The 40,545-nt window shown below is 67.7% G+C and carries 34 protein-coding genes and 1 pseudogene; 20 read left to right on the top strand and 15 right to left on the bottom strand.

Annotated features, from left to right (window positions below; translation table 11 throughout):
- Positions 1-462: pseudogene (locus SCI24_RS09330) on the top strand (hypothetical protein); the annotation flags it as partial.
- 9 nt (positions 463-471) lie between these two features.
- Here the strand turns inward: SCI24_RS09330 and xthA are convergent.
- Both xthA and SCI24_RS09320 read right to left on the bottom strand, forming a co-directional pair.
- The gene (gene xthA / locus SCI24_RS09325; protein WP_318725133.1) at positions 472-1,299 is read right to left on the bottom strand and encodes an exodeoxyribonuclease III; all 828 of its coding nucleotides are present in this window, start codon (positions 1,297-1,299) and stop codon (positions 472-474) included.
- A 2-nt stretch (positions 1,300-1,301) separates the two neighbouring features.
- Positions 1,302-1,553 (bottom strand): hypothetical protein, encoded by a 252-nt coding sequence (locus SCI24_RS09320; protein ID WP_318725132.1) that lies wholly within the window; start codon positions 1,551-1,553, stop codon positions 1,302-1,304.
- 169 nt (positions 1,554-1,722) lie between these two features.
- On the opposite strand from SCI24_RS09320, the gene rhlB reads away from it, so the two are divergent.
- Positions 1,723-2,997, top strand: a complete 1,275-nt coding sequence (rhlB, locus tag SCI24_RS09315; protein ID WP_243737244.1) for an ATP-dependent RNA helicase RhlB — start codon at positions 1,723-1,725, stop codon at positions 2,995-2,997.
- A gap of 6 nt (positions 2,998-3,003) precedes the next feature.
- A complete protein-coding gene (dinG, locus tag SCI24_RS09310) occupies positions 3,004-5,145 on the top strand; it encodes an ATP-dependent DNA helicase DinG (protein WP_318725131.1) in 2,142 nt (713 codons plus the stop codon).
- Positions 5,146-5,251: 106 nt separating this feature from the next.
- Here the strand turns inward: dinG and SCI24_RS09305 are convergent, their stop codons facing one another.
- A complete protein-coding gene (locus SCI24_RS09305) occupies positions 5,252-6,331 on the bottom strand; it encodes a 3-deoxy-7-phosphoheptulonate synthase (RefSeq protein ID WP_278033489.1) in 1,080 nt (359 codons plus the stop codon).
- A 303-nt stretch (positions 6,332-6,634) separates the two neighbouring features.
- On the opposite strand from SCI24_RS09305, the gene rpoE reads away from it, so the two are divergent.
- The 11 genes from rpoE to acpS all read left to right on the top strand — a co-directional run bounded on the left by rpoE (position 6,635) and on the right by acpS (position 17,284).
- Positions 6,635-7,240 (top strand): RNA polymerase sigma factor RpoE, encoded by a 606-nt coding sequence (rpoE, locus tag SCI24_RS09300; protein WP_106229238.1) that lies wholly within the window; start codon positions 6,635-6,637, stop codon positions 7,238-7,240.
- A 168-nt stretch (positions 7,241-7,408) separates the two neighbouring features.
- On the top strand, positions 7,409-8,116 hold the full coding sequence (locus SCI24_RS09295) for a sigma-E factor negative regulatory protein (RefSeq protein ID WP_318725130.1): 708 nt from the start codon (positions 7,409-7,411) through the stop codon (positions 8,114-8,116).
- Positions 8,116-9,114 carry a MucB/RseB C-terminal domain-containing protein gene (locus tag SCI24_RS09290; protein ID WP_318725129.1) on the top strand — a complete coding sequence of 333 codons (999 nt, stop codon included), beginning with the start codon at positions 8,116-8,118 and terminating at the stop codon, positions 9,112-9,114. Before SCI24_RS09295 ends, SCI24_RS09290 begins: the two co-directional genes overlap by 1 nt.
- Before the next feature lie 70 nt (positions 9,115-9,184).
- Entirely contained in the window at positions 9,185-10,618 is a 1,434-nt protein-coding gene (locus tag SCI24_RS09285) for a DegQ family serine endoprotease (RefSeq protein WP_318725128.1), read from the top strand.
- A 181-nt stretch (positions 10,619-10,799) separates the two neighbouring features.
- Positions 10,800-12,617 carry a translation elongation factor 4 gene (lepA, locus tag SCI24_RS09280; RefSeq protein WP_318725127.1) on the top strand — a complete coding sequence of 606 codons (1,818 nt, stop codon included), beginning with the start codon at positions 10,800-10,802 and terminating at the stop codon, positions 12,615-12,617.
- Between the two features lie 14 nt (positions 12,618-12,631).
- Entirely contained in the window at positions 12,632-13,435 is an 804-nt protein-coding gene (lepB, locus tag SCI24_RS09275; protein WP_318725126.1) for a signal peptidase I, read from the top strand.
- Between the two features lie 99 nt (positions 13,436-13,534).
- Complete coding sequence (gene rnc / locus SCI24_RS09270) at positions 13,535-14,239, top strand: ribonuclease III (protein WP_318725125.1); 705 nt, start codon at positions 13,535-13,537, stop codon at positions 14,237-14,239.
- Positions 14,236-15,135, top strand: coding sequence for a GTPase Era (gene era, locus SCI24_RS09265; RefSeq protein ID WP_133635833.1), 900 nt, complete (start codon positions 14,236-14,238; stop codon positions 15,133-15,135). Before rnc ends, era begins: the two co-directional genes overlap by 4 nt.
- A 163-nt stretch (positions 15,136-15,298) precedes the next feature.
- Positions 15,299-16,015: a DNA repair protein RecO gene (gene recO, locus SCI24_RS09260; RefSeq protein ID WP_318725124.1), complete on the top strand. Its 717-nt coding sequence runs from the start codon at positions 15,299-15,301 to the stop codon at positions 16,013-16,015.
- Positions 16,016-16,103: 88 nt separating this feature from the next.
- Complete coding sequence (gene pdxJ, locus SCI24_RS09255; RefSeq protein WP_318725123.1) at positions 16,104-16,910, top strand: pyridoxine 5'-phosphate synthase; 807 nt, start codon at positions 16,104-16,106, stop codon at positions 16,908-16,910.
- Entirely contained in the window at positions 16,907-17,284 is a 378-nt protein-coding gene (acpS, locus tag SCI24_RS09250; RefSeq protein WP_318725122.1) for a holo-ACP synthase, read from the top strand. Before pdxJ ends, acpS begins: the two co-directional genes overlap by 4 nt.
- Here acpS and SCI24_RS09245 read toward each other — a convergent pair.
- Entirely contained in the window at positions 17,224-18,042 is an 819-nt protein-coding gene (locus SCI24_RS09245) for a response regulator (RefSeq protein ID WP_318725121.1), read from the bottom strand. The two genes, acpS and SCI24_RS09245, sit on opposite strands and share 61 nt — an antisense overlap.
- Positions 17,961-19,952, bottom strand: a complete 1,992-nt coding sequence (locus SCI24_RS09240; protein WP_318725120.1) for an ATP-binding protein — start codon at positions 19,950-19,952, stop codon at positions 17,961-17,963. Before SCI24_RS09240 ends, SCI24_RS09245 begins: the two co-directional genes overlap by 82 nt.
- 118 nt (positions 19,953-20,070) lie before the next feature.
- On the opposite strand from SCI24_RS09240, the gene cysM reads away from it, so the two are divergent.
- Genes cysM through ppc form a run of 5 tightly spaced genes read left to right on the top strand, consistent with a single transcriptional unit; the run spans position 20,071 to position 28,228 of the window.
- Positions 20,071-20,967 (top strand): cysteine synthase CysM, encoded by an 897-nt coding sequence (cysM, locus tag SCI24_RS09235; protein WP_318725119.1) that lies wholly within the window; start codon positions 20,071-20,073, stop codon positions 20,965-20,967.
- Between the two features lie 2 nt (positions 20,968-20,969).
- Positions 20,970-22,409, top strand: coding sequence for a TRAM domain-containing protein (locus SCI24_RS09230; RefSeq protein WP_318725118.1), 1,440 nt, complete (start codon positions 20,970-20,972; stop codon positions 22,407-22,409).
- Positions 22,402-24,687, top strand: coding sequence for a GTP diphosphokinase (gene relA / locus SCI24_RS09225; protein ID WP_318725117.1), 2,286 nt, complete (start codon positions 22,402-22,404; stop codon positions 24,685-24,687). The genes SCI24_RS09230 and relA overlap by 8 nt, the downstream gene beginning before the upstream one ends.
- The gene (gene mazG / locus SCI24_RS09220; RefSeq protein WP_318725116.1) at positions 24,684-25,583 is read left to right on the top strand and encodes a nucleoside triphosphate pyrophosphohydrolase; all 900 of its coding nucleotides are present in this window, start codon (positions 24,684-24,686) and stop codon (positions 25,581-25,583) included. The genes relA and mazG overlap by 4 nt, the downstream gene beginning before the upstream one ends.
- Entirely contained in the window at positions 25,580-28,228 is a 2,649-nt protein-coding gene (gene ppc, locus SCI24_RS09215; protein WP_318725115.1) for a phosphoenolpyruvate carboxylase, read from the top strand. Before mazG ends, ppc begins: the two co-directional genes overlap by 4 nt.
- A gap of 255 nt (positions 28,229-28,483) precedes the next feature.
- Here the strand turns inward: ppc and SCI24_RS09210 are convergent, their stop codons facing one another.
- The 7 genes from SCI24_RS09210 to SCI24_RS09180 form a co-directional block, all read right to left on the bottom strand.
- Positions 28,484-28,942 carry an ATPase gene (locus SCI24_RS09210; protein WP_318725114.1) on the bottom strand — a complete coding sequence of 153 codons (459 nt, stop codon included), beginning with the start codon at positions 28,940-28,942 and terminating at the stop codon, positions 28,484-28,486.
- Between the two features lie 65 nt (positions 28,943-29,007).
- The gene (locus SCI24_RS09205) at positions 29,008-30,801 is read right to left on the bottom strand and encodes a DUF3141 domain-containing protein (protein WP_318725113.1); all 1,794 of its coding nucleotides are present in this window, start codon (positions 30,799-30,801) and stop codon (positions 29,008-29,010) included.
- A 116-nt stretch (positions 30,802-30,917) separates the two neighbouring features.
- On the bottom strand, positions 30,918-32,150 hold the full coding sequence (gene nhaA, locus SCI24_RS09200) for a Na+/H+ antiporter NhaA (RefSeq protein ID WP_318725112.1): 1,233 nt from the start codon (positions 32,148-32,150) through the stop codon (positions 30,918-30,920).
- A 28-nt stretch (positions 32,151-32,178) separates the two neighbouring features.
- On the bottom strand, positions 32,179-32,838 hold the full coding sequence (locus tag SCI24_RS09195) for an isoprenylcysteine carboxylmethyltransferase family protein (protein WP_318725111.1): 660 nt from the start codon (positions 32,836-32,838) through the stop codon (positions 32,179-32,181).
- Positions 32,831-33,058 (bottom strand): DUF2933 domain-containing protein, encoded by a 228-nt coding sequence (locus SCI24_RS09190; RefSeq protein WP_412929427.1) that lies wholly within the window; start codon positions 33,056-33,058, stop codon positions 32,831-32,833. Before SCI24_RS09190 ends, SCI24_RS09195 begins: the two co-directional genes overlap by 8 nt.
- A gap of 2 nt (positions 33,059-33,060) precedes the next feature.
- Positions 33,061-35,493, bottom strand: coding sequence for a copper-translocating P-type ATPase (locus SCI24_RS09185; protein WP_318725110.1), 2,433 nt, complete (start codon positions 35,491-35,493; stop codon positions 33,061-33,063).
- Positions 35,494-35,583: 90 nt separating this feature from the next.
- Positions 35,584-35,838: an SHOCT domain-containing protein gene (locus SCI24_RS09180; RefSeq protein ID WP_318725109.1), complete on the bottom strand. Its 255-nt coding sequence runs from the start codon at positions 35,836-35,838 to the stop codon at positions 35,584-35,586.
- A 354-nt stretch (positions 35,839-36,192) separates the two neighbouring features.
- Between SCI24_RS09180 and SCI24_RS09175 the strand changes: the two genes are divergently transcribed.
- Positions 36,193-36,363: a hypothetical protein gene (locus SCI24_RS09175; RefSeq protein WP_318725108.1), complete on the top strand. Its 171-nt coding sequence runs from the start codon at positions 36,193-36,195 to the stop codon at positions 36,361-36,363.
- 36 nt (positions 36,364-36,399) lie between these two features.
- Here SCI24_RS09175 and SCI24_RS09170 read toward each other — a convergent pair whose 3' ends face one another.
- The 3 genes from SCI24_RS09170 to SCI24_RS09160 form a co-directional block, all read right to left on the bottom strand.
- The gene (locus SCI24_RS09170; RefSeq protein WP_318725107.1) at positions 36,400-37,122 is read right to left on the bottom strand and encodes a cytochrome c biogenesis CcdA family protein; all 723 of its coding nucleotides are present in this window, start codon (positions 37,120-37,122) and stop codon (positions 36,400-36,402) included.
- Between the two features lie 352 nt (positions 37,123-37,474).
- A complete protein-coding gene (locus SCI24_RS09165; RefSeq protein WP_318725106.1) occupies positions 37,475-38,554 on the bottom strand; it encodes a YncE family protein in 1,080 nt (359 codons plus the stop codon).
- Positions 38,555-39,148: 594 nt separating this feature from the next.
- Positions 39,149-40,279, bottom strand: a complete 1,131-nt coding sequence (locus SCI24_RS09160; protein WP_318725105.1) for a phospholipase D-like domain-containing protein — start codon at positions 40,277-40,279, stop codon at positions 39,149-39,151.
- Positions 40,280-40,545 lie beyond the last annotated feature (266 nt).

The following is a 40,545-nucleotide window of genomic DNA, read 5'->3' as shown; positions in this document are numbered from 1 at the left end:
GATGCCGAGCGCTGGCGTCAGGCCTCGGCCCTGGCTAGGCGGCTGGGCGATACCGGCCGGGCCGTGGCGATCTGGGAGGCAGGGTGGCGGCGCGGGGTGCTGGAAGGCCAGGACGACCTGCGCCGCCTGATCGAGCTGCACCTGGCCGGGGGTACCCCAGCGCGGGCCGCCGAGTCCCTTGCCGAGGCGCTGGCGGAGGGCGAGCTTCAGGACAGCGAGGCGAACCGCCGCCTGCTGGCCCAGGCCTGGGAGGCGGCGCGCGACCGCGACCGCGCCCTGGCGGCCTGGGAAGCCCTGGCCGAGCGCAGCGACGCCGGCAGGGACTGGCTGAGGCTCGGCCAGCTCGCCCACGCCTGGGGTCGCCGGGACCTGGCCAAACGCGCCCTGGGCCGGGCCCGCGAACTTGGCGAGGGCGACGCCGAGCGCTGGCTCGAGGCCATGGCGGCGACGCCCAGCCGGTAGGGCGCCTGCCTACAGCGCCAGCTCCGTCCAGACCGGCGCATGGTCGGAGGGCTTCTCCATGCCGCGCAGATCGTAGTCGATGCCGGCATCCGTGACCTTCTCGGCCAGCGGCGCGCTGACCAGGATATGGTCGATGCGCAGGCCGCGCCGGGGCTCGCGCTCGAAGCCGCGGGAGCGGTAGTCGAACCAGCTGAAGCGGTCGTCTTCCGTCGGGAAGCGAAGCCGGTAGCTGTCGCTGAGCCCCCACGCCTTGATGCCGGCGAGCCATTCGCGCTCCACCGGCTGGAAGCTGGTCTTGCCCTCGCGTAGCCAGCGCTTGCGGTTGGCCTCGCCGATGCCGATGTCACTCTCCTCGGGGGAGATGTTGAAGTCGCCCATCACCGCCAGGCGCTCGTCGGGGCGGTGCCGGGTCTCCAGCAGGTGTTGGAGCTGGGCGTAGAAGGTGCGCTTGTGGGGAAACTTCACCGGGTGCTCGACGTTCTCGCCCTGGGGAAAGTAGCCGTTCCACACCGTCACCGGGTCGCCGCCGCCCGGGCGCAGGCGCACCCCGATCATGCGCCGCTGGGCCTGCTCGCCGTCATCGGGGAAGCCGTGGAAAACCGCCTCCGGTTCGCCACACTGGGCGGGGTCGACCAGCAGCGCCACGCCGTAGTGGCCCTTCTGGCCGTGGTAGAAGACGCGATAGCCCAGCGCCTCCACCGCCGCCACGGGGAACTCGCTGTCCTGGACCTTGGTTTCCTGCAGGCCGATCACCGCCGGGCGATGCGTCTCGATCAGGGCGGCGAGCTGATGCAGGCGGGCACGGATGCCGTTGATGTTGAAGGAGACCAGACGCATCCTCAGTCATCCTTCCCGTCGGGCGTGTCATGGCCCGATGTCTCGGGGTGGATGGCGATCGGCTGCCCCGACTCCTGGCGGGCCAGCCGACGGGCCGCCTGCAGCTTGCGCTGCTGGCGCTTCTTCTGGGTGAAGCGGGTCGTCGAGGTGACCTGGTCGGGGTTCTCGTGGCGCCACTTCTTGAAATCCTTGCGCTTGCCGGTGCGGATCTGCACCTTGTCGGCCAGCGAACGGGTCTTCTTTCGGCGTGTCATGATGCAACTCCTTGCATGAATGGGCGCCATTCTACCAGCCGCGGCGGCCCGGCCGACAGCGGCGAGCCGGCGGCAGGCGTGCGGGGCGGGCCCTCGGCGCCGGAGACTGGTACAATGCCGGTTTGCGTCATGCACCCCATCCACCGATACGGACAAGACAGCACAGCCTATGAGCGAGTCGGAACAGACCACAGCACCGGCCCAGAACCGCAAGCCCAAGCGTCGCCGGCGCAAGCCGCGCCGTCGCCAGTCGAACTGGGACCTGCGCCAGTTCCAGGTCCCCGTCGTGGCGGGCAAGTGGCGCTTCCATGACTTCGACTTGCCGCTGCCGTTGATGCGGGCCATCCATGCCCTGGGCTTCGAGTACTGCACGCCCATCCAGGCCGAGGCCCTGGCCCAGACCCTGCTGGGCGGTGACGTGGTGGGCAAGGCCCAGACCGGCACCGGCAAGACCGCCGCCTTCCTGATCTCGATCCTCGCCTACTTCCTCGAGGAAGAGGCGCCCAACGGCCAGAAACCGGGCGCACCGCGGGCGCTGATCGTGGCCCCGACCCGCGAGCTGGCACTGCAGATCGAGAAGGATGCCAAGGCCCTGGCGCGCTTCACCGACCTCAAGGTCGCAAGCGTAGTGGGCGGCATGGACTACCAGAAGCAGCGCGAGGCGCTGGGCGGCAAGCTCGACATCCTGGTCGCCACTCCCGGCCGGCTGCTGGACTTCCACGAGAAGCGCGACGTCGACCTCACCCAGGTGGAAGTGCTGGTGCTGGACGAGGCGGACCGCATGCTCTCCATGGGGTTCATTCCCGACGTCAAGCGCATCATCCGCCACACGCCGAACAAGGAGCAGCGCCAGACCTTCCTGTTCTCTGCCACCTTCAGCCAGGACATCCTCAACCTGGCCAGCCAGTGGACCCATGAGCCGGCCCACGTGGAGATCGAGGTCACCGTCGACAACGCCGCCGACATCGACCAGCGCGTCTACCTGGTCGGCGACGAGGACAAGCAGCGCCTGCTGGTCAACCTGCTCAAGCAGGAGAGCTTCGACCGCGTCATGGTGTTCGGCAACCGTCGCGACCTGGTGCGCAAGCTCGACGACCTGCTCGAGAAGGCCGGCATCAATGCCGCCATGCTCTCCGGCGACGTGCCCCAGAACCAGCGCATCGAGACCCTCGAGAAATTCCGTGAGGGGCAGATCCAGGTGCTGGTCGCCACCGACGTGGCGGGGCGCGGCATCCACATCGAGGATGTCAGCCACGTGATCAACTACACCCTGCCGGAAGACCCCGAGGACTACGTGCACCGCATCGGGCGCACTGGTCGTGCCGGCGCCAAGGGGGTGTCGATCAGCTTCGTGGGCGAGGAGGATGCCTTCTCGCTGCCCGAGATCGAGCGCTACATCAACGACAAGCTGCCCTGCGAGCACCCGCCGGAAGGCCTGCTCTGACGGCCCATGCTTGAAGAAGCGCTGAAGGCCGAGATCCAGGACGCCTACCGTCGGGTGCTGGAGGGCCTCGAGCTGACGCCGCGCTACGGCCAGCGGCTGATGATCGCCGAGATCGCCCGCACCCTGGCGGGCATCGAGGCCGACGAGGCCGGCAAGCGCATTAGCGACGAGCACGTCTGCGTGCTCGAGGCCGGCACCGGAACAGGCAAGACCCTGGCCTACCTGCTGGCCGCGCTGCCGGTGGCGAAGGCCCGCGGCAAGCGGCTGGTCATCGCCACCGCCACGGTGGCCCTGCAGGAGCAGGTGCTGCACCAGGACCTGCCGGCGCTCAAGGCCCACAGCGGGCTCGACTTCGACTACGCCCTGGCCAAGGGGCGCGGGCGCTATGTCTGCGTGGCGCGCCTCGACCAGGCGCTGGACGGCGGGGAGGAGAACGCGACCCTGTCGCTCTTCGAGCAGTCCCTGGCCAGTGGCGGCGACGACTTCCAGGCACTGGCCAAGGAACTGGGCGAGGCCTACGGCAACGGCCGCTGGGAGGGTGACCGCGACAGCTGGCCCGAGGCGATCGAGGACAGCCACTGGCGCCGCCTTACCGTGGACCACCACCAGTGCACCAATCGCCGCTGCGGCCACTTCGGGGCCTGCGCCTTCTTCCGTGCCCGCCGCCATCTCGAGAGCGCCGACGTGATCGTCGCCAACCACGACCTGGTGCTGGCCGACCTGGCGCTGGGAGGCGGGGTGGTGCTGCCGGCCCCGGGCGACTGCATCCATATCTTCGACGAGGGGCATCACCTGCCCGACAAGGCCCTCCAGCACTTCACGTACCGCTTCGCCGTGGGTGGGGCGCTGCGCTGGCTGAAGACCCTGAAGAGCTCGCTCACCGAGCTCAACCAGGCGCTGGCCGTGCAGCCGACCCTGGCGCGGCTGCTGGCGGGCCTCCCGGAGGCGATCAATGCCCTGGAGCCCCGGCTCGGCGAGGCCTTCGCCCTGGGCCACCAGCTGGCCGGGCGCCCCCAGGGGCTGGCCGACGGCGAGGAGAGCCGGCACCACCGCCTGGAGATGGGGCGGGCCCCCGAGGTGCTGCGCGAGCAGGCCGGGGGGCTGGTGGTGGTCTTCGCCGAGCTCTCCCGCACCCTGGAGGAGATGGCCGACATCCTGCGCGAGAGCCTCGACCCGGACAAGCACACCGGGCTGCCGCGGGAGCAGGCCGAGGCCTGGCTGCCGCTGGTGGCGCTGCTCCACGGGCGAGCCCTGGAGGCCCATGCCCTGTGGCTGGCATTTGCCGAGACGGACCCCGAGGGCGAGCCCCCGCGCGCGCGCTGGCTGACCCTGGAGCGCTTCCATGGCGAGCCCGAGTTGACCTTCTCCGCAAGCCCGGTCTCGGCGGCCCATACCCTGGCGAAGAGCCTGTGGGGCAGCACCTTCGGGGCCGTGGTGACCTCGGCGACGCTCACCGCCCTGGGGCGCTTCGAGCGGCTGCAGGAGCGCGCCGGGCTGGCCAACCGCTATCGCTACCAGCGCCTGCCCAGTCCCTTCGACTACTCCCGGGCGGTGCTCAGCGTGCCCCGGGAGGCGGTCGATCCCGCCGACCGCGAGGGGCACGAGCGGGCCATCGTCGACTTCGTGGAAGGGCTCGGTGACACGGAGGCGGTGCTGATGCTCTTCTCGTCACGGGCCCAGCTGCGCGGCGTCGAGAAGGCGCTCTCCCGGGGCCGGCGCGAGCGGGTGCTGGCCCAGGACCGCCTGCCCAAGCGCGAGCTGATTACCCGCCACCGGGCGCGGGTGGATGCGGGGGAGGGCAGCATCATCTTCGGCCTGGCGAGCTTTGCCGAGGGGATCGACCTGCCTGGTGACTACCTCACCCATGTGGTGATCACCCGGCTGCCCTTCTCGGTACCGGACGACCCGGTGGGGGCGACCCTGGCCGAGTGGATCGAGAGCCGTGGCGGCAATGCCTTCATGCGCATCAGCGTGCCGGACGCCTCGATCAAGCTGGTGCAGGCCTGTGGCCGGCTGATCCGCAAGGAGGCCGACAGCGGGCGCATCACCCTGCTCGATCGCCGGGTGCTGACCCGCCGCTACGGTCGGGCACTGCTCGATGCCCTGCCTCCCTTCGTGCGCGAGATCGACGGCGTGCGCGAGGTCTGAGGGGCAGAGGGCAGGAGAGGGGAGATCCCCGGTCAGCGGCGATGTCGCCCGCAACGAACGGGCCCGCCGTCAGGCGGGCCCGTGAGTGTGGGGATATGTGTCAGGCTCAGGCGGCCTGGCGTCGCTCGGCCAGCACCGGTGCGAGCTTCTCGTTCATGCGCCTGAAGGATTCGACGGTGGTGTCCCAGTCGATGCAGGCGTCGGTGATGGAGACGCCGTACTTGAGCTGGCTGAGATCCTCGGTCAGCTTCTGGTTGCCCCAGCCGATGTTGGACTCGACCATCAGGCCGATGATCGAGCGGTTGCCCTCGAGGATCTGGTTGGTGACGTTCTCCAGCACCAGCGGCTGAAGGGCCGCATCCTTGTTGGAGTTGGCGTGGGAGCAGTCGATCATGATGTTGGGCTTGATCCCGGCCTTCTTAAGCTCCTGCTCGGCCAGCGCCACGCTGACGCTGTCGTAGTTGGGCTTGCCGTTGCCGCCGCGCAGCACCACATGGCCGTAGGCGTTGCCGCGGGTGCGGATGATTGCCACCTGGCCGGCCTGGTCGATGCCCAGGAAGTTGTGGGGATGAGAGACCGACTGCAGGGCATTGACCGCGACGTCCAGGCTGCCATCGGTGCCGTTCTTGAAGCCCACCGGGCAGGAGAGGCCTGAGGACATCTCGCGGTGGGTCTGGGACTCGGTGGTACGCGCGCCGATCGCCGACCAGCTGATGCAGTCCTGGATGTACTGCGGGGAGATCGGGTCCAGCGCCTCGGTGGCCAGCGGCAGGCCCATCTCGGCGAGCTCGACCAGCAGCTTGCGGGCGATGTGCAGGCCCTCCTCGATCTCGAAGGAGCCGTTGAGGTGGGGGTCGTTGATCAGTCCCTTCCAGCCTACCGTGGTGCGGGGCTTCTCGAAGTAGACGCGCATCACGATGTAGAGGCTGTCCTTGACCTCGTCGGCCAGGCGGCGCAGGCGTCGGGCGTAGTCCAGGGCGGCATCCACGTCATGGATGGAGCAGGGGCCCACCACCATCAGCAGGCGAGGGTCGCGGCCGTCGAGGATCGCCTGGATCGTCTCGCGACCCTCGATCACCGTGCGCTCGGCGGCCTCGGTGAGGGGAATCTCCCGCTTCAGGGCCTCGGGGGTGATCAGGACGTCCTGGGCGAGAACGTTGAGGTTGTTGACCTGCTGCTCTGACATTGTGCTTCCTGTGTCGTGTCTGCGCTGATGGCGATGTCCAGTGGCATCTACTATCGCGCGCGCGGCCGGCAAATTCAATTGCCGCGGGAACCCGTCGGGCCGCGGCCGGTCCCATCGCCGGCACCGGGGCAAGGCAAGCGGCTTGATGGACGTTCAAGAAACAGGAACACTTGTAGCTCTCGCGATTCATGACCCTGACCATTCAGCGGCTCCAAGGCCCAGGTTGACACTATGCTAGCAACGCCAGACCGTTCGCGACCCGCCGGGTCGCCACTCGCGCCGCTCTGCTCGGGGAGGGCCTGAATGGGCACCCGGGAAACCGACCAGCAGCTGGTCGAGCGCGCCCAGAAGGGGGACACCCGCGCCTTCGACCTGCTGGTGAAGAAGTACCAGCACAAGATCATCGGCCTGATCGGCCGCTACGTGCACGATCACGCCGAGGTGCAGGATGTGGCGCAGGAGGCCTTCATCAAGGCCTACCGGGCACTGGGCAAGTTCCGCGCCGAGAGCGCGTTCTACACCTGGATGTACCGCATCGCCATCAACACCGCGAAGAACTACCTGGTCTCGAAGGGACGTCGTCCGCCGGGCAGCGACCTGGACATCGTCGATGCCGAGATCGTCGACCACAGTGGACGGCTTGCCGATACCGAGACCCCCGAGGCTGCCATGGCCCGCGACCAGCTGGAGGCGGCCATCTTCGAGGCGATCGAGGGCCTGCCCGACGACCTGCGGACGGCGATCACCCTGCGTGAGCTCGACGGCCTCTCCTACGAGGACATCGCCGCCATCATGCAGTGTCCCGTGGGGACCGTACGCTCGCGGATCTTCCGGGCCCGGGAGGCGGTGGACCAGCACATCCGCCCGCTCGTCACCACCTCCCGCAACCAGGATCTGCAACCTTTTTGACGATTTGCTGAACTGTCCGGCATCTGCGACGTCATATGCGGTGACCGGCCCGCCACCAGCGGGCAACAACATGCCGACATGGCCAGGGCGACACGCGCCGATGTCGGGATCAACAGGCTGTCAAAGGACCCTGACGGGGTCGCCTTGTCGAGTGTGAGGGTGTAAAGAATGAGTCAGAACGCACGGGAATCGCTTTCTGCCCTGATGGACAACGAAGGGGATGAGCTGGAGCTGCGTCGAGTGCTGAAGTCACTGGACGACTCCCCGGATGCGGCCGAGACCTGGCGCCGCTACCACCTGATGCGCAGCCTGATGCGACGGGAGCCGGAGGTCGATGTCGCTACCGACCTCTCGGCCGGCATCATGGCGCGCCTCCAGGACGAGCCGCTGCCCCGGGTCGACGCCGGCAAGGCCTCCGGCCGTCCCGTGTCGCTGGCGCGCGGCGCCGGCATCGCGGCCGCGGTGTCGCTGATGGTCATCAGCGGCGTACAGTTCTATAACGGCAGCCTCGACGCGGGTCAGGCCCCCGGCGAGGTGGCCTCCCAGGACCAGCCGGCGGGTGAGCGGCAGGCAAGCCCCGCCGCCCTCGGCGGGTCTGAGCTGGCAGCATCGGGTGCCGATGGCCGTCCCTCGCTGCCGGGGCTGCCGCTCTTCCAGACGCCTTCCGGCGACGCCCGCGGGGCCATGACGGTGGGGGCGGGCTTCGATTCGCCGCTGTTCCTCTCCCCCCGGCAGTCCGCCCGGGATGACCAGCAGCAGGCCCAGTTGCTGCAGTCCTATCTGGACCGCCATGCCGAGGGCGCCGCCTACCGCAGCGGTGACACCTGGATGCCGCTGTTGCGCGCCTCCGGTAGCGAGTCCCTGGGGCAGCACTGATGCGTCAGGGGCGTCCCACCCGCCTGCTTGGCGGGATGCTGGTCGCGGCCCTGCTGACCCTCTCGTCGGGCGTCGTGGCCCAGCCCGGCACCCACCCGGACCAGGAAGAGCGATTCGACTGCCGCTCCCTGGCGGAGCGCGAGCCCCCCGAGACGGCGCTGGGGTGGCTGGAGCGCAGCCTCTGGGCCAGCCATTGCTACGAGTTCCAGGCGCGTGCGGTCCGCATCGGCGGTGACGGGGTCCGTTCCCTGGCACTGTCCCATGATGTCGTGGAGGGCGTCGAGCGCGAGGTGGCCCGGTTTCTGGATGGTCCTGCGGTGGTCTTCGAGCGGCGCGGGCGTATCGGTCGGCTGAGCTGGGCCGAGGGTGATGCCCCGGCGCCGGCCTCGCCGGCGGGCATCGCCGAGCACCTCGACGGCCTCTACCACCTCCAGTTGAGCGGTGAGGAGCGCCTCGCCAATCGCACCACCATCCGCCTCGACATCGAGCCCCTGGATGGCATGCGCTACGGCCACCGCTTCTGGCTCGACGCCGCCACGGGGCTGCCGCTCAAGCAGATCCTGCTGGACGAGCAGGGGCGCGTGGTGGAGACCTTCCAGATCACCGAGCTGCGCCAGCCCCAGCTGCACCAGGGGGAGATCGGCCTCGACCGGCGCCGTGCCCGCCCGGAGGATCCCTGGCAGCCCACCTGGCTGCCCACGGGTTTCATCCCCCAGCCGGTGGAGACCCGCAGCGCCCGCCATGACGATGACATCGGTCACCGGGTCTACAGTGACGGGCTCGCCACCCTCAGCCTGTTCGTGGAGCCCGTGGAGGGACCGGACCAGCTGATGCCGGGGATGCATCGCCTCGGCGTCTCCCATGCAGCCGTCCGCCATCGCGAGCTCGGCGGTCGGACCCGCCAGGTGGTGGTGATGGGGGAGCTGCCGCCCGGTGTCCTGCTGCGCGTGGCCGACTCGGTGGAGTGGCGGGACGCCGATGAGGGCGGCATGCCCTGAACCTTGACGCACAGGCGGTATTCAGGGACTCGTCCCTTCTTCCCAACCCTTGTCGACGCAGGAGCCTTTCATGAAGCGCATGACGCGACACCTCTCCCTCTGGATGCTGCTCGCCACGGCCCTGCTGGCGTGGCAGACGGCCATGGCCCGTGAGCTGCCGGACTTCACCGAACTGGTCGACCAGGCCGCGCCCGGCGTGGTCAACATCTCCACCTCGCGCATGGTGGAGCGCCAGGCGTCGCCTTTCGGTGAGTTCGGCGGCCAGGAGATTCCCGAGATCTTTCGCCACTTCTTCGGTGACCGCTTCGGCGACCGCTTCCCGATGCCCCCCGGCGGGGGGCCGGGGCGCAGCGAGGAACGCCAGTCGCTGGGCTCGGGCTTCATCATCGACGAGGCCGGCTACATCATGACCAATGCCCATGTGGTGGAAGGGGCCGACGAGATACTGGTGCGGCTCAACGACCGGCGCGAGCTCCCGGCCGAGCTGGTCGGGGCCGATACCAAGACCGATGTCGCCCTGCTCAAGGTGGACGCCGACGGCCTGCCGACCCTCGCCATGGGGGACTCCGATGAGCTGCGGGTCGGCGAGTGGGTCGCCGCCATCGGCTCGCCCTTCGGGTTCGACCACTCGGTGACGGCCGGCATCGTCAGCGCCATCGACCGCACCCTGCCCCGGGACGCCTACGTCCCCTTCATCCAGACCGACGTGGCGATCAACCCGGGCAATTCCGGCGGGCCGCTGTTCAACCTGGATGGCGAGGTGGTCGGCATCAACTCGCAGATCTTCACCCGCAGCGGCGGCTTCATGGGGCTCTCCTTCGCGATCCCCATCAACGTGGCCCTGGACGTGGCCGACCAGCTGCGCGACGACGGCCGCGTCAGCCGCGGCTGGCTGGGGGTGATGATCCAGCCGGTCTCCCGTGACCTGGCCGAGTCCTTCGGCATGGACAACCCCGAAGGGGCGCTGATCGCCGACCTCGACCCCGAGGGGCCGGCGGCCCAGGGCGGCCTCCAGGCCGGCGATGTCATCCTCGAGGTGAACGGCGAGGCGGTGGAGAGTTCCAGCACCCTGCCGCGGCTGATCGGGCGGGTCAGCCCGGGCAGCGAGGTGGAGCTGACGCTGCTGCGCGACGGCAAGCGTCGCGAGCAGACCATCACCGTGGGCGACTGGCCCGACACCCAGGGCGCTGCGGCGAATGGCCGGGCCGAGGATCCGGCGCCGGCGCGGCTGGGCATCGCCGTGGGCCCGCTGGAGGACGCCGAGCGGCGTGAGCTCGGCATCGAGGGCGGGGTGCGCGTGCGCGAGGTGGACTCGCGCGGCGCGGCCGCGCAGGCGGGCATCCGCTCCGGCGACATCCTGGTCAGCATCGACCATCGTGCGGTCCAGGGCCCCGACCAGCTGGCCGAGCTGGTCACCGGGCTGCCCGAGGATCGGGCGATTCCGGTGCGCCTCTACCGCGACGGCCGCTCGCTCTTCGTGGCGCTGCGTCTCACCCGCGGCTGATCTTGCCGCTGCGATAACCGGCTGAGATCACGCGACCCGACGGCACCCGCCGTCGGGTCGCTGTATCTGGCAGGCGCATCCCGCTACAATGGCGCCCATTCCGACCAGAGCCCGCCAGCCGACCGCAACGCGATCCATCCTGTCGGCCGTGGCCCGACACCCACAAGGCAGAATCGACTCGATGTCCCAAGACGCAACCTCCGATCCCCTCAAGCACATTCGCAACTTCTCGATCATCGCGCACATCGACCACGGCAAGTCGACCCTGGCCGATCGCCTGATCCAGACCTGCGGTGGGCTGACCGAGCGCGAGCTCAAGGAGCAGGTGCTCGACTCCATGGACCTCGAGCGCGAGCGTGGCATCACCATCAAGGCGCAGTCGGTGACGCTGGATTATCATGCCAAGGACGGCAACACCTACCAGCTGAACTTCATCGACACCCCCGGTCACGTGGACTTCTCCTACGAGGTATCGCGGTCGCTGTATGCCTGCGAAGGGGCACTGCTGGTGGTCGATGCCGGCCAGGGGGTCGAGGCCCAGTCGGTGGCCAACTGCTATACCGCCATCGAGCAGGGCCTCGAGGTGCTGCCGGTGCTCAACAAGATGGACCTGCCCCAGGCCGACCCGGACAAGGTCTCCCACGAGATCGAGGAGATCATCGGCCTGGATGCCACCGATGCCTGCCAGGTCTCGGCCAAGAGCGGGCTGGGGATCGACGCGCTGCTCGAGCGGCTGGTGCGCGACATCCCGCCCCCCAAGGGGGACCCCAAGTCACCGCTGCAGGCGCTGATCATCGACTCCTGGTTCGACAACTACCTGGGCGTGGTCTCGCTGGTGCGGATCTTCGACGGCACCCTGAAGAAGGGCGAGAAGATCCGCATCAAGTCCACCGGGCGCGACTGGCAGGTCAACGAGGTGGGGATCTTCACCCCGCTGCGACGCGAGACCGGCATCCTGCGCGCCGGCGAGGTGGGGTTCATCGTGGCCGGCATCAAGGAGATCCAGGGTGCCCCGGTGGGGGATACCATCACCCATACCAGGACGCCGGACGTCGCCCGCCTGCCCGGCTTCCAGAAGGTCAAGCCGCAGGTCTATGCCGGCATGTTCCCGGTCAGTGCCGACGACTACGAGGACTTCCGCGACGCCCTCGAGAAGCTGGCGCTCAACGATGCCTCGCTGGACTACGAGCCGGAGAACTCCGACGCCCTGGGCTTCGGCTTCCGGGTCGGCTTCCTCGGCACCCTGCACATGGAGATCGTCCAGGAGCGCCTCGAGCGCGAGTATGACCTGGACCTGCTCACCACGGCACCCACCGTGGTCTATGAGCTGCTGCTCAAGAATGGCGAGGTCAGCTACGTCGCCAACCCCTCCAAGCTGCCCGACATGGCCGACGTGGAGGAGATGCGCGAGCCCATCGTGCGGGCCAGCATCCTGGTGCCCCAGGACTTCGTCGGCAACGTCATCACCGAATGCGAGCAGCGCCGCGGCACCCAGCTCGACATGCAGTTCCTCGGCAGCCAGATCCAGCTGACCTACGAACTGCCGATGAGCGAGGTGGTGATGGACTTCTTCGATCGCCTGAAGTCCATCTCCAAGGGCTATGCCTCGCTCGAGTACAACTTCGAGCGCTTCCAGGCGGCCAAGCTGGTGCGCCTTGACGTGCTGATCAACGGCGACCGGGTCGATGCCCTGGCGGTGATCATCCATCGCGACCATGCCCACAGCCGCGGCCGCCTGCTGGTCGAGAAGATGAAGGAGCTGATCCCGCGGCAGATGTTCGACGTGGCGATCCAGGCCGCCATCGGCGGCCAGGTGGTGGCGCGCTCCACCGTCAAGGCACTGCGCAAGAACGTCACCGCCAAGTGCTACGGCGGCGACGTCAGCCGCAAGAAGAAGCTGCTCGAGAAGCAGAAGGCGGGCAAGAAACGCATGAAGCAGGTCGGCCGGGTGGAGATTCCCCAGGATGCCTTCCTTGCCGTGCTCAGGGTCAACGACTAGGGACGGATAACCGCATGGACTTCTCTCTGATGCTGGTGGCGGCGGTGGCCGTCACCGGCGTGATCTGGCTGCTCGACCTGCTCTGGTGGCGCCCTGCCCGTCGGCAGCGGCTGGCCACGGCCGAGGCCGGCACCACCGAGGGGCTCAACGAGCGGGCCCGCGAGAAGGCGCTCAAGGAGCCCTGGCCGGTGGACTACGCCCGCTCCTTCTTCCCGGTGCTGCTGGTGGTGCTGGTGCTGCGCAGCTTCGTGGTCGAGCCCTTCCAGATCCCGTCCGGCTCGATGCGCCCGACCCTGGAGGTCGGCGATTTCATCCTGGTCAACAAGTTCGCCTACGGCCTGCGCCTGCCGGTGGTGCATACCGAGATCCTCGACCTGGGCGAGCCCGAGCGGGGCGACGTCATGGTGTTCCGTTTTCCCGACGAGCCGGCGGTGAACTTCATCAAGCGGGTGGTGGGCCTGCCGGGTGACCGCATCCGCTACGAGGACAAGCAGCTCTTCGTCAACGGCGAGGCGGTGCCCAAGCGGCTGCTCGAGGCCGGGCCCATCGCGGCGCCCACCGAGCTGCTGCTGGCCGAGCAGCTGGGCGAGCTGGAGCACCGTATCTACAATAATCCTCGGGACCCCGGTCCCCAGGTGCGCGAGCTGGTGGTGCCGCAGGGGCACTATTTCACCATGGGCGACAACCGTGACCACTCCAACGACAGCCGCTACTGGGGCTTCGTGCCGGAGGCGAACGTCGTCGGTCGTGCCTTTGCCGTCTGGATGCACTGGGACGGCGGCCTGCCGAGCTTCACCAGCGTGCGCCGTATCCAGTAGGGCGCCACCTGTCGCCCCCTCGAGCCCGGCGGCTTGCGCGGAGCGCCGGCGCCCGAGACACCCTTACCCCACGTCCTCACCCAAATAGTCAGGAGCTCCGTGAGCAACTCCCTCAACGCCTTCAGCCGCCGCATCGGTCATACGTTCGACGACCCCGGTCTGCTCGAGCTGGCCATGACCCATCGCAGCTACGGCGGCCAGAACAACGAACGCCTCGAGTTTCTCGGTGATTCCATCGTCAACTTCATCATCGCCGAGGCGCTCTTCCAGCGCTTCCCCCAGGCCCGGGAAGGGCAGCTGTCGCGGCTGCGTGCGCGCCTGGTCAAGGGCCAGACGCTGGCCGAACTGGCCCGGGAGATGGCCTTCGGCGAATGCCTGCGGCTGGGCTCCGGCGAGATGAAGAGCGGTGGCCATCGTCGGGAGTCGATCCTCGCCGATGCCGTCGAGGCGGTGCTCGGCGCGATCTACCTGGATGCCGGCATGGAGGTCGCCCGGGCCCGGGTGCTCTCCTGGTATGCCGAGCGCCTGGAAGCGATCAGCCTCGACGATACCCAGAAGGATCCCAAGACCCGCCTGCAGGAGTTCCTGCAGTCACGCCAGGTGCCCCTGCCGCGCTACGAGGTGACCTCGGTGGAGGGCGAGGCCCATGCCCAGACCTTCACCGTCGAGTGTCACGTCGAGGTGCTCGAGGAGCACACCCTGGGGGTCGGCTCGAGCCGGCGCCATGCCGAACAGCAGGCCGCCGCCCAGGCGCTGTCGCGCCTCGAGCCGGTCAAGTCCAACAGCACGGGGGGCCGCCCATGACCACCACCTGCGGTTTCGTGGCCATCGTCGGCCGTCCCAATGTCGGCAAGTCGACGCTGATGAACCGGATCCTCGGCCAGAAGGTCTCGATTACCTCGCGGCGTCCCCAGACCACCCGCCACCAGGTGATGGGCATCAAGACCGAGGGGGAGGCCCAGTTCATCTATGTCGACACCCCCGGCATCCATATCATGGCCAAGGATCGCAACAAGGCGATCAACCGCTTCATGAACCAGGCCGCCGTCCAGGCGCTGCGCGACGTGGACTGCGTGGTCTTCATCATCGACCGGACCCGCTGGAGCGACGAGGACCAGGTGGTGCTGCAGCGTCTCGAGCATGTCGAGGCACCGGTGATCCTGGCCGTCAACAAGGTCGACCGCCTGCAGGACAAGGCCAGCCTGCTGCCCTGGCTGGAAGAGGTCGGCGCGCGCCGCGACTTCGCCGCCATCGTGCCGATCTCCGCCAAGCACGGCACCAACGTCCCGGAGCTGGAGGCGGAAGTGGCCAAGCACCTGCCGGAGAGCGTGCACTACTTCCCCGAGGACCAGATCACCGACAAGAGCCAGCGCTTCCTGGCCGCGGAACTGGTGCGCGAGAAGGTGATGCGCCAGCTCGGCGACGAGCTGCCCTACCAGATGACCGTGGAGATCGAGGAGTTCCGCGACGAGGGGCGGGTGGTGCATATCAGTGCCCTGATCCTGGTCGAGCGCCAGGGCCAGAAGAAGATCCTGATCGGCGAGAACGGCGAGCGCATCAAGAACATCGGCCGCGAGGCGCGCCTCGACATGGAGCGGGCCCTGGGCGCCAAGGTGATGCTCAACCTCTGGGTCAAGGTCAAGCGCGGCTGGTCCGACGACGAGCGGGCGCTGAAGAGCCTCGGCTACGACCTTGATTGAGGCACAAGGAACGAGGGGCAAGCCTCAAGGATAACCCCTCGTGACTCGCAGCGAAGGCCAAATCATTCTGCCTTGCTCCTTGCTCCTTGCTCCTTGCTCCTTGCTCCTTGCTCCTTGCTCCTTGCTCCTTGCTCCTTGCTCCTTGCTTCTGGCCGAAGGCCCTATGACCCCCGAACCGGCATTCCTGCTCCACAAGCGCCCCTACCGCGAGACCAGCGCCCTGGTGGAGCTGCTGACCCTGCACCACGGGCGCGTCAGGGCCGTGGCCCAGGGCGTACAGCGCCCCGGGTCGCGTTCGCGTGGCCGGCTGCAGCCCTTCGCCCCGCTGCATGTCACCTGGGTCGGCGAGGGCGAGCTCAAGCGCCTGCGGCTGATGGAGGGGCGCGGCAGTGCGGCCCTGCTCGCCGGCGAGGGGCTCCTCTGTGGCCTCTATGCCAACGAGTTGCTGACGCGGGTACTGCCGGTGGAGCTGCCGGTCCCCGAGGTCTTCGCCTTCTACACCGCCATGCTCGAGGTGCTGCCCAGGCCGGAGGGACGCGCCGGTTCACTGCGTCGGCTCGAGGCGGCGGCGCTCGAGGTGCTGGACGCCTGGCCGCGCTTCACCGACCCCGAGGGGGGCGAGCTCGACCCCCAGCGTCGCTACGTGCTGGATCCGGCCTCACGGGCCTTCGTGGCCGGCGAGGGCGGCATCGACGGGCGCACCCTGCGCCTGCTGGCCAGCGGTGACTGGGCCGAACCCGGGCTCGCCGGTCCTGCCAAGGCGCTCACCCGGGCAGCGCTGGCACCGTTGCTCGGCAGCCGTCCGCTGCGCTCCCGCGAGCTGATGCGCCAGCTTGCCCAGCGCCGTCGAGACCACGAGGAAGCCAGGCAGCAGCCCTGAGAGCCTTGATTTGCCGCTTGGCCGCTTGGCCGCTTGGCGCTTACCCTTCTTCCTTGATTCCTTGATCCTCGTCCCCTGGAGATCTTCCATGCATCCCCCCCGTATCCTGCTTGGCGTCAACATCGACCATATCGCCACCCTGCGCCAGGCCCGTGGCACCCGCTACCCGGACCCGGTCCAGGCGGCCCTGCTCGCCGAGGAGGCCGGCGCCGATGGCATCACCGTGCACCTGCGTGAGGACCGTCGCCATATCCAGGAGCGCGACGTGCGCCTGCTGGCCGAGTTGCTCAATACTCGCATGAACCTGGAGATGGCGGTCACCGAGGAGATGATCGCCCTGGCGGAGGCGCTGGGCCCGGCCCATGTCTGCCTGGTGCCCGAGAAGCGCGAGGAGCTGACCACCGAGGGCGGGCTCGACGTGGCGGGGAGCTTCGAGGCCATCGCCGCGGCCTGCCGGCGCCTCGCCGCGGCCGGCTGCGAGGTCTCGCTGTTCATCGATCCCGAGCCTGCCCAGATCGAGGCCGCCGCCAGGGCCGGCGCGCCGGTGATCGAGCTGCACACCGGTGCCTACGCCGAGGTCACGGGCGAGGCCGCCCGTCGCGAGCATGCCCGACTCGCCGCCGCCGCCGAGATGGCCCATGAGCTGGGCCTCACCGTGAATGCCGGCCACGGCCTCAACTACCACAACGTCGAGGCGATCGCCGCGCTGCCCGGGCTCCATGAGCTCAATATCGGTCATGCCATCATCGCCCGGGCGCTCTTCGTCGGCCTCAAGGAGGCCGTGGCCGAGATGAAGCGGCTGGCCATCGCCGGGCAGGAGGCGGGCTTCGTGGCCGCCCTCGAGGAGCACGACCACGATCATGATCATGACGAGGAGGCTGGCTGCTGCCGATGATCATTGGGATCGGTACCGACATCGCCCGGGTGGCCCGTTTCGAGCGAGCCATGGAAAGGCATGGCGAGCGCTTCGCGCGGCGGCTGCTCGGTGAGCGGGAGCGAGAGCGGTTCCGTGACCATGGGCTGCCCGCGGCCTTCCTGGCCAAGCGGTTCGCCGCCAAGGAGGCCTTCGTCAAGGCGCTGGGGACCGGCCTGCGCAGGGGCATGCGCTGGACGGAGATCCAGGTGGTCAACGATCCGCTGGGGCGCCCGTCACTGCTACTCTCCGGCAAGGCCCATGAGCTGGCCGAGGCGGCCGGTGTCAGGTCGGTTCACCTGTCGCTCTCCGACGAGGATGCGCTGGCGATGGCCTTCGTGGTGCTCGAGGGGTGAGCCGCCTGCCAGGCGCGCAGCTCGCCCATGGCGGCATAGAGGTCGGGCAGCAGCGGCTCCACGGCGGACAGGCCCCGCGAGCGCAGGCGGGTCTCCAGGGTCTCCGCCAGCAGCCCCAGCCGTGGCGTGCCGCAATAGCGGCAGGCGCCGTTGAGGGCGTGCAGGGCGTCTAGCAGGGCCACCTCGTCGTCACCGGCGACGGCGTCGCGGATGGCGCGCTCGCTGTGTGCCAGGGAGTCGGCCAGCGTCTCCAGCAGTTCCCGGGCGAGGGGCTCGCGTCCGCCGGCCAGACGGGCGCCCAGCTCCAGGTCCACCACCGCCAGTTCCTGGTCCTCTTGCCCCGGAGTGGGGTCGGGTGCCGACGGCCCGCTCTCTGCCTCCCGCGGCGGCAGGACGATGCCCAGGTGCTTCTCCAGCAGCCGCGTAAGGTGTTGCGGCTGCAGCGGCTTGATCAGCACGTCGTCGAGCCCGCCCTCGCGCAGCACCCGGTGCTGCTCGCCCTGTACATGGGCGGTGACGGCGATGATCGGCACCCGCCGCCAGGCACCGCCGAGTCGTCGCAGGGCCCGGGTCGTCTCCACGCCGTCCATGCCCGCCATGCGGATGTCCATCAGCACCATGTCGAAGTCCCGGTCATGCGCCAGTGCCAGGGCTTCCTCCCCGCTTGCCGCCTGGGTCACCGTGAGGCCGGGGCCGGCCAGCAGCTCGCCCAGCAGCAGCCGGTTGGACGCGTTGTCATCGACGACCAGCAGCCGCACCGGCGCCGCCGTCGGCCGGCGCGGCGCGGGCAAGGGCAGGGCCCGGGGCGTCCCCGCCAACTGGCGGAGCACCGCGTCGGCCAGGGCCGAGCGTGAGACCGGCTTGCCCAGCACCTCGCCGCCATGGGGCAGGGGGAGGGCCGGCAGGTCGGGGGGCTGGCGTTGACCAGCAGCAGGGCGGGGCAGCCCAGCCCGTCCAGCCGACGCCGCCAGCCCGTCAGGCGCGCCTCGTCGAGGTCCTCGTGGCCCAGCCCCGCGACGACCAGCGAGGCCGCGGCTCCGCTCCCGGCGGTTGCCGGGGTGGTGACCCGGGCCCCCCAGCGGGTCAGCAGGTGCGTGAGGGCGCGACGCGTGGGCGGGTGGAGCTCCTCGATGACGATGACCTCCCCGTCCAGGCTGAGCTCCGGGGCGCGCTCGCTCTCCGCGCTGCCCGAGAGCGGCAGGGTGAAGGAGAAGGTCGAGCCCTTGCCGGGCTCGCTCTCGGCGTCGATCTCGCCGCCCATCTGCTCGACCAGCTGGCGGCAGATGGCCAGCCCCAGGCCGGTGCCACCGTACTCCCTCGGATGGCTGATGTCGGCCTGCTGGAAGGCCTGGAACAGGCGTCGACGGGCCTCGTCGGTCAGGCCCATGCCGGTGTCGCTGATGCTGACGCGCAGGACCACCCGGCTGGCCTCGGCCTCTTCCAGCATGACCCTCACGATCACCTCGCCCCGGTCGGTGAACTTGAGGGCGTTGTTGACCAGGTTGGTGAGCACCTGGCGGATCCGCAGCGGGTCGCCCTCGAGGTTGGCCGGTACGTCGTCGTAGACCAGCCCGAGCAGCTGCAACCCCTTCTGCTGGGCCAGCGGGGCCTGCAGGCCGAGCACCTCGTCGACCAGGCCGACCATGTCCAGCGGCAGCCTCTCGAGCTCCACCCGGCCGGCCTCCAGCTTGGAGAAGTCCAGGACGTCGTTGACCAGCATCAGCAGGTTGTCGCAGGCCCGCTGCACCTGGTCCAGCCATTCCCGCTGGCGCGGCTCCAGCCGCGAGCGGCCCAGCAGCCGACAGAAGCCGACGATGCCGTTGAGGGGGGTGCGGATCTCGTGGCTCATGTTGGCCAGGAACTCCGACTTGACCCGGTTGGCCTCCAGGGCCCGGCGGTGGGCGAGGTCAAGCTCGATGTTCTGGACCTCGATGGTCTCCATGGACTCCTGGAGCTCGTCGGTGGCCTGCTCGATCTGGGCCTGCATCTCCTCCCGGGCCGTCTCGAGGTGGTCGGCCAGGTCGTTGACCCCTCGGGCCAGCCCGGCCAGTTCCGGTGCCGGGGGGATGGCCAGCCGCTCGGGCACCACCCCGAGGGCCAGGCGGTCCAGGGCGCGGCCGGCATCCTCCAGTGGCTGGCTCAGCCGCCGAATGGTGGCATAGGCTGCCAGGAACAGCAGCAGGCCGGCGAGCATCAGCGCCAGGCCGGCGCTGGCCAGATGGCGGTAGTGGGTCAGCAGCAGGGGAGTGGTGTCGATGTCCAGCACCAGCCAGGCCGGCATCGGCGCGCCATCGGGCAGGGAGGCCTGCAGCAGCCAGCGGCGCTCGCGTTCCAGCAGGCGCAGGCCGTCGGGGTCGGTCGGCGCCGGCAGGTCATGGATCCTGCCGCGCTCCAGCAGGGGCGCGCCCTGGCCATCCTGCAGGCTCAGCCCCTGGACGTGGGGCAGCGCCAGCAGGCCGTCGGTCAGGCGCGTCAGGGCCCGCTCGTCCTGCGTCGCCAGGGCCTCGCCCAGGGCCGGCACGACCAGCTCGGCGCCGTGGGTCAGCTGGTCACGCAGCACCGCATGGCGCTGGCGATCCTCGAGGGCCAGGGCCGCGCCGACCAGCAGGGTCAGCAGCAGCAGGGGGAGGCCGAGGATCATCACCATCAGTCGGGTCTTGAGGGACATCGGCACGCTCGTCGGGCGGTGAATCGGCATCCAGTATGCCACAGGCCGGGCAGATGCCTGTCCAGTGTGCGGTCGCAGGGATATAATGCCGAAAAGGCGTTTCCATCAGGAAGGTTACATGCATTTCCCCACTCTCGAGGAGACCGTCGGCCACACGCCGCTGGTCCGTCTCAAGCGCATCACCGCCGGGCGCGGCAATACCCTGCTGGCCAAGCTGGAGGGCAACAATCCCGCCGGGTCGGTCAAGGACCGGCCGGCCCTCTCCATGCTCCAGGAGGCCGAGGCGCGCGGCGAGATCTCGCCCGGCGACACCCTGGTCGAGGCGACCTCCGGCAACACCGGGATCGCCCTGGCCATGGCGGCCGCCATCATGGGCTATCGCATGGTGCTGATCATGCCCGAGAGTGCCTCCGCCGAGCGCAAGCAGGCCATGGCCGCCTACGGCGCCGAGCTGGTCGAGGTGAGCAAGGCCGGGGGCATGGAGGAGGCCCGTGACCTGGCCGAGACGATGGTCGCCCGCGGGGACGGCAAGCCGCTGAACCAGTTCGCCAACCCGGACAACCCCCTGGCGCACTACCGTACCACCGGCCCGGAACTCTGGGAGCAGACCGGCGGCACCATCACCCACTTCATCAGCTCCATGGGCACCACCGGCACCATCATGGGCGTGTCGCGCTACCTCAAGGAGCGCAACCCCGAGGTGCAGATCATCGGCCTGCAGCCCGAGGATGGCGCCAGCATTGCCGGCATCCGCCGCTGGCCGCCGGAGTACCTGCCGAGCATCTTCGACGCCAGCCGCGTCGACCGGGTACTGGATATCGGCCAGCAGGAGGCTGAGGAGCACATGCGTCGCCTGGCCCGGGAAGAGGGCATTCTCTCCGGCGTGTCGTCCGGCGGGGCGCTCGCCGGGGCACTGCGGATCGCTGCCGAGGTCGAGAACGCGGTGATCGTCTTCATCGTCTGCGACCGCGGCGACCGCTACCTCTCCACCGGCCTGTTCGCTCCGGAGCGCTGAGCATGGCCATGCTGGGCAAGCGTCGCCCCGGGCGTGCCTCGTCGGGGGGCTCGGGGCTTGAGGGTCGCCAGGCAGAGCCGCACGAGGCCACCGGGGAGCAGGACGCCCTGGAGATCCGTGGACTGGCCCATGACGGGCGCGGGGTGGCGCGCACCGCCCGGGGCAAGACGGTGTTCGTCGAGGGCGCCCTCCCGGGCGAGCGGGTGAGGGTCGCCGTCCATCGCACTCGCAAGCGCTTCGACGAGGCCCATGTGCGGGAGCTGCTGGTGGCCTCGGCGGCGCGCGTCGCGCCCCCCTGTCCCCACTTCGGGCGCTGCGGCGGCTGCGACCTGCAGCACCTCGCCCTGCCGGCGCAGCGCCGCCACAAGCAGGCGGTACTGGAAGAGCTGCTGGGGCGCCAGGGCATCGCCCTGGCCGCGTCGCCGGCGCTGCTCGCCGGCGCGGGGGAGGGCTACCGCCGTCGCGCCCGCCTGGGCGTCAAGGTGGATGCCGACGGCGGCGTCCACCTGGGTTTTCGTGCGCGCCACTCCCACCGCCTGATCGACATCGAGGCCTGCACCGTGCTGGTGCCGGCCCTAGACGCCCTGCTGGTGCCGCTGCACCAGTTGCTGGCGGAGCTCGAGGCGCCGCGCCAGGTAGGGCATCTCGAACTGCTCGAGAGCGACCAGGGCGCCCTGGTGGTCGTGCGCCAGCTGCGTGACCATCCCGGGGACGCCCGACGCTGGCAGGCCTTCGCCAGGACTCATGGCGTTCACCTGGCCCGCTGGCTGGGCCGCGAGGCGGCAGAACTCGACTGGCTGACCCCCGTACCGGCGCTCAGCTGCCGGGTCCCGGGGCCCGACGGGGTGCTCACCCTGGGCGTTGCCCCCGGGGACTTCCTGCAGGCCAATGCCGAGGTCAATGGCCTGATGGTGAGCACGGCACTCGCCTGGCTCTCCCCGTTGGCCGGAGGCGAGCGGGTGCTGGACCTGTTCGCCGGCGTGGGCAACTTCAGCCTGCCGCTTGCCGCCGCCGGTGCCCGGGTGACGGCGGTGGAGGGCAACCCGGCGATGGTCGCGCGGCTCGGCGACAATGCCTGTGCCAATTCACCGAGACGCAGCCTGGTCCTCGAGGCACGCCAGGCTGACCTCTCCGAACCGACGGCCGTGCGCGAGCTGCTCCAGGAGGTCGGTCCCGAGGTGGTGGTACTGGACCCGCCCCGGGAAGGGGCCGAGGCGGCGAGCCGGGCACTGGTGGAACATCCTGTGCCGCGGCTGCTCTACATCTCCTGTGACCCGGCCACCCTGGCCCGGGATGCGGCACACCTTGTGCATGGTGGCTATCGCATCCGGCATGCGGCCGTGGCGGACATGTTCGTGCACACCTCACACCTGGAATCCATGCTGCTGTTCGAGTATCCCGGCTCGGGGCGGCAGGCCCAAGGAGCGACAAACGATGGTTAAAGTGCGTGAAGAGCAGCCGCTGACCGGGGACGGAAGGGTCGATATCGACCAGTGGCTCACGCGCCTGCAGGATGACGTCAAGCTGCGCGACGTCGACGAGATGCGCCGTACCTGCGAGCTGGCTCAGCAGCTGGAGCTGGCCTCCGACCGCCCCCACAAGGCCTGGCTGAAGGATGGCTCGAGCTTCCGCATGGGCCTGGAGATGGCCGACATCCTGGGCGAGCTCAAGCTCGACCAGCCGGCACTGGAGGCCGCGGTGCTCTATCGGGCCGTCCGCGAGAAGCTGATCGGCCTCGAGGAGGTCGAGAAGCGTTTCGGCCACGAGGTCGCCGGCCTCATCGACGGCGTGCTGCAGATGGCCGCCATCAGCACCTTCCAGGCCCCCAGCCAGGGCCTGAGCCAGCATGACCAGCAGGACAACCTGCGCAAGATGCTGGTCAACCTGATCGACGACGTCCGCGTCGCCCTGATCAAGATCGCCGAGCGCACCTGCGCCCTGCGCCAGGTGCGCGATGCCCCGCGCGAGAAGCGACTGCAGGTGGCCCGCGAGGTGTTCGACATCTATGCCCCCCTGGCCCATCGCCTGGGCATCGGCCAGCTCAAGTGGGAGCTCGAGGACCTCTCCTTCCGCTACCTGCACGAGGCGGAGTACAAGGCCATCGCCCGCCAGCTCGCGGAGAAGCGCCTGGACCGTGACCGCTACATCAGCGAGGTGGTTCAGACCCTCAAGTCGCTGATGACGGCCCAGGGGATCAGCCGCTACCAGGTCGACGGTCGCGCCAAGCACATCTACTCGATCTGGCGGAAGATGAAGCGCAAGCGCATCGACTTCTCCCAGGTCCACGACATCCGCGCGGTGCGCATCCTGGTGCCCGAGGTAACCGACTGCTACACGGTGCTGGGCATCGTCCACTCGCGCTGGCATCACGTCCCCAACGAGTTCGACGACTACATCGCCAACCCCAAGAAGAACGGCTACCAGTCGCTGCACACCGCGGTGCTCGGCCCCGAGAACAAGGTCCTCGAGATCCAGATCCGCACCTTCGCCATGCACGAGGAGGCCGAACTCGGGGTCTGCGCCCACTGGCGCTACAAGGGACACGACACCAGCGCGCGCAGTGCCAGCTACGAGGAGAAGATCGCCTGGCTGCGCCAGGTGCTGGAGTGGCACGAGGAGGTGGGCGACTTCGGCGACCTGCGCGAGGGGCTGACCAGCGACGTGGCCCCGGACCGCATCTACGTCTTCACCCCGGACGGCCACGTCATCGACCTGCCCCGGGTCGCCACGCCCATCGACTTTGCCTACCGGGTGCACACCGAGGTGGGTCATCGCTGCCGGGGGGCCAAGGTCAACGGCCGCATCGTGCCGCTCACCTACCGGCTCAAGACCGGCCAGCAGGTGGAGATCCTCACCGCCAGCAAGGGCGGGCCGAGCCGCGACTGGCTCAACCCCAACCTGGGCTATGTGCGCACCTCCCGGGCGCGGGCCAAGATCCAGGCCTGGTTCAAGCTGCAGGCCCGCGACCGCAACCTCGAGGAGGGCCGGGCGCTGTTCGAGCGCGAGATGAAGCGTCTCGACGTCGAGGACATGGACCTGACCCGCCTGGCCAACAAGGTCAACTACCCGACCCCGGACGACATGTATGCCGCCCTGGGCGCGGGGGACCTGCGCATCGGCCAGGTGCTCCACCAGGCCCAGCAGCTGTTCGGCGAGAGCGACGACCAGGAACAGCTCGACCGCCTGCTGGCCAAGCCCCGCAAGGTCCCGGGCAAGGGCAGCGGCAGCGACATCACGGTGCTCGGGGTGGGCAACCTCAAGACCAGCATGGCCAACTGCTGCCATCCGGTCCCCGGCGACGCCATCGTCGGCTTCATCACCCAGGGGCGCGGCGTCACCGTGCACCGCCAGGACTGCCCCAACATCCTCCAGCTGCGCCTGGACGAGCCCCAGCGCATCATCGAGGTGGAGTGGGGCGAGCGTGCCCGTACCCAGTACCCGGTGGACATCGAGATCCAGGCCTGGGACCGCTCCGGCCTGCTGCGCGATGTCACCAGCGTGCTCAGCAACGACCGCGTCAACGTCCTCTCGGTGAACACCCTCACCGATACCGAGGACGGCATCGCGCGCATGTCCATCACCGTCGAGGTCGACGGCCTGGAGACCCTGGGGCGCCTCTTCTCGCGCATCCAGCAGCTGCCCAACGTCATCGAGGTGCGACGGCTGCGCAGCGGGGGTGGCCAGGGAAAGTCGGGCAAGCGCAGGAGGAGGATGACATGAGCCAGCCCCGCCATGACTTGGACGACCTGCTCACGCTGATGGCCGTGCTGCGCGACCCCGAACTGGGCTGCCCGTGGGATGTGAAGCAGGACTGGGACTCCATCGTGCCCCATACCCTCGAGGAGGCCTACGAGGTCGCCGACGCCATCGAGCGGCGGGCCTGGGACGAGCTGCCCGGCGAGCTCGGCGACCTGCTCTTCCAGGTGGTCTACTACAGCCAGTTCGGGGCCGAGGAGGGGCGCTTCGACTTCCACGAGGTGGTGCATGTCCTCACCGCCAAGATGCTGCGCCGCCATCCCCACGTCTTCCCCGACGGCACCCTGGCCTCGCGCCGCCCGCCCGGGGTCAGCGCCGAGGACATCGAGACCCGACAGGTCCACTCCCGTTGGGAGTCGCTGAAGGCCGAGGAGCGTGCCGCGCGGGCAAGCGACACACCCCCGGGTGACACGGGCGACAGTACCGCGGCCTCGGTGCTGGACGACGTCCCCCGGACCCTGCCGGCGCTCTCCCGGGCCGCCAAGCTCTCCAAGCGCGCCGCCCGGGTGGGCTTCGACTGGCCGGATGCCCGCGGCGTGCTGGCCAAGATCCGCGAGGAGCTCGACGAGGTGGAGCAGGCCCTGGCCGAGGGGGACCGCGCCCATGCCGCCGAGGAGGTGGGCGACCTGCTGTTCGCGGTGACCAACCTGGCGCGCACGCTCAAGGCCGATCCCGAGCAGTGCCTGCGCGCCACCAATGCCAAGTTCGAGCGGCGCTTCCGCCACGTCGAAGCGGCCCTGGCCAGCGCCGAGTTGCCGCTGGAGGAGGCCGGCCTGGCGGCCATGGAGCGGCACTGGCAGGCCGCCAAGCAGCTCGATCCCCCCGTTCAGGAACCGCCGCAAGGAGAGTCCCGGCCATGAGCCACGACCTGCACGAATCGCTGCGCGACAATGTCCGTATCCTGGGCGACAGCCTGGGCCGCACCATCGCCGATGACCTGGGCCCGGGCTTCGTCGACCGCATCGAGACCATCCGCAGCTTCGCCAAGCGCGGTCGCCAGGGCGAGGACGGCAGCCAGCGCGCGCTCATCGAGTACCTGCGCAAGCTGCCCGACCGCGACCTGCTGCCGGTGACCCGGGCCTTCAACCAGTTCCTCAACCTGGCCAACATCGCCGAGCAGCACTATCGGGCGCGCTTCCGCCGGGTCGAGGACTACAAGCCCGGTTCCCAGCCGGTGCTCTCCGAGCTGCTCGAGCGGGCGCGGGGCGAGGGCCACTCGCCGCGCAAGCTGGTGGAGACCCTCTCCGGCATGCGCGTCGAGCTGGTGCTCACCGCGCATCCCACCGAGGTCATTCGCCGCACCCTGATACAGAAGTATGACGCCATCGACGACTGCCTCACGGCCATCGAGTCCTCCGCGGACTACCCGGAGCGCGGGGCGCGGGCCCAGGGCCGCCTGGAGGAACTGATCAGCCAGGCCTGGCACACCGACGAGATCCGCCACGAGCGGCCGACCCCGGTGGACGAGGCCAAGTGGGGCTTCGCGGTGATCGAGAACTCCCTGTGGCAGGCGGTCCCCGACTTCCACCGCGACCTGGACAACCTGCTGCTGGAGACCGCCGGCGAGCGCCTGCCGCTGGATGCCGCGCCGATCCGCTTCGCCTCCTGGATGGGCGGCGATCGCGACGGCAACCCCAACGTCACCGCGAAGGTGACCCGTGAGGTGCTTCTGCTGGGCCGCTGGATGGCGGCGGACCTCTACCTGCGCGACCTGGAGCAGCTCAAGGCCGAGCTCTCCATGTGGAAGGCCAATAGCGCGCTCAAGGCCGAGGTGGGGGACGTCGCCGAACCCTACCGCGAACTGATCAAGCGCCTGCTGGCGAGGGTCGAGGCGACCCGCGACTGGGCCAAGGCCGAGCTCGACGGGCGCAGCTACGAGGGCGGCCCCATCATCGAGACCCGCGACCAGCTCTATGCCCCCCTGCTGGCCTGCTATCGCTCGTTGTGTGACGTGGGGCTCGACACCATCGCCAACGGCGTGCTGCTCGACACCCTGCGGCGCGTGGCGGTGTTCGGGGTGACCCTGACCAAGCTCGACCTGCGCCAGGAGGCCAGTCGCCACGCCCAGGTGATGGAGGAGCTCACCCATGGCCTGGGGCTCGGCCACTATCGCGACTGGAGCGAGGCCGAGCGCCAGGAGTTCCTGCTCACCGAACTCGCCTCGCGGCGTCCGCTGATCCCGCGGCGCTGGGAGTGTTCCGCCGAGTCCCGCGAGGTCATCGACACCTTCCGGGTGATCGCCTCCGAGCATCGCGAGGCGCTGGGGACCTACATCATCTCCATGGCCGGGGAGCCCTCCGACGTGCTGGCGGTGGCGCTGCTGATGAAGGAGGTGGGCGGCACGGTCAGCCTGCCCATCGCGCCGCTGTTCGAGACCCTCGACGACCTCGACCACGCCGGCGAGGTGATCGACCACCTGCTGGCGCTGCCGGGGTATCGTGCCCTGGCCGGCGACAGCCAGGAGGTGATGATCGGTTATTCGGACTCCGCCAAGGACGCCGGCCAGCTGGCCGCGGCCTGGGCGCAATACCGGGCCCAGGAGACGCTGGTCGAGGTCTGCGACCGCCACGGGGTCGACCTCACGCTCTTCCATGGCCGCGGTGGCACCGTGGGCCGCGGCGGCGGGCCCGCCCACGCGGCCATCCTCTCCCAGCCCCCGGGCTCGGTGAACGGCAGCCTGCGGGTGACCGAGCAGGGCGAGATGATTCGCTTCAAGTTCGGCCAGCCGGAGATCGCCCTGCGTTCCATGGAGATCTACGCCTGTGCGGTCCTCGAGGCGAGCCTGCTGCCGCCGCCGGCACCCCGGCCGGAATGGCGCGAGGAGATGGACCGCCTGGCCGAGGTGGCCCACGGCGCCTATGTGGGGGTGGTGCGCGAGGATCCCGATTTCGTCCCCTACTTCCGCGCGGTGACCCCGGAAGGCGCGCTCGGGCGGCTGCCGCTGGGCTCGCGTCCCACCAAGCGCCGCCAGGACGGTGGCGTGGAGACCCTGAGGGCGATCCCCTGGATCTTCGCCTGGACCCAGATCCGCCTCATGCTGCCGGCCTGGCTCGGCAGCGGCGAGGCCTTCAGCCAGCGGCTGGAGGAGGAGGGCGGTCTCGAGGTGCTGCGCGAGATGCGGGACCAGTGGCCCTTCTTCGGGACCTACCTGGACATGCTGGAGATGCTGCTGGCCAAGGCCGACGTGGGCATCGCCGCCTACTACGAGCACCGGCTGGTCGACGAGCCGGCCCTCAAGGCGCTCGGGGAGCGGCTGCGTACCCGCTTCGGTCGTCTCCACGCGGCGCTGCTGGAGGTGCTCGACCAGCAGGAGCTGCTGGAGAAGACGCCGCTGATCCGCCAGGCCATCGAGGTGCGCAACCCCTACATCGATCCGCTGCACGGCCTGCAGGCGGAGCTCCTGCAGCGTAACCGCGACGCCGACGGGGCGATCAGCGCCGACCTCTCCCGCGCGCTGATGGTGACCATGGCGGGAATCGCCGCCGGGCTGCGCAACACCGGCTGATTCCGGCAGCGCCTGGCTTCGCGAGGCGCTGTAAGACTGATACCCCTCTATGGTGTCGACGGGCCCTGATATTCGGCGCTTTCGATGCCATCGTTCACCGGCATCAGGTCGATGCTCTGTTCGACGAGAAGATAGGCCGGGCTGCGACTCGAACGTGGCCGCCTCGGGGGGACGCACACGTTGTCGCGTGCCCACTCGGCCAGGCTATCGGCAAACTGTTCTGGGAGCGGGAGACGGTCCTTGTCCTTCGCTTGGCTACAGGTTCCGGGCCCGGTTGATCTGCTGGGACAGGCGCATCGCCTCGTGTTCCTCCAGCTTCAAGAGTTCGCGAACGAGATCGCGGGTCTCGGGGATCTCGGCGCGTCCTTCCAGGTAGCGGTATAGCGCGATGACCTGATCGTGCAGCGAGAAGACTTCCCGGCTGATGTCTTCGAAGCCCATCTCGGCATAGGGCAAATTGCACGCCTGATGGGGTTTGATGGGCGCATGCGACAGATAGTCGTAGACCCAGGTGTTTAGGGCCTTGGGATCGGCCTGCTTCTCGAAGCTGGCCACGGTGTGCTCCAGGACCGCCTCGTGATCGGCGAGATACTCCAGCAGTGATTTGGCCCGTGCCTCCTCCTGCCGGGTGGCACAGTGTCTGAAGCACTCAGCCAACTGGGCATGCAGCTGGCGCGTCCAGTCGATCAGGTCATGAAAGGTCTCGATCTTCATTTATTGCTCTCCATTCGTGGGTTGCTCTATAGGTATTGGCTGTAAACCGGTCGGCTTCGACTGGGTCACTCGTTCTCGCTCCACCATCCCCCGCCGTAGAGGCTGCGAAACCCCATCTCGTACATGCTGTCGCGGGTCGTGCCGGCAAGCTCCAGCGTCGAGGCGATAGAGTCGCTCAACAGCGTCTCCCATTGCCGATAGGGGGTGTCACTATCGATCGGCGCCGGTGCGGTCTCTACCATCTCGGCCAGCCACTTCACACCGGTCATCCAGGGGGAGAAGCGTTCCGAGTACATCAGCCGGCTGGTCCGCGCCGGATGCAGTTGACGCAGCACCTCGGCTGACCAGGGGGTGGTGTAAAACCGCACCCAGGGCCCGACGAAGGTCTCGTAGAGGGCCACGTTGTGCTCGGAGAGGGCGCGCACCCGATCGAACGCCGGTGCCTGAGAGGGGTAATCCAGGTCCTCCACGCGGCGTTCCTCGAAATGCACCTGGAACTGGGGCTTGTGACAGTCGGGGTCGCCGGTGGGGTTATCGATGCGCATCTCGTAGAGGCCAGGCGCCAGGTCGTTCAGCTCGCCGACGCTCTCGAGGATGGCCCGGTGCTCGAGGCGCGCGACCTTGGAGGAGACGAAGATGCCCAGGTGCCCCACATGGGGATTGAGCAGGTAGACGATGCGCTGGTCGGCGGCCTTGAGAGCCTCCGTGCTCGGGTAGACCGCGGGGATCCAGTTGAGAGCCTGATGAGGCGGGCTGATGTTGTCACCGCTGGAGGCGAAGATCACCAATGGATTGCGGATACGCCGGAGATCGACGGTGAAGCCGGGACAAACCTTTAACTCCCCGCGTTCGAGCTGGTTGCCGATGAAGAGGTTCTCGACGATGGCGGTGATCTCTTCCTTGCTCAGCGAGTAGAAACCCGTCCACCAGCGCTCGAAGTCAAGAAAGCGTTCGCGCTGGCCGTCGATGTCGGCGAACAACTGATAATCCTTCTGCCACAGGGTATTGGCTGGCTTCAGCGATTCGAAGTTACTGGCCAGATAGGCGCCGTCGAAACGCCCGCCGCCCAGGTCCGCCAACAGGTGAATCAGCCAGGCGCCGCCCATCAATCCGCCGGCCAGCCGCATGGGATTGACGCCGGATTCACCCGACCAGTAGGAGAGCGGCGAGCCGTTGAGCACCGTCGGCCCCACCAGGCCCTCGCAGTCAGCGGAGAGCAGTGCGATGGCCCAGCCCGCCTGGCAATTGCCGTAGAGCACCGGCGGCTGGCCGGGGTGCCGCTCGGCCACTGTTTCGACGAAGCGGCGCAGGACGTGCAACACGTCCTCCAGCGTCTGCCCGGGGACGGGCTCGGGGAAGAAGATCACGAAGTACACCGGGTGCCCCTCGTGGAGCGCCATGCCCACCTCGGAGTCGCGCTTGAAGCCGCCGATGCCCGGGCCGTGGCCGGCACGCGGGTCGACGATCATCACCGGCGGCTTGCTGGCATCGAGGCAGTCCTCCAGGCAGTCATCCCCCACGCGTGTGACCCGCAGCAGGGCATAGTTGGCGGGGCGCTCCAGCCGGCGACCATCGAGGATCGTCTCGTAGTCGAAGTCGAGCAGCGGAGGCTTGCCGGCTCGCTCGTGTTCGAGCATGTTGTCCGCGCGCTCACGCAGGGTGTCCAGGTAGTGCACGCCGCGTTGCCACAGGTCGAGCTGATAGGTGAGCAGCTCCGCTGCTGGGGGGCTCAGGGCGGTGACCGGTTGGGGGCTGGGTGGACTCCCCTGATACGTGGCCTCTTGCGGGGCGGTAGTTTGGCGCTTGCTCGGGGCATGGCGAGTCGAGGGAGCCTTGGCAGTCGATGTCTTGGCGGTCATGGAGCGTTACCCCTTGTGGTCAGGATGTCGATGGTTCGGGATCGACGCCGATCTCGATCCGGGTATCGGACAGGAGGCGACGACCATGGTCGCGCCGACGAGGAAGCTCCGGCGTTTCATGATCGCCGTCTGGATTCGGATGGCGGGGCCGCCGAGTGGGGCGGTTGCCCGGCATCTCTGGTTTTCATCCTAGGTTGCCGGGGCAACGTCACCGCCAGCACCGCAGCGCCGATCAACGCCGCGATACCCGAGGCGGCCAGCACACCCTGGCGGGCCGCGGTCAAAGCCGCCGGCGTATCGAAGGCGAGCCCGGCGATGAACAGGCTCATGGTGAAACCGATCCCGGCCAGCACGGCCACCCCGTACAGATGGCACCACCCAACACCCGCGGGAAGCCGGGCGAGGCGCAGCCGAATCGCCAGCCAGGCGAGTGAGAAGACACCCAACTGCTTGCCCAGCAAGAGGCCGAGGGCCACCCCGAGAAAAACGTCGCCGAAGCCAGTACCTGCTACTGGCATCACGATGCCTGCGTTGAAGAAGGCGAACACCGGGACGACCCCGAAGGTGACCCAGCGCCGCAGGTCGTGGTAAGTGCGAGCCAGGGGCGAGCCCTCCTGCAGGCCATCCCGTGTTCGGGCTGGGATGGCCAGGGCGATGGCGACGCCGGCCAGGGTGGCATGGACCCCGGACTCGAGTACCGCTACCCACAGCACCAGCCCCAGCAGCACATAGGGCATGGCGCGCGTGACCTGGAAGCGATTGAGGAGGACGAATCCGGCAAGCGTCATACCGGCAATCAACAATGCCTCCCCGGCGAGGCGCTCGGTATAGAACAGCGCGATGATCGCGATGGCGCCGAGATCGTCGAAGACCGCCAGGGCCATCAGGAACACCCGCAGCGCGGGCGGCACGCGCTCGCCGAACAGTGACAACACCGCCAGCGCCAGCACGATGTCGGTGGCGGTGGGCACGGCCCAGCCATGGGCGGCGATCCCCTCGGTACCGTTGACGATCAGGTAGACCAACGCCGGCAGCAGCATGCCACCGGTCGCCGCGATCGCCGGCAGCGCCACCTGCCGGGTCGAGCCCAGCAAGCCGCCGAGCATCTCGCGCTTGAGTTCGACGCCCATCAGCAGGAAGAAGAACACCATCAGCCCGTCGTTGATCCACAGGATCAACGGCTTGTCGATGCCCAGGGTGCCGATCTGCACCGACACGGGCGTATGGTGCACCAGTTGGTAGACGTCGCGCAGTGGCGAGTTGGCGAGTATCAATGCCGCGAGCATGGCGCCGACGGTCACCAGGCCCGCCGCGCGCTCTTCGGCCCCCTGCCGTGCCAGTGTGGTCATCGTGGTTGTCACCTCCCGGAGATGGTCCTTACAGGCGCCAACCACTCGGACCCGCCACCCGCAGGCGCGGAACGAAGCGTGGCGTGCGGGCCGCATACGCCTGCCAGGTTTGATCGAACCGACGTGCCACCTCGCGCTCTTCGTGGATCGCCAGTCGCGAGTACATCCACACCAATACCGGGAACATGACCAGCGTCAGCAGGGTGGGCCACTGCAGCAGGAAACCGGCCATCACCAGCACGAAGCCGGCGTACTGGGGATGCCGCACATGGGCATAGGGCCCGGTAGTGGCCAGCTCCCCCCGCCGCTGGGCGGCATAGAGTGACCGCCAGCCGGCGGCAATGAGGGCGAACCCCGCAACGATGAACACCATGCTCAGCAGATGGAACGGCCCGAAGTGGGGGTTGGCCTGCCAGCCGAACAGCATCTCCAGCAGGTGCCCTGCATCGTGGCTGAACCAGTCCACTTCCGGGTAGCGTGACTGCAGCCAGCCGGAGAGGAAGTAGAGGGTCAGCGGAAAACCGTACATCTCCGTGAACAGCGCCACCAGGAAGGCGCTGAAGACCCCGAGCGAGCGCCAGTCCCGGCGCGTCTGCGGCTTGAAGAAGCTGAACGCGAAGAAGATGAAGATCGCCGAGTTGAGAATGACCAGGCTCCACAGGCCATAGGCGGGGACGTCATCACTCATCAGGTCCTCTCTTGTGATCACCCTGCCCGCCATGCCCGCCATGCATGAATACATGCATCAGCGGACAGGCGAGCAGGATCAGCCAGGGCAGGGCACCGAGCAGGTGCACCTTGTGCCCCTCCCAGAGCAGGAAGCCCATCACCGCCAGGGCGAGCGCCACCATGAGCCAGAAGGTGCCCTTGCTCGGCCGTCGGTCCAACCACCCCTTTTCATCATTCATGATCAGATCCTCACCCGGCGCAGGCGCAGTGAATTCATCACCACCGACAGCGAAGAGGCGCTCATCGCGAAGGCGGCGAACATCGGCCCGATCAGGATGCCGAGGAACGGATAGAGGATCCCGGCGGCGATCGGTACGCCGGCCCCGTTGTAGACCAGGGCGAAGAACAGGTTCTGCTTGATGTTGCGCATGGTAGCCAGCGACAGCTTGCGGGCCCGGACGATTCCGTCGAGGTTGCCCTTGACCAGCGTGAAGCCGGCGCTTTCGATCGCCACGTCGGCCCCGGTGCCCATGGCGATGCCGACATCCGCCTGGGCCAGGGCGGGGGCGTCGTTCACCCCGTCGCCGGCCATGGCGACCTTGCGGCCTTGTTCCTGCAATTCACGGATAATGCGCGCCTTGTCTTCGGGCAGCACGTCGGCGCGGATCTCGTCGATGCCCAGACGGCCGGCGACGGCACGGGCGGTACGCTCGTTATCGCCGGTGGCCATGATGATGCGAAATCCCAGCCGGTGCAGTGCCTTCAGGGCCTCGGGTGTGGTCTGCTTCACCGGGTCGGCCACGCTGACCAGGCCGGCGATCTGGCCATCGAGAACGACGAACATTACCGTTTCGCCCTCATCGCGGCGGGCGTTCGCGGTTTCGGAAATCCGTCCACCGTCGAGGCCCAGTTCGGCCATCAGCTTGGCGTTGCCGAGGGCCACCGACTGGCCGTCCACGACCCCCTTGACGCCCATGCCGGTCACGGCCTCGAAATCGGTAGCATCGGCGAGGGATACGCCGCGCTCCTCGGCGCCGGCGACGATGGCCTCGGCCAGCGGGTGCTCGGAGCCTTTCTCGAGGCTGGCCGCCAGGCGCAGCACCTCGGTCTCGTCATGCCCATCCTCCGGCAGTACGGCCACCAGCTTCGGCTTGCCTTCGGTCAGCGTGCCGGTCTTGTCGACCATCAGCGTATCGACCTTGGCGAAACGCTCCAGGGCCTCGGCATTCTTGATCAGGACTCCCAACTGGGCGCCGCGCCCGGTGGCCGTCATGATCGACATCGGCGTGGCCAGGCCCAGTGCACAGGGACAGGCGATGATCAGCACCGCGACCGCCGAGACCAGCGCATAGGACAGCGCCGGCGCCGGGCCCCAGATCGCCCAGGCAATGAAAGAGAGAATGGCGACACCGATCACCGTGGGGACGAACGTGCCTGCTACCTTGTCGGCGAATTTCTGGATCGGCGCGCGTGAGCGCTGGGCGGCGGCCACCATCTCGACGATCTGGCTGAGCATGGTGTCGGCGCCGACACGAGTAGCTTCCATGACCAGGCTGCCCGTGCCGTTGATCGTGGCCCCGGTGACCTTGTCGCCTTGGACCTTTTCCACCGGGACCGGCTCACCGGAGATCATCGACTCGTCGATCGAGGAGCGACCCTCGACGACCACACCGTCCACCGGCACCTTGTCGCCGGGCCGCACGCGCAGGTGATCGCCCACCTGCACGTCTTCCAGCGGCACCTCCTCTTCGCTGCCGTCGGGCCGGATCACCCGGGCGGTCTTGGCGGCCATGTCGAGCAGTGCGCGAATCGCCTTGCCGGTGCCCTCGCGCGCGCGCAGCTCCATCACCTGGCCCAGCAGGACCAGGGTCACGATCACCGCCGCGGCCTCGAAATAGACGCCGACGCTGCCGTCTTCCCGGCGGAAACCCTCGGGGAAGATGCCGGGCACCAGCACCGCGACGATCGAGAAGAGATAGGCCGCGCCGACCCCCATGCCGATCAGGCTGAACATGTTGAGGTTCCAGGTGCGGAAGGAATTCCAACCGCGCACGAAGAACGGCCAGCCGGACCACAGGATTACCGGCGTGCTGAGCACCAGCTCGATCCACATCGCGTTGCGTTCACCGAAGAAGTCGCGAATGGCCCCGAAGCCCAGGTAGGGGCTCATCGTCAGAATCAGGACCGGAAGCGTGAGCAGGGCCGCGACCCAGAAACGTCGGGTAAAATCGACCAGCTCGGGATTCGGCCCTTCATCGCCGACCGCCGCCGATTCCAGCTCCAGGCCCATACCGCACAGGGGGCAGGCACCGGGAGTGGTCTGGCGCACTTCGGGGTGCATCGGGCAGGTGTAGACGGCGCCGGCATGCCCTGCCGGTACCTTGTCGTACTTGCCGCCGCGAACCGGTTCGCTTCCCGCATGGCCGGTAGCATGCCCGTGACACTCGCCATGGCCATGGTCGTCATGCGTCTGTGAGTCGCCGCTTCCCACTGGCACGAGGTGCATGCCGCACTTCGGACAATCCCCCGGCTGATCGGAGACGACCTCGGGATGCATCGGGCAGGTGTACTGGGAAGACCCTTGATCGCTGGCGTTCATGGCGCCGGCATCCGTGCCTTCCTTCAGCTTGCCGTGATGCGAGTGCTCACGCCGCTTGATGTGCTGCTGAGTCATGAAGTCGTCTCCGTTACCTTCGTTGACTGGGGGTATCTCAGGGTCTTCCTTCCCGTGAGCGAGGGACGCCATGGTGCCCATGCAGCGTCGTCAATGTCGCAGATCGCGCCTGCGTTGCTCGTACTCCTCGCGGTCGATCTCGCCGCGGGCGTAGCGTTCTTGAAGAAGGTCCAGGGCCGTTGGTCGCTGTTGAGACATGGCCTCGCTTCGGTCCCGGGTCAGACGACGGACCAGGAGAACGGCCAAGGCAATGACGGCGCCCCAGAACAACACCATCATGAGCCCGCCGAAGAGCATATGCCCCCAGCCGTAACTCCCCATATACGCCATCATGTCGCCCCACATGGTCGGATCTCCTTTCATGTCGAATCCCCCTACCCTGCTGTCAGGCTACGGCCTGTGGGTGACCCAAGGGTCAAGATACAGAGAGGTGAAAGCCTGCGGCTCTTGATCCCGGTCAACTTTCGACATCTTCAGTGGCATGGAATCAACACCGCACGCTTGCGCTGAGGTGTGAATTCAGGATGTCAATGATCCCCCGGCTCATGAGGAGTATTGCGTGAGGTATCCGCTTGCTTCCGCCACTGCCCCCAGCGAGGAATCAACATCGGTACCCGCTGCTCAGAGGCGCGATAGGCGTCAGCGAACCGAGCCCGCATCTGCCGTTCCTCGCGGTGGGCCAGCCAGATATAGGCCAGCATGATCACGGGCAACAGGCCGGCCGAGGATAGCGTCAGTCAATGCACCACGCCTTCGCCGAACAAGGCGATCGAGTCCGGCTGGCAGGAGGGTACGCCCTACGTGCAGTCCTACCAGCCACTGGAGGCACAGGAGAACGGCATGGCAGTGGACGGCGATCCGTGGAAATGACGAAGGAGACGCTGCTTATGCGGTTCGGTTGGCCCCTCAACCGATTGTGGCCAGGGCCGGGAACCAGTCCACCAGAATGCTGGAGAGCCGGGTAAGCGTCCCCGAGACTATCAGCAAGCCCATGAGGACCAGGATCACGCCGGCGACAGGTCGCGCATAGGCACTCCACTTGCCGAGGCGGCCCCGGTAGTGGCTGAACTTGTTGAGCAGCAGGGTGCTGGCCAGGAAGGGCAGGGCCAGGCCCAGGGAGTACGTCGCCAGGTAGAGCATGCCGGCCTGTGCATTGGCAGTGGTCGAGGTGGCCATCAGGATCGCCCCCAGGATCGGGCCGATGCAGGGCGTCCAACCGATGGCGAAGGAGATGCCGAAGAAGGTCGCCGTCATGGGGGAACCCCCTCTCGGCTCGGGTGACCACTGGAAGCTGCGCTGCAGGACGGGTAGCCGGAACATGCCCGTCATGAAAAGGCCGAGCACGATGACGATGCTACCGGTGATCCAGTTGAGCTCCTGGCGATAGCCGCGCAGGAGCTGGCCAATGCTGGTGACACCCAGGCCCATCAGGATGAAGACCACGCTGAAGCCGAAGACGAAGAAGGTGCTCAGCAGCAACGCCTCGAAGCGCCGGTCCGCCTTGCCGGCACTGCCGCCGGTGACCACCGACAGATAGGCGGGCAGCAAGGGCAGGGTGCAGGGCGAGAAGAATGACAGCAGCCCGCCGAAGAGGGCGCCGATCAGGCCGATAGAGGAGAGCGTGTCCACGGGGCAATCTACCTGGATGCTATGAAGTGGAAGGATATCGACCGGCAACCGTCAGGGTTGCCGGTCTGGTTCGGTGAGGCAGCGCCTGCTGTCCGGCCCCTGTCCCTAGCGGTCCCAGGCGCAATCGGCCTGTGAGACGAGCCGCATCGCCTCGTGTTCTTCCGTCGTCAGCAGCGGCTGGAACCCAGGGCTTGCCTCGGGGGCTCGTCACTACCTTCCCGATAACGATACCGCTCCAGGTCCTGATCGTGGAAGGCGAACACTTCACGACGGGACTCGTCAATATTCATCTCGGCGCAGGGAAGGTCATACGCCTGCTGGAGAGAGAGGCACATAGGGCAGGCAGTCATCTTCACCTCGGTCGCGACACCTCGAGAGAGATCTGATGACCGATGCCCCCCAGTTCCACTGTCCGCAGTACCTCGAGGGAATCCGGGTCGAGGATCCACAGGTGGGGTTCTGTGCGGCTGGTGACTAGCACCCGCCCATCGGTGGCTGCCACGGCGAGATGGTAGGGGGCCGGAGACAGTTCAGCGCTATGTCGTGTTCCGTCCACGAGGGAGACCCTGACGATGCGGTTCTCGCCCTGACTCGTCGCATAGAGCCTCTGGCCATCCGGGCTCAGGTCGATGCCGTGAGGTGCCGCGCCGATCTCGTATTCTTCGGCCACATGCCCGGTCGGAAGATCCACCGCCATGACTCTCCCTCCCTCAACATCGTTGAGGTATAGGCGTGCCCCGTCCTCCGAGAGCACCATGTGCTCCGGGCTTCCGCCGACGTGGATATTACGTTGCACGAACCAGTGCTGAGTATCGACCTCGCTGATGGTGCCGTTACCCGCATTGCTGACCAGTATCGGGCCCCCCGCTTCCTGCTGAACCAGGTAGTTGGGGTTGGGCCCCGTGGGCAAGGAGGCTATCACCTGGCCGCTTTCCAGCGACACCACGCTGATGCCTCCGCCGGTGGGATGGGTCGAGACGGCATGGCGTCCATCGCGTGTGACCAGTACATGGTGCACGGGTGACGGCACCTCCAGGGTCCTGCTGATGCGGCTCGTGGCCGTGTCGGCGACGTAGAGCAGGCCGGTACTTGCTTCCTCCAGGGAGACCGTTCCGCCATTGCCATGATGGGCCGCGTGCTCGTCTTCCGTCACCCCTTCGGGGCGCGCGATCTCGCGACCGGACTCATGAGGGGTGAGACTGCCAAGGATGAGTTGCTGGCCGTCGGGCGTGAGGGCGGAGCCGTGCGTGTTGATCGTATCGGTCACGGTCGATACCACCTCCAGACGATCCAGGTCGATGATACCCACGGCATCTGCCGTCCCCATCGGCACGAATGCCCGGTCGCTGGCCGCCATGACGGCAGTCGAGGCTCCCAGGGCGACGCCGGCCATGAGATAAGCCAGCCACGGTCTCTGCAGAGAGTTCTTCATTAGATGCATTTCCTGGATGTTGAGGCCCCGGCGGGACGCAGGTGACTACCAGCAGGTGGTCGGAATGTCATGGGGGTGCTTGTGGGGTATACCATAGACCACTGGCGTGACCGCGCGCTTGATGCGTGTCAATTCAGAGGCTTCCGCCCCCGGTGTCTTCCTCGTGCAACCCGCAACGGGAATGGCCCCCGTCACCGCTGTGAGGAATTTGAAAAACGTGACTTGTATAACGAGCCGTGACGGTGCCGTCGGGAGTGATGGCCAGACGAGGGACGCCTTCGTTCGCGACGTAGGGGCAAATATCTAACGCCTGTACTCCCAAGGGACAAGGCCGATCGGGAATCCCGACCTTCGGAGATAAGTTCCTGCAGCGTGCTGTGATGACCCTGCCGGAGCCGCTCTACGAGCACGACTTTCGTGATTACTCGTATGACTTCCGGCCGTGGCGCCCGGCTCCCCATGAACAAGTCGGGTTGATCACACTGGATACCAGGTCCTGGGTGGGGATCGACGCCGAGTCTGTATTACCGGGCACCAGGTGCAGGATTGAATTTCATTACGCGATCCTTGTGACGTTAAAGTTTGGAGTCGATATCATAGCCAATGCCTTGCACTCCATCCGATGAATTCAGCCATTCGAGCGCTCAATGGCCGCCGCGACCAAGGTTCTCTCTGAACCTCAATCGACTCGTTCAAGTCAATCTCGAATATTGTCGCCAGGGCGGTGTTCAGTGACTGGCAGTCTACCGCCAGAGTGAGTTCGTAGTTGATGAACAGGCTTCGGTAGTCGAGGTTGGCAGACCCCACCGTACTCCAGTCGTCGTCCACGATAAGAGTCTTGGCGTGTAATACACGGGGCTGGTACTCGAATATCCGGATTCCTGAAGCCAGCAACCTGGAATAGGTCTCTCGTGAGGCCCACTGGACAAAAGGCACATCGTTCTTTCCCGGTACCAGCACTCTGACATCGACACCATCCGATGCCGCGCGGCACAAGTCACGCTGGGTTCCCGCATCCGGAAGAAAATATGGCGTGGTCAGCCATAGCCGGTTGCGTGCAGCCTTGAAACGGTCTTTCAGATGGCAGCGCAGGCGATAACGGCAGGTATGGCCGTGATTGGTGAGCAGCTCTATCCCGCCATGCTTACCACCACACTGCCACTTCAGATCTCCCTTTCCAAAAGACTCAAATGCTCTACGAGCATCGTCAACCACGGGGCCAACGATGCGGAAGTGGGTATCACGCCAGCGGGTGTCCCCGAACACTTGCCGCGAGTTGAGCTCCGTAATGTTGAAACCACCAAGATAGGCAACGTTGTCGTCGACGATGGCAAGCTTGCGATGATTGCGCCGGTGGAACAACCAGGGCTTGCGCCACTGCCAGGGGTGACACCATATGAATCTGACGCCCGCCTCCTTCAACCGGCGGGATGAACCTCCCGGGAGGCCGAAATGCGAACCCAATGCATCGACCCTCACCCGTACGTCCAGACCACGCTGGCTGCAATCACTGAGGGTCTTCATGAAGTCACGCCCAATAGCGTCATCGGCAAAGATGTAGGATTCGAGCCAAACCCGCCGCCGCGCCGAGGAAAAATCGGAAAGCATGGCATCGAACAGTGCGTCTCCCTCAATGAAAAGTCTGATGGTGTTATCTTCACACTCCGCGTTGCAAACGCCGCTACTGTTGCTGCCTGCTCTAATGGACCCTTGCGGCACCGTCATTTCTGTCACTCCTTGGGCCGAAGGCCGGCACTGGGAAAGCGTGCCTCGGGCTACACCGATAGTTGTCAAGAATTCTGTTGCCGCCGAGAACATTCCCGCCGCCCGGTCTTCTGGTTCGGTAGTGGCGATCTGAAGATTGAAGTGGACCCCCGGGGGCCGGACAACTCGCCCGGCGAATACGCGAACCTGCTAGCCCGAAAATTGCACCAGACATGCAAAAAGCGGCTGAAAATCGGTTATAATTCAAGCTACTACACAAGAATCAA

Origin of the sequence: Halomonas sp. (genome assembly GCF_033549285.1) — a bacterium.
In the GTDB taxonomy this organism is placed as follows: Bacteria; Pseudomonadota; Gammaproteobacteria; order Pseudomonadales; family Halomonadaceae; genus Halomonas.
This window is presented reverse-complemented; position numbering and strand designations above follow the sequence as displayed.

Coding starts and splice junctions, on each gene's coding strand:
- lepA (WP_318725127.1), top strand. CDS start 10,800: ATGTCCCAAGACGCAACCTCCGATCCCCTCAAGCACATTCGCAACTTC.
- rpoE (WP_106229238.1), top strand. CDS start 6,635: ATGGGCACCCGGGAAACCGACCAGCAGCTGGTCGAGCGCGCCCAGAAG.
- SCI24_RS09290 (WP_318725129.1), top strand. CDS start 8,116: ATGCGTCAGGGGCGTCCCACCCGCCTGCTTGGCGGGATGCTGGTCGCG.
- SCI24_RS09160 (WP_318725105.1), bottom strand. CDS start 40,279: ATGACGGTGCCGCAAGGGTCCATTAGAGCAGGCAGCAACAGTAGCGGC.
- ppc (WP_318725115.1), top strand. CDS start 25,580: ATGAGCCACGACCTGCACGAATCGCTGCGCGACAATGTCCGTATCCTG.
- SCI24_RS09230 (WP_318725118.1), top strand. CDS start 20,970: ATGGCCATGCTGGGCAAGCGTCGCCCCGGGCGTGCCTCGTCGGGGGGC.
- SCI24_RS09295 (WP_318725130.1), top strand. CDS start 7,409: ATGAGTCAGAACGCACGGGAATCGCTTTCTGCCCTGATGGACAACGAA.
- SCI24_RS09210 (WP_318725114.1), bottom strand. CDS start 28,942: ATGAAGATCGAGACCTTTCATGACCTGATCGACTGGACGCGCCAGCTG.
- nhaA (WP_318725112.1), bottom strand. CDS start 32,150: ATGACCACACTGGCACGGCAGGGGGCCGAAGAGCGCGCGGCGGGCCTG.
- SCI24_RS09175 (WP_318725108.1), top strand. CDS start 36,193: ATGATCACGGGCAACAGGCCGGCCGAGGATAGCGTCAGTCAATGCACC.
- era (WP_133635833.1), top strand. CDS start 14,236: ATGACCACCACCTGCGGTTTCGTGGCCATCGTCGGCCGTCCCAATGTC.
- recO (WP_318725124.1), top strand. CDS start 15,299: ATGACCCCCGAACCGGCATTCCTGCTCCACAAGCGCCCCTACCGCGAG.
- SCI24_RS09190 (WP_412929427.1), bottom strand. CDS start 33,058: ATGAATGATGAAAAGGGGTGGTTGGACCGACGGCCGAGCAAGGGCACC.
- cysM (WP_318725119.1), top strand. CDS start 20,071: ATGCATTTCCCCACTCTCGAGGAGACCGTCGGCCACACGCCGCTGGTC.
- relA (WP_318725117.1), top strand. CDS start 22,402: ATGGTTAAAGTGCGTGAAGAGCAGCCGCTGACCGGGGACGGAAGGGTC.
- xthA (WP_318725133.1), bottom strand. CDS start 1,299: ATGCGTCTGGTCTCCTTCAACATCAACGGCATCCGTGCCCGCCTGCAT.
- lepB (WP_318725126.1), top strand. CDS start 12,632: ATGGACTTCTCTCTGATGCTGGTGGCGGCGGTGGCCGTCACCGGCGTG.
- rhlB (WP_243737244.1), top strand. CDS start 1,723: ATGAGCGAGTCGGAACAGACCACAGCACCGGCCCAGAACCGCAAGCCC.
- SCI24_RS09180 (WP_318725109.1), bottom strand. CDS start 35,838: ATGTGGGGCGACATGATGGCGTATATGGGGAGTTACGGCTGGGGGCAT.
- SCI24_RS09165 (WP_318725106.1), bottom strand. CDS start 38,554: ATGAAGAACTCTCTGCAGAGACCGTGGCTGGCTTATCTCATGGCCGGC.
- SCI24_RS09205 (WP_318725113.1), bottom strand. CDS start 30,801: ATGACCGCCAAGACATCGACTGCCAAGGCTCCCTCGACTCGCCATGCC.
- SCI24_RS09320 (WP_318725132.1), bottom strand. CDS start 1,553: ATGACACGCCGAAAGAAGACCCGTTCGCTGGCCGACAAGGTGCAGATC.
- dinG (WP_318725131.1), top strand. CDS start 3,004: ATGCTTGAAGAAGCGCTGAAGGCCGAGATCCAGGACGCCTACCGTCGG.
- SCI24_RS09195 (WP_318725111.1), bottom strand. CDS start 32,838: ATGAGTGATGACGTCCCCGCCTATGGCCTGTGGAGCCTGGTCATTCTC.
- SCI24_RS09185 (WP_318725110.1), bottom strand. CDS start 35,493: ATGACTCAGCAGCACATCAAGCGGCGTGAGCACTCGCATCACGGCAAG.
- SCI24_RS09285 (WP_318725128.1), top strand. CDS start 9,185: ATGAAGCGCATGACGCGACACCTCTCCCTCTGGATGCTGCTCGCCACG.
- pdxJ (WP_318725123.1), top strand. CDS start 16,104: ATGCATCCCCCCCGTATCCTGCTTGGCGTCAACATCGACCATATCGCC.
- acpS (WP_318725122.1), top strand. CDS start 16,907: ATGATCATTGGGATCGGTACCGACATCGCCCGGGTGGCCCGTTTCGAG.
- mazG (WP_318725116.1), top strand. CDS start 24,684: ATGAGCCAGCCCCGCCATGACTTGGACGACCTGCTCACGCTGATGGCC.
- SCI24_RS09240 (WP_318725120.1), bottom strand. CDS start 19,952: ATGTCCCTCAAGACCCGACTGATGGTGATGATCCTCGGCCTCCCCCTG.
- SCI24_RS09305 (WP_278033489.1), bottom strand. CDS start 6,331: ATGTCAGAGCAGCAGGTCAACAACCTCAACGTTCTCGCCCAGGACGTC.